The organism is Micromonospora sp. NPDC051006, assembly GCF_044456245.1.
Classification (GTDB): Bacteria; Actinomycetota; Actinomycetes; order Mycobacteriales; family Micromonosporaceae; genus Micromonospora.
In genome coordinates this window covers 110031-167701 of the sequence record NZ_JBITFP010000011.1, presented here as the reverse complement: position 1 = coordinate 167701, position 57671 = coordinate 110031, and the positions used below count along the sequence as shown (strand labels likewise).

Genomic DNA, 57671 nt, shown 5'->3' with positions numbered 1-57671 from the left:
CAGGTAGCCCAGCTCCACCCGGACCGCCGGCATCCGGGTCAGCCGGAGCAGGTCCCACGCCTTGGCGTGGGTACGGCAGTCGCGCAGCCCGGTACGCGCCACGATCTCCCGCTGCACCAGCCCGGCCAGCCGCTCACCGGTCGCCGAGGTGACCCCGTTGTCGGTGCCGTAGTGGTAGGTCGCGACGCCGTCGGCATCCGGATTGGCGTGCCCGTCGGTGTGCAGCGAGATGAACACGTCGGCGCCGAGGGCGTTGGCCAGCTGCGCCCGCTCGGGGTCCGGCAGGCACTCCCCGGGCGCCGGCCCGCGGGTGAGCTGCACCCGTACCCCGGCGGCGGCGAGCCGCCCCTCCAGCCGGCTGGCCAGGTCGTGCACCAGGTCGGCCTCGGTCCAGCGCAGATTCCCGTCGGGTACCACCACCCCCGGGTCCGTGCCGCCGTGTCCCGGGTCGATGACCACGGTCCGGCCGACCAGGGTCGGGCCGGACTGCCGGATCGCGTCGGACTCGCGCAGCCACTGTGGGCGGCCGCCGACCACCTTGCGGCCCAGCCGGCGCAGCGCGTTCATGGTGTGTGGTCCGCACGAGCCGTCCGGGGTCAGCCCCACCTCACGCTGGAACTGGGCAACGGCCCGGGAGGTCCGTACGCCGTAGATCGCGTCCGCCCGGCCCGCGTCGTACCCCATCTCCAGCAGGCGCTCCTGCAGTGAGCGGACGTCCTCACCGGTGAGCGGCTCGGGCACCGCGTGGTAGAGCGTGCGGGCGCCGAGTCGCCAGCGTGCGGCATCCAGGGCCCGCCAGGTCTCCGCGCCGACCCGCCCGTCGACGCTCAGCCCGCGCGACTGCTGGAACGCCCGTACCGCCCGCTCGGTCTCGACGTCGAACTCGTCGTCGTGCGGACGGGTCGTCCTCGGGAGCAGGTCGAGACCGGTCAGGACCGTACGGATCTCCGTGACCGCGGGCCCGCGGTCACCGGGACGGATCGGACGCACGCACGACCCCCTCTGCACGGAAGCTGGCTGGCCGGGCGGCCCCGGCTTGAGGTTATGCGCTCCGGACCGGCGAGGTGGCTCGGGCGGGAAAAACGCCGGACCCCGCGCCCGCCGTGAGGCGGGTACGGGGTCCGGATGCTTTCAGCGCGGGTCAGAGCGCCGATTCGATCAGCTTCACCAGCTCGCCCTTGGGCTTGGCCCCGGCGATGGACTGCACCGGCTCGCCGTTCTTGAACACGGTCAGGGTCGGCACGGACATCACCCGGTAGTTCCGGGCGGTCTCCGGGTTCTCGTCGATGTTGAGCTTGACGATGGTGACCTGGTCACCCATCTCGCCCGCGATCTCCTCGAGCAGCGGCGACACCTTGCGGCACGGACCGCACCACTCGGCCCAGAAGTCCACCAGCACCGGCTTGTCGGACTTCAGTACGTCGGCGGCGAAGCTCGCGTCGGTGACCGCCTTGGTTGTTCCCACTATGACCCTCCTCCGGGTGTGTTTCGGTTGTTCAGCCCTGCAGCGTGGCGATGAAGCGCTCGGCGTCGAGGGCGGCGGCGCAACCCGTGCCGGCGGCGGTGATCGCCTGCCGGTAGGTGTGGTCCACCAGGTCGCCCGCGGCGAACACACCCGGCACGTTGGTCCGGGTGGTCGGCGCCTCGACCTTCACATACCCCTCGTCGTCGAGCTCCACCTGCCCCCGGAAGAGTTCGCTGCGCGGGTCGTGCCCGATCGCCACGAAGACGCCGGTGACGTCGAGCACCTTGGTCTCGCCGCTGTGCACGTTGCGGAGGCGGACGCCGGAGACCTTACCGTCGGCGCCGAGGATCTCCTCGACCGTGGAGTTCCACTCCACCTTGATCTTCTCGTTGTTCAGCGCCCGGTCGGCCATGATCTTGCTGGCCCGGAACGAGTCACGCCGGTGGATGATGGTGACCGAATCCGCGAAGCGGGTGAGGAAGCTGGCCTCCTCCATCGCCGAGTCACCACCGCCGACGACGACGATGTGCTGGTTACGGAAGAAGAAGCCGTCACAGGTGGCACAGGAGGAGACGCCGTGGCCGAGGTATTCCTGCTCGCCCGGCACACCCAGCGGACGCCAGGCGGAACCGGTGGAGAGGATGATGGCGCGGGCGCGGTAGGCGGTCTCGCCGACCCACACGGTGCTGACCGCGTGGGCGCCGGTGTCACCGGTGTCGACCAGCTCGACCCGGGTCACGTCGTCGGTGAGGAACTCGGCGCCGAACCGCTCGGCCTGCTTGCGCATGTTGTCCATCAGCTCGGGCCCGAGGATGCCGTCGGCGAAGCCGGGGAAGTTCTCGACCTCGGTCGTCGTCATCAGTGCGCCGCCGGACTGAACGCCCTCGATCACCAGCGGCTTGAGGTTGGCGCGCGCGGCGTAGACCGCCGCTGTGTAGCCAGCCGGCCCGGAGCCGATGATGATCAGGTTGCGGACCTCGTCCACTGCCGTCTCCCGAGTTGTGTGTGTTCGGCGTCGGTGCGCACCGATGCCGATCCGAGTGCCGACCCCTGGAGAGAGCCGGCAGCTACTTGCGAAACTCATCGTACGAACCGGGAATTCCCGAGCCGGGCATCCGGTGGGTCAGGTCACGTGGACGGTCAAACGCCCGGTGACCGCGGTTTCACCCTACCCGCGTGCGGTAGCGGGTGTCCGCACCCGAGCCGGGGACACCGCACTCCGGACCGGTCACCCAGGCCCAGCGAGCGCCCGTGCTGTCGGCGAACCGCACCACCAACGCCTGCTCGCCCTGGAAGGCCGCGTAGTCGACCAGTTCGACCACGAGCGCACCGGCGCCGTGTTCCACCGAGATCTCGTTGAGGCAGGTGCTCAGCGCGCTCGGGTCGGTCAGCCGGGCGAGCCGGTCCAGCCCGTCGGGCGCGGGCAGCCGCTCCCCGTCGGCATCGACCCGGGGCTGCTCGCCCGGAGCCGCGCTCCCGAGCGGCCATGCCTCGGTCGACGCCCCAGGGGCGCCCAGGCTCTGCGGGGTGTAGTCCGTGCCGCTGCGCAGCGGCGGGGCGATGGTCCGGGTAACCCCACCGGCCTCGTCCGGGGCGCTCGCCGGCTGGTTCAACGCCGTGTCGGCCCCGCCGTCCTGCCGCCCGGCGGCCAGCTGGTTCACGCCGAGCCCGACGGCCGCCAGGGAGACCGCGGCAACCGCCACCGGCCCGGCGATCCGGCCCCACCGCCGCTGTCGCCGGCCCGGCCCGTTGCGCGCACCCCGGCCCGGCTCCGACGGCGGGGTGCCGTTGTTGGGCCGGCGCCGCCCCGGACCACCCTGCGTGGGCACCAGCCGCGGCCCGGTGCCGGCCAACGCGGCATCGCGGCCATCCTGATCGCCCTCCTCGGTGGCGGGCGTCCGATCCGGGATGACGGCCGGCGTCGGCTCGACGGCTGCCTCCGGAACCGTCCCGTCGGCCTCGACGCCGGCCTCGACCGGTTCGTCGTCGGTGAGTCGCGCGGTCGGGTCAACGGGGGGCAGCGCGGCGAGCGCCGCGGTGATCTGGTCGGCGAGCGCGGGCGGCAGCTCGACCGCGGGCTCCCCCCAGCCGGCCAGGTCGGCCCGGACGCCCGCCACCGCCGGTGCGAGCAGCGTGTACGCCTCGGCCCAGGCGGCGTCCTCGGTGACCAGCCGGGCGACGACCGCCTCCTGCGGGGTGCCGTCCAACGCGCCGCCGAGGTAGTCGGCGAGCAGGTCGTGGTCGACCCCCCTGAACCCCCCGACCGTCACGTGTCCTCCTGGTTGGCGTCGCGCCGGGATCGCCCCGGCCCCGATCCGACGCCCTCCGGCGGGCGTGGGTTCCCGGAGGTGACGGGCGGCACGTCGGCGACCGGGCCGACGGGCGCGTCGCCCACCACCCGCGCGGGCACGACCGGGTCGCCGGTGGCCGGTCGCAGGTGACCCAGCAGCACCGCCAGCCGGGCTCGCCCTCGGGCACACCGGCTCTTCACCGTCCCCTCGGCGACGCCGAGGATGCGGGCGACCTCGGCCACCGGATAGCCCTGCACGTCGACCAGGACGAGCGCTGCGCGCTGCTCGACCGGCAGTGCGGCGAGGGCCTCCCGGACCACCAGCGCGGTGTCGTGGTCGTGCATCGGGGCGGCCGGTTCGACACCGCCGGTGGTCGACCCGTTGTCGGTGCGTGCCCCGTCCGGCAGCGGCACGGTGGGGTGCGCCTGTCGCCGCCGGATCCGGTCCAGGCAGGCGTTCACCACGATCCGGTGCATCCAGGTGGTGACCGCCGAGTCGCCGCGGAACCGGGCGGCGGCACGGTGCGCCGAGAGCATCGCGTCCTGGAGGGCGTCGGCCGCTTCCTCGCGGTCGCCCATCGTCCGCAGCGCCACCGCCCAGAGGCGGTCACGGTGTCGGCGGAAGAGTTCGGCGAAGGCGTCCCGGTCGCCGGCGACGTGGGCACGCAGCAGCGCGAGGTCGCCGAGCGGATCGACGGGCCCGTGCGGGGCCGGCGACCTGTCCGTCGTCCGGCCCTCGTGTTCGTCCATCACCACGTCCGGCGGAGGCGGTGCCCGGATCGTGGTGAACGGCTCACGAGCCCTGGACCGTGATTTCCTGAACGTCGACCTGGTAGCCCCGATCGTTCGAGGGCAGCACCGTGATCCAGAGCAGCAGGTAGCGGTACTTCTTGTCGGCGTCGAATCCGTCGAAGGTCATCCGGGTGCCGTCGTGCTCCTCGAACGGCTGCCCGATCGGCGTCTTCTTGTAGTTCGCGACCAGATCCTTGTCGCCGGACGAACTGGACGGCGGGTTGGTCGTGCCCGCGAGGAGCTGAGCGGAGGCGCCGGTGGCCGAGAGCTCGACCTGCACCGACTTCACGGTGTGCAGCGCGCCGAGGTCGAGCCACACACCCATGCCCGACTTCCGGTTGCCGAACTTGGCCGCGGTGTAGGTGTCGGTGCCCCAGCCCTCGTTGCGGTCACCATCGATGACCTTGTTCGCGCCGCCGAGCTCGTCGCGCAGCTTGCTGTCCGGGTCGACGATCCGCACGTCCTGGACGCGCAGCGGGCCGACGGCAGCGGCCGGCGTGGCCTCGCCGGCCGGCGCGCTCGAGGTGGGCGCGGCGACGGGGTTGGTCTGCGGGTCGTCGTCGCCGTCACCACCCAGCGCGCTGATGCCGATGAGGAGCCCGACCAGGGCGACGGCCAGCAGGCCGGCGATGCCGATGGCGACCTTGCGGCCGCCGGCGGCGGCCAGCGGCGACGGCTCCTCGTCGGTGTCGGCGGCGAAGCGCAGCGGTCCGCCGGTCTCCTCCAGGAAGTGCTCCTCGGAGGGCACGTCGAGGCGGTCCAGCTCGGCGGCGAGCACGTCCGACGAGGGCGGGGCGATCTCGGTGTCGAGCAGGTCCATGGTCAGGTCGTCGAGGTACGCGGGCACGCCGGCGCGGACCTGGCGGGGTGCCGCGATGGCGCCGCTGGCGTCGCGGACCGCGTCGGGGATAGCGGCGCGCCCGTGGCCGGCGGTGGCGCCGCGCAGCGGGGCCTCGGCGTGCGGCCAGTGCCCGGTCAGGGCGAAGTAGAGGATGCCGCCGACCGCCCGGATGTCGCTCTCCTGGCTGTCCGCGCCGTCGGTGCGGGCGTCGGCCAGCACCACCCGGCCGTCGTCGGAGATCATGACGGTGCCGGGGTGCACGTTGCCGTGCACCATGTCGGTGGCGTGCACCGCGGCGAGGGCGCTGGCGACGGAACTGCCGATCGCGGTCGCCCGGGCGGGATCGAGCTGATCCTCGGCCACCATCTCGCGCAGGGAGCGCCCGTCGACCCACTCGCGCACCACGTAGGCCCGCTCGTCCTCGTCGATCGCGTCGTAGACGCCGACCAGGTTGGGGTGGATGACCCGGCTGGCCGCGACGGCGGCCTGGAGCATCTCGGTGGCGGAGTCACCACCCGGGTAGCGCAGCACGACCGCAACGGGGCGGCGCAGCACGACGTCGACACCGCGCCACACCAGCCGGCCGGCGCTGTCGTTGTTGATGTGCTCGACCAGCTCGTAGCGATCGGCAAGGACTTCACCGGCCGTGGGAGCACCGAAGGTCATGACCGGCGGAGCGCTCTCGTCCGCGTCCTGACCCTCGCCGACCTGGGTCACCCGTCCTCCCTCGGTGATCGTGTCGATCGATGGACCCGCGCTGCTGGGCATGTGGCTTCCCGCTCTGCCTTCGAAGGAACGGCCGACCGGTGTCGACGCTGAGCGCCGGCGCCTGCCGTACCCGTCGAGAGCGACCTTACCCGGGTTGCCCGCCTTCCCGACATGTCATCTTCCCGCCGTACCCGGCGGGGAGCCGGGTACCGGGGAAGTCGTCCGGTTGCGACCGTTGTCGGCCACGTTGCTGGCACATGTACTAGCCAATCTACGGGTTCACCGCAAGAGGCCGCCGGAGGGGCCCGGGCTGGTGTGGCGGTTCGCGCCAACACCGGCCTAGTTCCCCCCGACGGGCCGGTCACGCTCAGCCGTACGGCTGGTTATCCACAGGCCGATCCGGTAGCTGACCGGGAAATCGCGGAGTTATCCACAGCCGCATCCCCAACCCTGGTGATCCACGGTCACGGTGCGTGCCGTCGAGCGGTCGAGCCGCCCGGTCAGCGTCCGAGCCGGCGGCGGACCATGCCGACCACCTCGGTGATCTCGCCGATCCGCAGCACCATGGCGAGGCCGAGGTAGGTCCCGCCGATCGCCGCGCCGCCGACGATGAGCTGGACGAGCGCCTGCACCCAGCTCGGCGTGTCGTCGCCGGGCAGCAGGGCGACCACCAGCAGACCGACCAGCGCGGCGCCGAGCGCGGCGACCAGGACCCGGCCCAGGGTGCGCATGATGTGAGCCAGCCCGATCCGGCCGACCCGCGGGCGGAGCAGCCAGGCGGAGCCGATCGCCGCGGCCAGGTACGAGACCGCGTTGCCGATCATCATTCCGGCCGCCGCGAAGTGGGCGGCGAACGCGGCGAAGAGCACGATCTGCACGCCGATCCGCAGCGCCACCACCGGAATGTTGATCAGCGCCGGGGTGCGGGTGTCCGGCAGCGCGTAGAAGGCGAAGGTGAAGAGTTGGCTGATCGCGAACGGCACCAGGGCGAGCGCGGCGAGCAGCAGCACGAGTGAGGTGTCGGCGGCGTTCTCCTCGCTGAACGCGCCGTAGCGGAACAGCACCACCGCCAGTGGAGTGGCCAGCACCGCGTAGCAGACGGCGATCGGGGCGAGCACCGCGGAGACCGTGCGGGTCCCCCGGGACAGGTCGGCGGCCACGTCGGCGTAGCGGCCATCGGCGGCGGCGGCGCTCATCCGGGGCATCAGCGCGGTGATGATCGAGACGGCGATGATGCCGTGCGCCATCATCAGCAGCAGGAAGACGTTGTTGTAGATCAGGGCGCCGGCGTCCCCGTCGCCCGCCCGGTTGAGCAGGTTGAAGAGCACGATCAGGCCGACCTGGCTGACCGCGACGTAGCAGAACATCCAGCCACCGAGCCGGCCCAACTCACGCAGGCCGAGCGCGCGGAAGTCGAACCGGAGCTTCCACTGGAAGCCGACCTTGCGCAGCGCCGGCAGCAGGCCGGCCGCCTGGATCGCCACCCCGAGCAGGGTGCCACCGCTGATCAGCAGGATCCGCCCGGCGGTCATCTGCTCCGGCCGGACGATCTCCGCGCCGAAGATCGCGATGTAGAGGCCGGCGGTGGCGATCACCACGATGTTGTTCAGGATCGGCGCCCACATCGGGGCGGCGAAGTGCCCCCGGGTGTTGAGCACCGCGCTGATCAGCGCGCTGAGGCCGGTGAAGAAGATCATCGGCAGCATCAGGTACGACAGGTTCGTGACCAGGTCCTGATAGTCCGACCCGCGGTTGTCGCTGGTGTAGAGCCTGGTCAGCAGCGACGCGGCGGCCACCGCGACCAGCGCGGCCGCGGCGAGGGTGACCACCGCCAGGGTGAGCAGCCGTTGGGCGTACGCCTGGCCACCGTCGGCGTCCGCCTTGCGGCGGCGCACCAGCACCGGGATGAGCACGCTGGTGAGGATGCCGCCGAGCAGGAACTCGTAGACCATCCCGGGCAGGATCTGCGCGGTGGTGTACGCGTCGCCGACGAGCGCGCCGCCGAGAGCGGCGGTCAGCGCCAGCGTGCGGAGGAAGCCGGTGCCCCGGCTGACCAGGCTGCCGATCGCCATCACCGCGCTGTTCGTCGCGGCGCTGGCCTCGGCGACCTGTTCCTGCGGCGGGGCCGTCGACTCCATGGCCGGCTGGTTCAGCGGCTCGGCCGAGATGAAGGTGGCGCCGTCCGGCGTCGGCCGGCCGTGGCCGTACCCCCCGGGGTCGCCGCCCTGTGCGGCGTTCGCGCTGCGGTAGAGCCCGCCGCTCATCTCCAGCCTCCCCCGGTACCTTGCCGGGCGCCCGCCCGCACGTCACAGACCTTAGTCAACCCCAGCCCGTTACCCGCGCCCGGCGGATGGGATCCCGACCGGGCCCGATAGGCTGGCGATCCCATGTCCGAAGTCTCCGCATCGCACGCCGCCGACCGCCGCGAACTCACCGCCGCGCAGCGCAACGCCGTCGCCGAACTGCTCCGGGTCTCACCGGTCGCCGACGAGCTGGGCCGCCGGTTCGCCCGGGCCGGTCACGAGCTGCACCTGGTGGGCGGTTCGGTACGGGACGCCCTGCTCGGCCGCCTCGGCGAGGACCTCGACTTCTGCACCGACGCGCACCCTGACGAGACCCTGCGGATCGTCAAGGGCTGGGCCGAGTCGATCTGGGAGACCGGCCGGGAGTTCGGCACCATCGGTCTTCAGCGCGACGGGCTGCGGCTGGAGATCACCACCTTCCGGGCCGAGTCGTACGACCAGGTCAGCCGGAACCCGGTGGTGGAGTACGGCACCAGCCTCAGCGAGGACCTGAAGCGCCGGGACTTCACGATCAACGCGATGGCGGTGAGCCTGCCCGAGCACCGGTTCACCGACCCGCACGGCGGGCTGGACGATCTCGCCGCCAAGGTGATCCGTACGCCCGCGGCACCCCACGAGTCGTTCCGGGACGACCCGCTGCGGATGCTCCGCGCCGCCCGGTTCGCCGCGCAGCTGCGTTTCACCGTGCACCCGGACGTGCACGCGGCGATGACCCGCATGGCGACCGACCTGGACCGGATCACCGCGGAGCGGATCCGGGACGAGTTCACCAAGCTGCTCTGCGGCGCCGACCCGATCACCGGGCTCCGGCTGCTGGTGGAGACCGGGCTCGCCGAGCGCTTCCTACCCGAGCTGACCGGCCTCAAGCTCGAGATCGACGAGCACGCCCAGCACAAGGACGTCTACGAGCACACCCTGACCGTGGTCGGCAACGCGATCCGCTACGAGGAGAACGGCTGCGACTTCATCCTCCGGATGGCCGCGTTGATGCACGACGTCGGCAAGCCGGGGACCAAGTCGGTCGGGTCGGACGGGCGGGTCAGCTTCCACCACCACGAGGTGGTCGGTGCCCGGCTGACCAAGGCGCGGATGAAGGCCATGCGCTACCCCAAGGACGTCACCGCCAAGGTCACCGCGCTCGTCGCGCTGCACCTGCGTTTCTACGGGTACGGTCGGGGCGAGTGGACCGACTCGGCGGTGCGCCGGTACGTCGCCGACGCCGGTGACCTGCTGACCCGGCTGCACAAGCTCACCCGCTCGGACTGCACCACCCGCAACCGCCGCAAGGCCGCCCAGCTCGCCGCGGACTACGACGCGCTGGAGGAGCGGATCGCCCGGATCGCCGCCGAGGAGGACCTGGCCCGGGTCCGGCCCGACCTGGACGGCAACGCGATCATGGAGCTGCTCGGCGTACCGCCGGGCCCGGTGGTCGGGCGGGCCTGGAAGCACCTCAAGGAGCAGCGGCTGGAGCACGGCCCGCTGGACCGGGACGCCGCCGAGGCGGAACTGCTCCGCTGGGCCCGCGACGAGGGCATCCTCGACTGATCCGGCGCTCCACCGAGACAGCGCGAAGGGCGCCCCTCCCACACCGGGAGCGGCGCCCTTCGCCGTACGGTCAGCGGGTCTCGACCGCCGCGCCCTCGACGGACGGCTTGCCGTTGCCGGCGGCCGAGCCGAGCCGGGAGAGCAGCCCGGCCAGGTCGATTCCGGTCAGGTCGCTGCCGAGCTGGAGCCCCTGCGCCACGTTGCCGGCCACCGACTTCGTCAGTGACGAAGCGCCGTCGGTGGAGATGACGGTCATCTTGTCGATCGCGCCGATCGGGGCGCTCGCCGCCTGCACCACCTGCGGCAGCACGGTGACCAGCAGGTCGAGCACGGCCGCCTCGCCGTACGCGGCGAACGCCTCGGCCTTGCGGGCCATCGCGTCCGCCTCGGCCTGCCCCTTCGCCAGGATCGCCGCGGCCTCGGCCTGACCCTCCCGCTCGACCGCCTCGGCGATGGCCGACCGGCGGCGCTGCTCGGCCTCACCCTCCTTGGCGCCCTCGATCGCGTTCGCCTCGGCCAGCGCGGCCCGGCGGGCCCGCTCGCCCTCACCGGTCAGCCGGGACTGCTCGGCGGCGGCCTGGGCGGCGGCGATGACCGCCTGTCGCTGCGCGTCGGCGTTCAGCACCGCCGCGTTGCGGGCCGCCTCCGCCTCCTGCTCCACCTTGTACCGGGCCGCGTCCGCCGGCTTGCGCACCTCGGTGTCGAGCTGGCGCTGCTTCAGCTCGGCGTTGCGCTCGGCCACCTTCTGCTGCTCGGAGAGGATCGCCTGGTCGCGTTCCGCCTGGGCGAGCGGCCCGGCCGCGGCCGACTTCGCCTTCGCCGCGTCGATCTCGGCCTGGATGGCGGCCTGCTTCAGGGAGAGGTTCCGGTTCGCCTCGGCGATCGCCTCCTCGGCGAGCAGCCGCTCCTGCTCGGCCTGCTGCCGCGCCCGGGCCTCGGCGATCGCCGCGTCCTTGAGCACCCGGGCCGCCTCCGGCCGGCCCAGGTCCTGCAGGTAGGAGCCCTCCGCCAGGATGTCCTGGAGCTGGAAGGTGTCCAGCACCAGGCCCTGGTTGGTCATCGAGTGCTCGGCCTCCTCGGCCACCGCGCTGGCGAACGCGGCCCGGTCCCGGATCACCTCCTCGACGGTGAGCCGCCCGACGATCGAGCGCAGCGCGCCGGCGAGCACCTCCCGGGTGAAGTTGTCGATCTCGTCCTGCTGGTGCAGGAAGCGCTGGGCGGCGGCCCGGATCGCGTCCTCGGTGCCGCCGACCTTGACGATCGCCACGCCGTGCAGGTCGGCCCGGATGCCCTGCTTGCTGACCGCACCCCGGATGCCGACGTCGATACGGCGGCTGGACAGGTCGAGCGACTGGAGCTTCTGCACCACCGGCAGGACGAAGACCGAGGCGCCCAGCACGACCTTCTGCCCGGACATGTCGGTCGACCGGCCGCCGTCCGCGGTCTGCGTGGTGCGGCCCTTGCGGCCGGTGACGATGAACGCCTCGTTCGGCCCGGCCACCTTGATCCGGGAGAGCACGAAGAGGATGAGTATGAGGACGAGGAGGACCGCGCCTCCGATGGCGATGAAGAGCGGCATGCAGGTTTCCTGTCTGCGAAGGGGTTGTTCAGTAGGTCTCGACGTGCACGCTGGTCTCGCTCAGCGCCTGGACGACGAAGATCTGGGCGCCGAGCGGGATGGGCTGGTCGGCGCGGGCGTTGAGCTTGACCGGCTGGCCGGCCACCCGTAGCCGGACCTCGCCGTAGCCGTCCGCCGGCACCGGGGTGACCACCAGGCCCAGCGCGCCGACCAGGTGGTCGCGGGTGGGGGTGGGATCGGTGGGCATGTTCCGGGCCGCCCGGCTGATCCGGGACGCGATCCAGGCGGCGGGCACCGCGGCGAGCGCGCCGCCGGCGGCCGCCACCGCGACCGCCCCGGTGGTACGCCCTCCGAGCAGCTCGTTGACGATCGCCGCGCCGAAGCCGAACGCGCCGGCGAAGCCGGCGACCGTCTCGATCGGGATCGGCCCGTCGGCGCCGCCGAAGTGGAGCAGTTCCGTGCCGAGCAGGGCGAGGGCGAGCACCGCGATGCCCGCACCGCCGATGATCAGAAAGATGAGGGTCCCCGTGGCCACGACCTGGACGATATCGACGCCCTGCAACGTCCGGGGCCGGGCCGTGACGGGCAACGGAGGCGGTTGGACGGGGCCCCCCGACGATCTTCGTTGGACTATTGTCGACGCCGCCGCCCTGGGTCCCGGCGGATGGTCGCCGCAATCGAGGGTGGTCCGCATTGTCCGTGGTGATAGCTCTCTACGTCGTCGCCCTGCTGCTGACCGCAGTCGTGCTGTCGGCCGTCGCGGTCACGTCCTTCGCCACCACCTCGCGGGTCGACCGGGCGTTCGCCGGCCTCGGCGCCGCCCTCGCCGGCTACTACGCGTACCACCTGATCCGTGTCGGTGACGACGGGCGAACGGTGATCTTCTACGCGGCTCTGCTGCTCCCGATCATCGCGGGAGGCAAGCTCTACCACGGCTTCCGCCACCGGGACCAGATCCGGGCCGAGCGGGCCGCGGCGAGGGCGGCGATCCGGGCGGCCGACGAGTGGCGCTCGACCCGGCGCTGGTAGGCGGGTGGTCCCGGCCCGGCGTGACGAGGAGAATGGGTGGATGCGCTGGACCGTGCTCGACTCACCGATCGGGGAGTTCTCCGTCGCCACCGACGGCGACAGCGTCTGCGGAACCCACTTCGGTCGGGTCGAGTCGGGGCTCGACGAGCCGGACCACGAGCTGTCCCGGCAGGCGGTCGACGAGCTGCGGGCCTACTTCGCCGGCGACCTGACCGGGTTCACCGTGCCGCTGTCGATCCCGCGGGGCTCCGACTTCGAGCGGGCGGTGTGGCGCGAGATGACCCGCATTCCCTACGGGCAGACGTTGACCTACGGCGAGGTCGCGCGCCGGGTGGGTGACCCAGGGGCGGCCCGGGCCGTCGGGGTGGCCTGCAACCGCAACCCGGTCCCGGTCATCGTGCCGTGTCACCGGATCGTCGGCGCCGGGGCGAAGCTGGTGGGTTTCGGCGGCGGCCTGGACCGCAAGCGCTACCTGCTCGAGCTGGAGGCCCGGGTCGACTTCGAGCGGGCCCTGCTCGGCTGACCGGCGGCCGGCCGATTGGTCGATGCACCGGCCGGTGGCCGGCGACGTGGTGGCGTTCGTGATCAGCCGGCCGCTGACGACGCGAGGGCCGGGTCCGTACGGACCCGGCCCTCGACGGTGCTGCTGGTCAGCGCGTCAGCGCTCGACCTCACCGGCGATGAACGCCTCGACTGCGGCGTGCGCGTCGTGGTCGGCGTACTGCACGGGCGGGGACTTCATGAAGTACGACGAGGCCGACAGGATCGGGCCGCCGATCTTCCGGTCCAGGGCGATCTTGGCGGCGCGCACGGCGTCGATGATGACGCCGGCCGAGTTGGGGGAGTCCCAGACCTCGAGCTTGAGCTCGGCGTTCAGCGGGGTATCGCCGAACGAGCGACCCTCCAGCCGGATGTAGGCCCACTTGCGGTCGTCGAGCCACGGCACGTGGTCCGACGGGCCGATGTGCACGTCGCTCTTGCTCATCTCGTGCGGGATCTGGGAGGTCACCGACTGGGTCTTGGAGATCTTCTTGGAGACCAGCCGGTTGCGCTCCAACATGTTCATAAAGTCCATGTTGCCGCCGAAGTTGAGCTGGTAGGTGCGCAGCAGCTCGACGCCGCGGTCCTCGAAGAGCTTCGCCAGGGCGCGGTGCACGATGGTGGCACCGACCTGGCTCTTGATGTCGTCGCCCACGATCGGCAGGCCGGCGTCGACGAACTTCTGCGCCCACTCCGGGTCGGAGGCGATGAAGACCGGCAGGGCGTTCACGAACGCGCAGCCGGCGTCGATCGCAGCCTGGGCGTAGAACTTGTCGGCCTGCTCGGAGCCGACCGGCAGGTAGGAGACGACCACGTCGACCCGCGCGTCGCGCAGCGCCTGCGCCACGTCGACCGGGGTGGCGTCGGACTCCTCGACGATCTCGCGGTAGTACTGGCCCAGACCGTCGAAGGTCGGACCGCGCTGCACGCTGACGCCGGTCGGCGGCACGTCGCAGAGCTTGATGGTGTTGTTCTCGCTGGCGACGATCGCCTCCGCGAGGTCCATGCCCACCTTCTTGGCGTCAACGTCGAACGCCGCGACGAACTCCACGTCGGAGACGTGGTAGTCGCCGAAGGTGACGTGCATGAGACCCGGGACGCGGTCGTTGGGGTCGGCGTTCCGGTAGTACTCGACGCCCTGGATCAGGGACGAGGCGCAGTTACCCACACCGACGATGGCGACGCGGACGGAGCCCATAGCGTCTGCCTCCTTCTTCTCTGTCACGGCCGCTCTGTCCTGGTCTCTCCAGGCGGGGGCGGGCTGTTGTCTTCTCGTCGACCGCCGGCCGTCCCGGGTTGCGGGACCGTCGGGGCTCGGCCGGAGCGCTCGTTGGCGATGAGCTCCTCCAGCCAGCGGACCTCACGCTCACAGGCGTCGAGGCCGTGGCGCTGCAGTTCCAGGGTGTAAGCGTCGAGGCGCTCGGCCGCCCGGCCCAGCACGTCACGAAGTCCTTCGCGACGCTCCTCGATCTTGCGGCGGCGACCCTCCAGGATGCGCAGTCGGGTCGCCTGGTCGGTCCGGGCGAAGAACGCGAAGTGCACACCGAAGCCCGTGTCGTCGTACGTCTCGGGCCCCGCCTGTGCGATCAGTTGAGCGAAGCGTTCCTTGCCTTCCGCGGTGATTTTGTAGACCACCCGACCACGTCGGGTGGTCAGCGCGGGAACCTCCTCGGCGGTGGCGGGCGTCTCGGCCGCTTCGGTGATCCAGCCCGCCGCCTGCAGCCGTCGCAGGGTCGGGTAGAGCGAGCCGTAGCTGATCGCCGCCCGGAACGCGCCGAGTTTGGCGGCCAACTCCTTGCGCAGCTCGTAGCCATGCATCGGAGACTCCTGCAGGAGGCCGAGGATGGCGAACTCGAGCACGGGGCCGCCCTCTCTTACCCTCTGCGCGGAGCGGGTAACCGCCGCGATGTATCGGACCGATACATCGCACGTTAGCGGCTCGCTCCGATCAGGGCAAACCCCGAATTCGGGTTCCTGCGGTCACGGATCGTCACCGTGGTCGCCTCGTCCGGCCGGACCGCGTACCCTCTTCCGCATGCGTACGCAGCGCCAGGTCGTCGACTACTCGCTTCAGAAGCGAGCGGTGCTGCGTGACCTCCTGGCCAGTCGGGTCGGCACGTACGACGTGTGTGACGCCTCTCCGTACCTGAAGAACGCGGCTCGGTTCCACGGGGAGCCGACCGACGAGCGCTGCCCGATCTGCCGGAGCGAGAATCTGATCCACGTCCACTACATTTACGGAGACGAACTCAAGCAGTCCGCCGGCCAGGCCCGGACGCTGGCGGAGTTGGCTCCGCTGGCGATGACGCTACGTGAGTTCCAGGTCTTCGTTGTGGAGGTGTGCCTCGGTTGTGACTGGAACCATCTCGTCGAGCAGTACCTGCTCGGCCGGGACGGGCTTGCCGGAGGCAGCGAGGCGGGTCCGGAGCGCGACGCGGTGGGTGGCGAACCCACCGGCGGCACCGGTCCGGTACGGCGAAGGCGAGGGGCTCAACGGTGACCCCAGCCCGATCGACCGGCCCCGGTGCCGTGCGGAACCGCCGGGACAGGCGACGGTTGATTGGTCTGATAAGCCCGATTGATTCGGGTACGACGCCACGCGTCCGGCACCCCCGTGCCACGACGACGCGTGAAGCAGCTCACGGCAACCCGGTGGCGGCGCAGCGGCGCCCCACCGCGACCGGCAGGGTGTGAGGAATGAACTCGTACGGCGATCCCAGTTCGCGTGGGCGGGCCCAGATCCCCAATCCGAGCGGCGACCCCGGGCGGGGGGCGGACGATCCCTACCGCCGCTCCGGCGGTGACGCACGGGCGGGCAGCTGGTCGGCTCAGGACGGCTCGGCCTCCGCCGGACGCGCCTCGGTGGCGCCGACCGGCGGCAGCCCGGGTGGACGGGCCACGGTGACCCCGCGCGCCGCCGGCGCCGCCGGCTCGGCATCGGTCGGCGCGGCATCGGTCGGCCGCGCCGGCGGTGGCCGGGCCTCGGTGCCGGTCTCCCCGGCACCCGGGCGGGCGGGCCGCGCGTCGGTGCCGGTCTCCCCGGCCGGCCCGGCCGGTCGCGCCTCCGTCGGTGCTGCGTCAGTCGGTGCGGCGTCGGCCGGACGGGCGAGCGTCGGCTCGGCGTCGGTCGGTGGCTCCGCCGGCCGCGCCACGGTGGCCCGGGCGAGTGTCTCCCCGGTCTCCGGCGGACCGGGTGGCCCCGGCGGACCGGGTGGGCCGGGTGGCCCCGGCGGACCGGGGCGCGGCCGTCGCGGCGCAGGTGATCCCGCTGGAGCGGCGCGGGCGAAGAAGCGCAAGCGGATGAACATGCTGATCGCCGGCTTCGCGGTCTTCATCATGCTCGCCGGACTCGGCGTGGTCGGCTTCACCTACTACTCGACCAACGTGGTGCTGCCCGACGAGATCACCCCGCCGCAGGCGACGACCCTCTACGCCTTCGACAACAAGACCCCCATCGCGAAGGTGGGCGAGGAGAACCGCACGCTGGTCACCATCGAGCAGATCCCGCAGCACGTGCAGGACGCGGTGGCGGCAGCCGAGGACCGGAACTTCTACCGGCACTCCGGTGTGGACTACAAGGGCATCGCACGAGCCGCCTGGAACAACGTCAGCGGCGGTGACAAGCAGGGTGCCTCGACCATCACCCAGCAGTACGCCCGCAACGCCTACGACAACCTGAAGGACGACACCTACGCCCGGAAGGTCAAGGAGGCGATCCTCGCCTCCAAGCTGAACGACGAGTACACCAAGCCGCAGATCATGCAGCACTACCTCAACGTGATCTACTTCGGCCGTGGTGCGTACGGCATCGAGGCGGCGGCGCAGAAGTACTTCGGCAAGTCGGTGAGCAAGGTGACCCCGGCGGAGGGTGCGGTGCTCGCCGCGCTCATCAAGCAACCGGAGCCGAGCGCCAGCCACAAGGGGTACGACCCGGCGATCAACCCGACCGACGCCAAGGGTCGGTGGGACTACGTCATCAGCGGCATGGTCCAGGAGGGGTGGCTGAACGCCCCCGGTAAGCCGCCGGCGCCCACCGAGTACCCGACGAAGACCCTTCAGAGCCCCAAGAGCGGCGGCGTCGGCGTCGATTACGGCGTGAACACCCCCTACGGCAACGTGATCAACTACGTCAAGACCGAGATGCGGGACCAGGGCATCTGCGTCGACAAGGAAGCCGACGTCACCGACACCAAGATGCTCTGCTCGCAGGCGCTGATGTCCGGCGGCTACCGGATCCGGACCACGATCGATGTGACGACCCAGAAGGCCGCTCTTGCGGCCGCGCAGCGCAAGATGAAGGGTTCGGAGCTGGCCGGTCAGCCCAAGAACCTGATGGCCGCGGTGGTGGCGATCGACCCGGCCAACGGTCGGGTGCGCGCCTACTACGGCGGCGACACCGGCACCGGCACCGACTACGCCGGCAAGAACACCGACTCCAACGGCAACCTGACCGGCGGGCACTCGCCCGGCTCCAGTTTCAAGATCTACACTCTCGCCGCGGCCCTCAAGGCCGGCAAGGCGCTCGAGTCGCGCTGGAAGGGGCGGGCCTTCACGCCCCCGGACACCAAGTTCAAGGTGAGCAACGCGGGCACCGACAATCCGTCCTGCGGTAACTCCTGCACCCTGAAGGTCTCCACGCTGAAGTCGCTGAACGTGCCGTTCTACCACGTCACCGAGGAGATCGGCCCGGACAAGGTCATCGACATGGCCAAGAGGGCCGGCGTCACCACCATGTGGCGTACCGACACCAACCCGGCCAAGTCCTACGACCTGACCAAGACCGACCCGAAGGACATCGCCCCGTCACCCTTCTTCCACGTGGTCGGCTACGGGCAGTACCCGATCACCGTGCTGGACCACGCCAACGGCGTCGCCACCTTCGCCAACCAGGGCGTCTACCACAAGGCTCACTTCCTGTACTCGGTGGAGCAGCAGGACGAAGTGACCGGCAAGTGGAAGAAGGTTGGCGGCGAGAAGCTCAAGGGCGAACAGCGGATCGAGAAGGACGTCGTCGCCGACGTGACCTCGGTGTTGGAGCAGTACCCGGCGCAGGTCAACCACCGGCTGGACGACGGCCGCAAGGCCGCCTCCAAGACCGGCACCTGGGAGCAGAAGGCAGACAGCCCCGAGAACGGCGACGCCTGGATGATCGGCTACACCCCGCAGTTGGCCACGGCGGTCTGGGTGGGCAACGTGAACAAGCGGGAGCCGCTCAAGACGAAGGACGGCACCCGGATCAGTGGCTCCGGCATGCCGGGTGCGATCTGGGAACGGTTCATGGACGACGCGCTCAAGGGTGAGAAGGAGATGGACTTCCCGCCGGCGGCGAACATCGGTGACCCGAACTCCGGCAACGGCGAGGCGCCGCCGCCCCCGCCGGTCCAGCCGCCGCCGGGCTGCCCCGACCCGCTGTCGATCTTCTGCCAGAACAACGGCGGCAACAACGGTGGCAACAACGGCGGGAACAACGGCGGTGGGAACCCCACCGACCCGTTCGGTCCGCGGCCGGGCGGCAACGGTGGTGGGCTGTTGCCGAGTACTTCACCGACATACCGGGACTGATCCCAGCTCAACCGCCGCCGGCGCCGTTCCAGGCACCGGCATGTCGCCGCCACGACGGGACGCCGAGCCGGACGTACGGCAGGATGCCTCTTCATGAGCACCCAGTCGACGCCCGGCCTCGACGACGCCGGTACCAGTGACCACCCGTCCCGGTCCGACGCCTTCGTCCGGGGTATCTCCGGCCTGATCGGCGGCCCGCTCGGCGATCACGCCGTGGCGATCGACCGGCCGGCGGGACGGGAGCGCCGCTTCTGGACCGCGGCCCGGATCGTGCTGGCGCTCACCTGCCTCGCCCTGGCCCTGCACTGGGTGCAGAAGTCGCCCTGCCAGGACGGTGCCTGGCAGAACAACGTCCAGTACACCCGGTTCTGCTACACCGACGTGCTCGCCCTCTACTACGCCGAGGGACTCAACGAGGGCAAGGTGCCCTACCGTGACCACCCGGTCGAGTACCCGGTGCTGACCGGCTACTTCATGGGCGCGCTCGGGCTGCCCGTGCACGCCCTCGGCGTCGACGACCCGGGCATCAACCAGGGCATGTGGTTCTACAACCTGAACGCGCTGGTGCTCGGCGCGCTCGCCGTGGCCACGGTGGCGGTGATCCTGACGCTGCGCAAGCGACGACCCTGGGACGCCGCGCTCTTCGCCCTCGCGCCGGCCCTGCTGCTAACCGCCACCGTGAACTGGGACCTGCTGGCCATCGGGTTGGCCGCGTTCGGTCTGCTCGCCTGGGCAAGACGTCGGCCCCTGCTGGCCGGCGCGCTGCTCGGGCTCGCCGGCGCGGCGAAGCTCTGGCCGCTCTTCGTGCTCGGCCCGATCCTGGTGCTCGCGGTCCGGGCGAACCGGCTCCGCGCCGCCCTCACCGCGGTGGTCGCGGCCGTCGTGGCGGTGGTCGCGGTGAACCTGCCGGTGGCGTTGCCGTACCGCGAGAACTGGGACCGGTTCTTCGAGCTGAACAGCACCCGCCCCATCGACTGGGGCACGCTCTGGTACATCGGCCGCTACCTGGACGGAAAGGTGGGCAGCGCGGACCCGGCCGACCTGGGGCCGTTCGAGTGGCTCAACGCCAACATCCCCACCCTCAACCTGCTGTCGTACGCCCTCTTCGGGCTGGCGTGCCTCGGCGTGGCCGCGCTGGCGCTGCTGGCTCCGCGCCGCCCCCGCCTGGCCCAGGTCGCGTTCCTGGTGGTCGCCGCATTCCTGATCTTCAGCAAGGTGTGGTCCCAGCAGTTCGTGCTCTGGCTGCTGCCGCTGGCGGTGCTCGCCCGGCCCAAGTGGGGCGCCTTCCTCGCCTGGCAGCTCGCCGAGGTCTGCTACTTCGCGGCGTTCTACGGGGAACTGCTCGGGGCGGCCACCTCCCGGCCGGTCTTCCCGGAGGGCGTCTTCGTGCTCGCCGCCACCCTGCGGTTGACCACCGTGGTGGTGCTCTGCGTGTTGATCGTGCGCGAGATCCTGCAGCCGGAGCAGGACGCCGTGCGGGCCACCTACGCCGACGACCCGGACGGCGGCGTACTCGACGGCGCGCCGGACGCACCGTGGTGGAACCGGTGGCGGCGCAGCCCCGTGCTACCCGCTGAGCCGGTGCCGGCCGCCCGCTGACTGCCCACCGCCGGCGCACCCGCGGGTGCGCCGGCGGTCCGGGGTCAGAACAGCCGGTAGACCACCGAGCCGTCGATCTCCTCGCGGGTGATGCCGAGCGAGTCGACCGGCGTGTCGACGGTTATCTCCCAGGGGGTGCCCGCGAGCTGGTCGCGCAGCAGCACCACGTTGCGCACGCCCAGGGTGCGCAGGTAGTCGATGCTGGTCTGGTCGGGGAACGTCTGCGTCACCCGGCGGACGTCGTCGAGCTGGCGTGGGGTGAAGCCGCTGCCACCGTTGACCACGTCCTGGAAGTGGGTGGTGGACCAGAGCATCACGTGCTGGTCGAGGCTCTGGTTGCTCGGCAGGACCAGCAGCGGGCCGTCCACCAGGCGCATGGCGGCCGGCTGGGCCGGGACCACCGGGTGCGGCGTGGTGTTCAGCCCCTCCACCGTCACGAGCAGCAACGGCAGCAGGGTGGCCAGCCGCAGCCACGGACCCGGCCAGGACGGGACCCGCTGCGCGGCGAGTTCGCGTACCCGGTCGGTGAGGGCGGTGACCGCACCCGCCGCCAGCAGGCCGAGCAGCAGCGTGGCCCAGAGCATCAGCCGGCCGGGGGTACGCAGGCCGTTCCAGCCGGGCAGGTGCTCGAAGAGCGGGATGTAGGTGAAGGTGCCACCGAAGAACCGGGTGCCCATGGCCAGCACCATCGTGGCGAGCAGCCCGGCCAGCAACAGCAGCCGGTGCCGCAGCTTCCAGACCGAGAAGATCAGGCCACCGGCGGCCAGCGCGTAGAGCACGAAACCGGGCAGCAGGGTCATCTCGGGGTGCCAGGGCAGGGCGGCCCGGGCCCCCTCGTGCAGCCCACCCCAGACCCGCGACTCGGCGGGCGCGGTGACGAAGCCGGACGCGGGCGGCGAGAAGATGGCGATGTCGCCGACGCTGCGCTCCGCGTACGGGTGCAGCTCGGTCACGGTGAAGTAGGGGATCGCCATCAGCAGGCCGACGCCGGCGAAGAGCGCCCCGCCGACGAGGTTGGCCACGACGAGCCGCTTGCCGAACGGGCGTCGCACCGCCCAGAACCAGGTCCGCCGGACGTACCAGGTGACAGCCGCGACGAGCACCGTCGCGCCGAGGAAGTACGCGAACGGCAGGCCGATCCCGAACCCGAGGCTCAGCTGCCACGCCGCCACCAGCCAGCCGGCGTAGATCCAGCCGTCGTGCCGGCGCTCCGGCCGGTAGCCGTGCCGCAGGGACCAGCCGTGGCCCCGGGCCAGCATGGCCAGCGCCAGCGGAATGCCCCCGTTGGAGAGCACGTGCAGGTGCCCGGCCTGGGCGAGCAGCCACGGCGCGTACGCGTAGCTGACCCCGGCCACGGCGGCGCCCATCCGGCCGGAGCCGAGCTGCCGGGCCAGCGCGTACGCCCCGAGCGTCGCCAGCGCGTGGGCCAGCACGAACATGATGTTGTAGCGCAGGACGGCGTCCTCGGGGCCGCTGCCGATCATGCCGGCCGGCGCGTAGCCCAGCAGGGTGTCGGAGAAGGCGAAGCTCCACAGCTCCGGGAAGAAGGTGTTGGACTGCCAGAGTTGCGCCGGGTTGGTCAGCAGGATGTGCCCGGACCAGGCCATCTGCCAGGACTGCAGGCTCGGGTCCCAGTAGTCCTGCGGCAGCGTGTAGCGCGGGTAGCGCAGCGTCGGCCAGGTCATCAGCACCGCGAGGGCGAGCGCGCCGAGCGTCGCCAGCGTCCACTCGTGGACCAGGGACCGGCCGATCGCCCGGACGATCCGGCGGGGGCGGGTCAGCACCCGCTCCGGCGCGGGCCCGAAGGCCTCCCACGGGTCCGGCTTGGCCGCCTCCCCCTTGCCGTCGGCGTCGCTCTTGTCGGCCTTCGGGTCGGCGTCGCCGGTGGCGTCCTTCCCGGCGGCTCGTTTCTTGTCCTCGGTGCCGGTGCCGGCCTTGTCGTCGGCGGTCTCGCGCCCGGTGCCGGCTTTGTCACTGCCGTCCTTGTCGCTGCCGGTCTCGCTGGCGGCGTCGACCTTGGCACTGGCGGCCTCGGCACTGGCGGCGTCGACCTTGGCGCTGCCGCTCTTACTGGCGGCGCTGGCCTTGTCACTGCCGGCCTGGCCCATGGCGTCGGCCTTGTCGTCGGCGCTGGCGTCGCGGCCGGTGCCGGTCGCGCCGCCACCCGTGGTGCCGGCCTTCGCGTCGCCGGTGGGGGTGCGTTCGGCGTCGGTCGTGGCGGTGGGGGTGCTCGGGCGCTCGGGGTTGTCGCCGGTGGCGGACGGTGCGCCGCCGGTCTCCGACTGTCCGGTCGTCATGCCGCCGGGCGCTCCGCGCCGAGCTGCTCCCGAAGGAAGGCGATGTCGGCGGCCTGGCCGGCCACACCGCCGGGTGTCTCGACGACCACCGGCGCGTCGGCCGCCCGGATCACCGCCACCACCAGCTCCGGATCGATCGTCCCGCCGTCGAGGTTGTCGTGCCGGTCCTGGCCGGAGCCGAAGGCGCCCTTGGAGTTGTTCGCGTGGACCAGGTCGATCCGGCCGGTGATCGCCTTGACCCGGTCGACCAGCCCCAGCAACTCCTCGCCGCCGGCGTGGGCGTGGCAGGTGTCCAGGCAGAAGCCCACCTCGTAGTCGCCCACCGCGTCCCAGAGCCGGGCGAGCGCGTCGAGCCGGCGGGCGCAGGCGTTGTCACCGCCGGCGGTGTTCTCGATCAGGACCGGCACGCCGAACCCGCCCGCGTCGGCCGCGTAGGCGAAGGTCTTGCGCCAGTTGTCGAACCCGATTGCCGGATCGTCACCGGCGTTGACGTGCCCACCGTGGACGATCAGCCCCTTCGCGCCCACCGCCGCCGCTGCGGTCGCGTGCCCGACCAGCAGCTTCCGGCTGGGGATCCGGATCCGGTTGTTGAGGGTCGCCACGTTGATGACATAGGGGGCGTGCACGTAGATGTCGACCTCCGCGGCGCGCAGCCGCTCCGCGTCCTCCCGTGGCTTGGGCGCCTTCCAACCCTGCGGGTCGGAGAGGAAGAACTGCACGGTGTCGGCGGCTCGGTCGGCCGCCTCCGCCAGCGGGTCGGTCGAATCGACGTGGGCTCCGATACGCATGCAGGCGAGCCTACGTCGGACGTCCGACGAGCGGGGTGACGCCCGCCGTCGATTCGCCGGGGCGCACGTCACCCGACGGACCGACGCTCGTTGATGAGGTGGGATGGAAGGCCGGCTCGCCCGGCCGACGGACGGGTACGCCCGCCGCGCCGGTTGGTCGGTCACCTGCGACAGCGGGGCCCCCTCGTCGCGCGGCCCGGCGCGACGAGGGCCCGCCGGACCGAGCAGAGCACGCCGATCCGAGATTCTTGGAATTTTGTGCTATTTCCTCCGACAAGCGACAACAGCCGTTGTATCGTCAGATAACAACACGATAAAGCTCCGCGGGGCGTCTTCGGTCCAACCTCATCGGTGTGGTCGTTCCTCCCCAGGTCCCACCCAAGGAATGCGGACGGGACGCCCCGCGGCCCCGTCGACGGGGGTCCGCTACCGGCCTGATGGTCCGGGAGTGGGCCCCCGTCGCCGCGCCACGAACCCGGCGCGAGTGGCCACCCAGGCCATGATCGACCGGGCCGGGTATCCTGGTCCAGTTGTCCGCGTCCGGTCGGGTTCCCCCGGTCCCGGAGCGGGCCACGACGCACGACCTCCTGCCACGGAAGGACCGTGGCCGCTTAGCCCACAGGAGGTGAGCACGTCTTGCGTCATTACGAAGTCATGGTGATCCTCGACTCCAGCCTCGAGGAGCGCACCGTCGCCCCGTCGCTCGACACGTACCTGAACGTGATCCGGACCGCGGGTGGCTCGGTCGAGAAGACCGATGTGTGGGGCCGCCGGCGCCTCGCGTACGAGATCAACAAGAAGGCCGAGGGCATCTACGCCGTCATCGACCTGCAGGCGACGCCTGCGGCGGTGGCCGAGCTGGACCGTCAGCTTCGACTCAACGAGTCCGTGCTGCGCACCAAGGTCATCCGGCCGGAGATGCGCTAAGCATTCAACCCCGGTTCGCCCGGATCAACCTCATCGACGCTGTCGTACGGCTCTGAGAGCCTTTACGCAGACGATGAGTGCGCGAGGAGATGGTCATGGCAGGAGACACCACCATCACGGTCATCGGCAACCTGACCGATGACCCCGAGTTGCGGTTCACCCCCTCCGGGGCTGCGGTCGCCAAGTTCCGGGTCGCTTCGACGCCCCGATTCATGGACAAGGCGTCCGGCGAATGGAAGGACGGCGAGCCGCTCTTCCTGGCCTGCACGGTGTGGCGGCAGGCGGCGGAGCACGTCGCCGAGTCGCTCCAGCGGGGCGCCCGCGTGATCGTCTCGGGTCGGCTGCGTCAGCGGTCGTACGAGACCCGCGAGGGTGAGAAGCGCACCGTCATCGAGCTCGAGGTCGACGAGATCGGCCCATCGCTGCGCTACGCCACGGCGAAGGTGCAGAAGATGTCGCGCTCCGGTGGCGGCGGCGGTGGCTTCGGTTCCGGTGGTGGTGGTGGTGGCCAGGGTGGCGGCGGAGGCAACTTCGACGACCCCTGGGCTTCGGCCGCACCGTCTCCGTCGCGCGCTGGTTCGGGCGGCAACTTCGACGAGGAGCCTCCGTTCTAATGGCGCCGAGCGCCCGCGATCGCAAACCAGGAGCAAGGTCAATGGCCAAGGCTGCGGCACTTCGCAAGCCGAAGAAGAAGGTGAACCCGCTCGACAAGGACGGGATCACCTATATCGATTACAAGGACACCGCGCTGCTGCGGAAGTTCATCTCCGACCGCGGCAAGATCCGCGCTCGGCGGGTGACCGGCGTCACCTCGCAGCAGCAGCGGCAGATCGCGCGTGCGGTCAAGAACGCCCGTGAGATGGCGCTCTTGCCGTACACCGCGACGGCCCGCTGAAAGGAGGCACCGACATGAAGATCATCCTGACGCAGGAAGTTTCCGGTCTCGGTGCCCCCGGCGACATCGTCGAGGTGAAGGACGGCTTCGGCCGTAACTACCTGCTGCCGCAGGGCTTCGCGATCAGCTGGACCAAGGGTGCCGAGAAGCAGGTCACGGTCATCAAGCGGGCCCGCTCGGCCCGGGAGATCCGCGACCTCGGCCACGCCAACGAGGTCAAGGGCCAGCTCGAGGGCCTGAAGGTCAGCCTGAAGGCCCGCGCCGGTGACGGTGGCCGGCTCTTCGGCTCGGTCACGCCGGCCGAGATCGTCGACGCCGTCAAGGCGGCCGGCGGTCCGACCCTCGACCGCCGCCGGCTGGAGGTGCCCGGTCACATCAAGACGACCGGCGCCTACCCGGTGCGGATCAAGCTGCACCCCGAGGTGACGGCAGCGTTCAACCTGAACGTCGTCGCTTCCTGACATCACCTGCACCACCCAGGGCCCGCACCGAGCGATCGGTGCGGGCCCTGGTCGTCATCGAGCAGCTCTCGGAGGTCAGCCGATCGGTTGGCCGGTCACCGCGCTGATCACCACCGTGGAGAGACCGCCACCCACCACCGCCGAGGCGAGCGCGATGGTGGTCGAACGCCAGGTCGTCCCGACCCGACGCAGCAGCGCCGCGACCACCAGGCTGCTGACCAGCGCCAGGCCGAAGCGCGGCGCGGCGGTGAGGAGCGACCCGAGGGCGCGTGCTCGCGGTGAGTCGCAGCCGCCGCCACTGATGTCGGTGACGCAGCCCGCCGGCGCCTGGGCGTCGAGCGTCAGCAGCCACACGAAGATCAGCACGGCCGGGATCAGGTAGCACGTGGCGGTGTAGAGCAGTGGCCGGACCGAGCCGCCCGGATCCGGGTCGAGCAGGTCGTCCTCCAGCCGGCGGGACCAGCCAGCCGCCCCGGCCGCCTCGATCCGGCGGCGTACCGACGTCATGCCGGCACCGCGTGCGACGCCGACCGGTTCCGCCCGGCGCCGTGTCGACCCGTAGGAGCCGGGCGAGCTGCGCGGTCTCGGCGCGGTGTACGTGACCACCGGCGAGCGCGGCGCCGAGGTGGGCGGATCCATCCACCGCGGATCGTCGCCCGCCAGCCGGGTACCCGACCAGAACCTCTCGTCGTCCCGCGCGGCGCCGGGCCAGCCCGCTGCCTCGGCGGACCGCCCGGACCGCGGCGGTTCCGTCCGGTCCCACTGGGGCGGCTCGGTGTACCTGTCCCACTGGCCCGTGCTGTCCGGCTGCTCCCAGCGGCCGGCGATGTCGGGCTGCTCCCACTGACCGGTGCCGTCCCACCGGTCCGTCCCGGCCGCCGGTAGCCACTCCTGCACGCCCGAGGCGTCCCAGGGGTCCACCGCCGGCTCGGGATCCTCCGCCGGGGTGGCCGCCCGCCCCCACGGGTCGGCGGCCGGACGGGACCAGGACTCCTCCTCCGCCGCCCGACGAGCGCGCCGGGTCGGCCGGTCGGGCTCCCGCCGCGGGGTCGACTCCGCCGCGGGGGACGACTCCTCGCCGCCGGACCAGATCACCGGCGGCCGACCGGCCGGCGAACGCCGGGGCCGCCGCTCCGCGACGGAACCGGAGACCGGCTCGTCGTTGCCCGCCGATTCGGCCCGGCGGTTTCCCACGTACCCCTGCTCCTGTGGACGGTCGAACGTCCACTCCCGGGTGTGGTCCGACTCCGGGGCCGCGGCGATCGCGGGCAGTTCGCGCCAGCTGGTCTCCTGGACCCGACGCCAGCTGCTGGTGGTCTCGGCGGTGCGCCAGCCGGTGCCGGAAGGCGGGCGGTCGGGCTCGTCGTCGTCCGGTGCGGCGTGCCGCCCACCGCCGTCGGCCCGCCGGACGCCGGACTCCAGCGCCCACCGCGGCAGGTAGTCGTCGACCGGCTCCTCCTCACCCGGGTCGAGGGCCCGCCGCTGGCCGCGCGTGCGTCGGCGCTCGCCGGAGCGGTACGGGTCGCCCGAGGCGGGCTCGTCCCACGGTGCGATCGGCTGGCGCTCGCGCGGGCTGTCCTCCCCGCGTCCCCAGTCCCGGTAACTCACGGCCGGAGCGTGACCCTTCTCAACCGATAGCGCAATCCGCTGTCCAGGTGTAGCCGTTCGCTGGAGATAGTACGGGACGAACGACTCACAGACCCGACCGAAAACTTCCCCTCCACAGGCTGGGGATCGCGTCTTCGCTGGTCAGAGCCGTACGGCGGGGAATTCCCCAACGGTTGTCCACAGCCTGTGCACACGCTGCGCACATGCTCGCCCACCAGTGTCCACAGGTTGTCCCGAGGCTCGTCCACCGGTGTTGTTGGCCCCTGAGCTCGGTGTCCGTATGGTTGGCCCCCGACCGCCCGCGCGATGGCCCCCGATCAACCGGTCCGGTCGGCAAAATGTCGTACCCGGACGGTAGAGCTGGGACGCGGATCCGACGCAGTGGAGGGGGGACCGGTGTCGGTCACCGATGACATGCGGGCGGAGCCACGGGGCGGCGGTCAGTCCCCCGCGCCAGCGCAGCGCGAAGGCCACTACGACAAGACCCCGCCCCAGGACGTGGCGGCCGAGCAGTGCGTCCTCGGCGGCATGCTGCTCTCCAAGGACGCCATCGCCGACGTGGTGGAGATCCTCAAGACCAACGACTTCTACCGCCCGGTGCACGCCACCATCTTCGACATCATCCTGGAGATCTACGGCCGCGGCGAACCGGCCGACTCGATCACGGTGGCGGCCGCCCTGGCCGACTCGGGCGACCTGGTCCGCATCGGCGGCGCGCCCTACCTGCACACCCTGATCGCCAGCGTGCCGACCGCCGCCAATGCGGCCTACTACGCCCGGATCGTCAGCGAACGGGCGGTCCTGCGGCGGCTGGTCGAGGCCGGCACCAAGATCGTGCAGCTCGGCTACGGCACCGCAAGCGGGGGCAGCCGCGACGTCGACGACGTTGTCGACCTCGCTCAGCAGGCCGTCTATGACGTCACCGAGCGGCGGGTCAGCGAGGACTTCGCCGTCCTGGCCGACATGCTCCAGCCGACCCTGGACGAGATCGAGGCGGTGGGCGCCCAGGGTGGGGTGATGACCGGTGTGCCCACCGGCTTCAGCGACCTGGATCGGCTGCTCAACGGCCTGCACGCGGGGCAACTGATCATCGTGGCCGGCAGGCCTGGCTTGGGCAAGTCAACGGCGAGTATGGATTTCGCCCGAAATGCTGCGATTCGCGCCAACCAGGCGGCGGCCATCTTCTCGCTGGAAATGAGCAAGGTCGAGATCGTCATGCGACTGCTCTCGGCCGAGGCCCGGGTGCCGCTGCACGTGCTGCGCAGCGGTCAGCTCTCCGACGACGACTGGACCAAGCTGGCGCGCTGCATGGGCGAGATCAGCGAGGCGCCGCTCTTCGTCGACGACACCCCGAGCATGAACCTGATGGAGATCCGGGCCAAGGCGCGGCGGCTCAAGCAGCGGCACGACCTCAAGATGATCGTGGTCGACTACCTCCAGCTGATGACCTCGCCAAAGCGCACCGAGAGCCGGCAGCAGGAGGTCGCCGATCTGTCCCGGGGCCTGAAGCTGCTGGCCAAGGAGGTCGAGTGCCCGGTGATCGCGGTCAGCCAGCTGAACCGTGGCCCCGAGCAGCGCACCGACAAGCGACCCCAGCTCTCCGACCTGCGTGAATCAGGTTGCCTGACAGCGGAGACGAGGGTCATCCGAGCCGACAACAACTCTGAAGTGACCCTCGGGGAACTCCTCGCCGCTGGGGCGAAGGACATCCCGGTCTGGGCGCTGGACGAGTCGCTCCGTTACACACCCCGCACGATGACCCACGTGTTCCCGAGCGGTAATCGTGAGATCTTCCGGATGACACTCACGTCGGGAAAACAGATCGACGCAACGGCCAACCACCCCTTCCTCACGTTCGGGGGCTGGGTGCCGCTGGGAGAGCTGTCGGCGGGAGCGAGGATTGGGACGCCTCGGCACGTGCCGCCCCCGCTGACGGTTCGGCCTTGGGCAGAGGCGGAGGTCGTGCTGCTGGCACACCTGCTGGGCGACGGCTCCTTCGTACGCCGTCAACCCATCCGCTATGCCAGCCGAGATGAGTCCAACCTGAGCGTTGTGACGGACGCGGCGAAGCACTTTGGGATCTCCGCGGTTCGCGACGACTACGAAGTGGCCAGAGTGACGACGCTTCGGCTACCCGCGCCCTACCGGTTGGCCCGGGGCCGCCGGAACCCCATCGCCGAGTGGCTCGATGGCCTCGGGCTCTTCGGTCTGCGCTCTCACGAGAAGTTCCTGCCAGCGTCCGTCTTCGGCCTGCCGAAGGAACAGATCACCCTTTTCCTGCGTCATCTGTGGGCCACCGACGGCTCCGTCTGCGTCAACAAGTCCGGGCGCGGGGGGCGGGTCTACTTCGCATCTACCAGCCAGCGGTTGCTGGAGGACATCTCTCGTCTCCTGCTGAGGTACGGCATTACCGCGCGGCTCAAGACCGTAGCCGTGGTGGGCCATCGGCCCCAGTACACGCTCGACATCTCCGGCCGCGACGACCAACTGCGGTTCCTGCGAGAGATCGGGGTTCACGGCGAGCGAGCGGAGAACTGCGCGGACCTTCTCGCCTCCATTGAGGCAATCCAGAGCAACCCCAACGTCGACACGGTGCCGCGCGAGGTGTGGAGCAGGGTGAGGCAGGTCTTGGCCGATCGGGGTATGAGCCACCGGGAGTTCGCTGCGGCCACGGGCACCCAGTTCTGCGGCAGCACGATGTGGAAGCACTCGCCGAGCCGGTCCCGGTTGTCGAAGATCGCATCGGTGCTTGACTCCGCCGACCTCGATCTGCACGCCACCAACGACATCTTCTGGGACGAGATCGTGTCGATCGAGTCGCTCGGCCAGCAGGAGGTTTTCGACGCCACTGTCCTCGGCACCCACAACTTCATCGCCAACGGCATCGCGACGCACAACTCGATCGAGCAGGACGCCGACGTGGTGATCCTGCTGCACCGGGACGACTACTACGACAAGGAGTCGCCGCGGGCGGGCGAGGCGGATTTTATTGTCGCCAAGCACCGGAATGGTCCGACCGACACGGTCACCGTCGCGGCGCAGCTGCACCTGTCCCGCTTCGTCGACATGGCCATCGTCTGAGCCTGTCCGCGCGAGCGGTGCCCGGGCCGACTGCGGGCGGAGGGACGCCGCGCGTCAGCCGAGCAGCGGGAACCAGCCGGCGACCTCGCCCAGCTCCAACCGGTCCCGGTCGGTGAGCGGGAGGCGGCCGGCCGCCTTCAGCAGGAACTCGTGGTCGTCCCAGCTCGCCGGGCGGACCGCCTCGTCGCTGAGCAGGCCATCCATGGTGGCTACCGCGACCCGGGTGGCGAGCGGGCCGGGTGGCGGAGCGTCGGGCAGGTCCAGCACCAGATCCAGGTGGTGGATCACCGCCTCGGTGGTGAGCGTCGCGAGGAAGTCCGGCACCCGCAGCACGTGACCCTGGGTGACCACGTGGCCCGACGGGTCGGCCGCGCTGGCGGCCCGGACGGCGGCCGGCGCGGTGTCGGACCAGATCCGGACCACGCCGGAGGGCCGGTCGAACGCCGCCGCGGAGCGGCGGGCCCACCAGGCGTGCCGGGCACCGTCGGCGTCGCCGCCGGGCGGGAACGCGCGCCAGTAGCTGACGTCGTCCACGTCGGCCGGCCCGGGTGCCGGGCTGGCCAGCGCCACCAGCGCCCGCTGAGCGTCGCAGAGCACGTGGAACAGCAGGTCGGCGACGAGCCAGCCGCGGCACCGGGTCGGTCGTTGCAGGTCCGCGTCGTCGAGGTCGGTGACCACGGCGGTGATCGCCCCGTACGCCTGCGCCAGCGCGTCATGCTGCCGGACGGCGGTCATGGGTTGCAGCTTCGCACGGATGATGGCGTCCAGCACGACAGGACGGCCGGCCCGGCGGGTACCGGGCCGGCCGTCGGACGCTGTGCGGGTGGGCTCAGCCGAACATGTCGTCGAGGAAGCTCTTGTGCTTCTTGCGCCGGTAGTGCCCGTGGTAGCCCTGGTGCTGCTGGCCGTGGCCGCCGTAGGCCGGCGCGGGCGGGTAGCCGTGCGCCGGCGGCGGGGGCGGCGGCACCGCGCCGTAACCCGGCTGGTGCGGCGCCGGCGGGGGCGGCGGGGGCGGGTAGCCGGCGGGCTGGTGGGCTGGCTGGCCGCCCGGACCGGCCGCCTGCTGGCGGTTCCAGTTCGCCTCCGCCTCGAACAGCTTCTCCAGCTCGCCGCGGTCGAGGAAGATCCCCCGACACTCACCGCACTGGTCGATGACGACGCCGCTGCGCTCGTATTGACGCATTTCTCCATGACACTTGGGACAGGTGAGGCTCATCACCCGACGGTACCTGGTCGGGTCACGCGGTTGCCGTAAGCGTTTCCGTCACCTCGTCATCGGTCACCTCGTGGAAGTCCTCGTAGTAGCTGCTCACCGCCATGAACTCGGGTGGGCGCTGGGCGCAGATCACCTGGTCGGCCTCGGCGGACAACATCTCGAACGCCTCCTGCGAACCGACCGGTATCGCGACCACCACCCGTTGGGCGCCGAGCCGGCGGGCGACCTCCACGGCCGCCCGGGCGGTGGCGCCGGTGGCCAGGCCGTCATCGACGATCACCGCGGTACGCCCGGTGAGGTCGAGCGGTGGCCGTCCGGCCCGGTAGAGCTGCTCCCGCCGTTCCAGCTCGGCCTGCTCGCGCCGGTTGGTCTCGGCGATGTCCTCCGCGCTGAGCCGGCTCGCCACCTGCTCGTTGAGTACCTGCACCCCGCCGGGGCCGAGCGCGCCGAAGGCCACCTCCCGAGCCCAGGGCATGCCGAGCTTCCGGATCACCAGGACGTCCAGCGGCGCGCCGAGTCGTCCGGCGACCACCTGTGCCACCGGTACGCCGCCGCGTACCAGGCCGAGGACGATGAGGTTCGGTTCGCCGATCAGGCCGGTGAGCCGCTCGGCGAGCACCCGGCCCGCTTCGGCGCGGTCGCGGTAGGTGGTCATGCCTCAGGTCTACGCCCTGCCGCGCCCCGCCGCGCGCCAGTTGCCGGAAAGAAGCGGCTCCGCCGGCTCGGTGGCCGGTTGCTCCGGGGCACGCAGGGCGGGTGCCCAGATCAGCAGGGCGAGCGGATAGAGCAGGTACCCGAAGCGGGTGGTGGGCATCAGGGCGATCGCGGCGAGCAGCCCGTACCCGCAGATCAGCGCGGTGGCGACGGCGGTGCGCGGCGGGCGGCGGGCGAGTCGGACGGCGATCGCCGCGCCGGCCGCGACGAGCAGCGCGGCGGCGATGTATCTGCCGCCGGGCAGCCCGGTCGCGATCAGGTAGCCGGGGAAGGGTGACTGCGCTGGGCTGGTCACCAGCCCGTGGCCGAGGGGGAAGCGGAGCACGTTCTCCACCAGGGCGTCGCGGTCGACCAGCAGGGCGGGCAGCAGGGCCGCCACGGGAAGCCCGATGGCTCCGGCGGCCACCCGGGTGCCGGCCCGCCGGTTCGCCCCCCAAATGATCAGGACCAGGGCGATGGGCCAGGCGAAGAGCTTCAGCGCGCCGGCCACCCCGACCGCGAGTCCGGCCCGCCCGGGCCGGTGGGTGCCGGCGAAGGCCAGGGCCAGCAGGCAGAGCGCGAGGATGGGCAGGTCGTCGCCGCCGGTGGCCAGGGTGAGGGCGCAGATCGGCAGGACGGTCGCAGCCTGCACGCCGCGCAGCAGCGCGGCGTTCGGGCGGGTCGTTCCGCCCGCCTGCGCCGGGGCGGCGGTGCGACCCGCGCGGTGGTGGGCGCGGAGCGTGGCGACCGCGAGGGCGAGCGCGAGCGCGGTGCCGACCGCGAACCAGACCCGGGCGTCGGTCCACCACCCGTCGGCGATCGCCCGGGGCAGCCCGAAGAGGGCCATGCCCGGTTGGTACGGGGTGTAGCCGAGCAGCCGTTCGTCGGCGGGCAGGGCGGCGATGGCGTCGTGACCGAGGTACGGGGTGCCGTGCTCGGCGAGCCGGGTGCCGGCCTGCTCGACGACGTGCACCTCCTCCTGTGCCCGGTCGGTCCGGCCGCCCGCCCGCTCGACGCTCTGTTGTACGAGCGGAAGCAGCGCGGTGGTCACCCACGCGAACCCGGTGAGCGCCCAGCGGGCCGGCAGCCCGACCAGCGGCGAGTCCGGGTGACGGCGGCGGACCAGCAGCTGGCTGGCGACGGCCAGCGCGGCGAGGAGATAGCCGACGGCGGCGGTGCCGCCCCAGGCGCGGTGCGGGAGCAGCGTCGAGGTGGCGGCGGTGATCGCGGCGAACCCGGCCGACGCGGCGTAGAGGCCGAGGTCGAGGGCGAGGCCGCCGGCGGCGGAGTCGACGGCCCGCCAGCCACGGCGGCGGACGGTCGGGGCTGCGGCGGTCACGCCGGCAAGTGTGGCAGACGGGCGGCGGCGACCCGGGCCGCGCACGGCCTGGGTAGGTGATCGCCGCGGCTGGGCGTGCGGGTGGTGTGCCGGGGTCAGGCGGGCAGGTGCGGTAGCCGGTCCCGGCCGCGACCGTTCGAGCGCCGCCCGCCGAGGCGGATCACCGAGCCGGCGTCGTGCAGCGGGGGTGCCAGGGTGCCCGGGCTGCCGCCGGCGCCGCGCTGGAGCGCGGCGAGCAGCGTGCCGGCCGGAATCGGTCGGGCGAAGAGGTGGCCCTGGCCGGCGGCGCAGCCCAACTCCCAGAGGGCGCGGCGCTGCGGCTCGCTCTCCACTCCCTCGGCGACCACGGTCAGGTCGAGGCTGCGACCGAGGTCGAGGGTGGAGCGGATGACGGCGGCGGCCTCGGCGGAGCTCTCCATCGCGCTCACGAAGCTGCGGTCGATCTTCAGCTCGTGGACCGGGATCCGGGAGAGCAGGCTCAGCGACGAGTAGCCGGTGCCGAAGTCGTCGAGCGCCAGGCGTACCCCCTCGTCGCGCAGCCGGCTGAGCACCCGGTCGACCACGTCGAGTTGGCTGAGGGTGAGGGTCTCGGTCAGCTCCAGTACCAGCCGGTCCGCCGGGAGGTCGTGGGCGCGCAGCCGGGCCAGCACCGAGCCGGGGAACCGGGCGTCGAGCAGGCTGCGCGGGGAGACGTTGACCGCGACCGGTACGTCGAAGCCGGCGTCCCGCCAACTGCCGGCGGCGATCAGCGCCTGGTCCAGGATGGCCTCGGCGAAGGCCGGCAGCAGGCCGGAGCGCTCCACCGCCTCCAGGAAGCGCAGCGGGTCGATCACCCCGTGCCGGGGGTGGTGCCAGCGGGCGAGCGCCTCGGCGCTGGTGACCTCGCCGGTGGCCAGGTCGACGATGGGTTGGAAGTTGACGGTGAACTCGTGGTCGGCGACCGCGCGGGGCAGCTCACCGCCGAGGGTGAGTCGGCCGAGGTCGGCGGTGTCCCGGGTCGGGGCGTACGTGGAGATCCGTTGGCCGGCCCGCTTGGCCTGGTACATCGCCACGTCGGCGCGGCGCAGCAGCTCGGGCATCCCGCCGCTGGCCGGCGCGGCGGAGATGCCGCCGCTCGCCTCGACGCTGATCCGCATGCCGTCCAGGTCGAAGGGCTCGTGCAGCGCGGCGATCAGGGTCTCCGCCCGGTGCGCGGCCACCGCGGGGGCCGGCAGACCGCGCAGCAGCACCGCGAACTCGTCGCCGCCGAGCCGGGCCACCACGTCGTCGCCCTGGGCGGCGCCGCGCAGCCGCTCGGCCACCTGCACCAGCACCTGGTCGCCGGCGGCGTGCCCGAGCGTGTCGTTGACCTCCTTGAAGTGGTTGAGGTCGATCAGCACCAGCGCGGTGACCCCGTCGGCGTGCCGGATGCTGAGCTGCTCGGTGCCCTGGTCGAGCAGGTGCCGCCGGTTCGCCAGCCCGGTCAGCGCGTCGTGGGTGGCGGCGTACGCGTGCTCCTCGGCGACCCGGGCCAGCTCGGCGTACGCCTGCGCGTTGCGGACGGCGGTGCACAGCGCGGAGGCGAAGGTCCGCAGCGTGTACCGCTCCCGCTCGGAGAGCTCCACCGGCCCGCGGAACCGCAGCCGCAGCACGCCGACGTCGACCGCCCGGTCGTGCCCCTCGAGTGGCGCCGGGACGACGGTGCCGTCGACGGTGGTGGGCTCGCCCCCCGGTCCGTCGTACGTGATGACGCCGCCCGCGCCGCCGCGCACGGTCCGGTCGCCGTCGCGTAGCTCGATCTCCACCTCGTCGGCGGAGAAGAGCTCGGCCGCCTGGGTGACGGCGGTGGTGAGGACCTTGTCCAGGTCGACCACGTTGAGCGCGTCGGTGGTCCGGGCGAGCCGTTGCCACGCCTGCTGCTCGGTCCGGCCGCGGATCCGGGCCGAGTACGCGAGGTGCAGGCTCAGCACGAGCGGGGGGACGGCCAGCAGCAGTCGTGGGTCGGCCCGGATGATGAGCAGCGTGCAGGCGGCCACCACGAAGCGGACGCCGAACCCGGCCAGTCGCAGGTCGAGGTTGTTGCGGAACTGTCGGGAGATCTTGTTGCCCGAGGCGAGGGCGATGACGGGGGTGGCGAGAAGGTCATCCAGCAGCGCGGCGACCAGGTATACCGCGCCGAGGACGACGATGACGTTCCAGAAATCCCTCGGTGGCCAACGGTCACCGAGGAGCAGGATCAGGGCTGTGGCGCCTCCCGCGACGAGGGTGTGCTTGGCGATGCCGAACGCGGTCTTGATGGCGGACAGGCGGGTCAGGAACGACGCGCAGGCAATGCCCACTCCGGCGGCGAGGATCACCTGCGGTGGTGGTGCCAGCGCGAGTCCGAGGACGATGGCGGTCTCGACCCACGCGATGGAGAACGCGGTCGACCTGATCCGCAGCGGCGCCTTGACGATCGCTCCGAGAGCGATCATGACGGCGACGGCGGCGCTCGTTGTGAAGTCGTCGATCGAGGTGGGCGGGTCGTGCCAGACGGCCGTCGCGGCGCCCAGGGCCACGACGCTCGCGAAGGCCACAAGAATTCCGACCAACAGCAGCAACCGTCGGTCGGTATCGCTGTGACGACGCGTCGTCAGGCTCACCCAACCCCATCCGTTGCCGACCGTCAGTATCTGATGACCGGCAGCGTACCTCTCGCGTTCCGGGCTTGATAAGAGCTCAGTTCCACTCGGTGCTGCGCATGACAGGTCTCCCTCCCCGATCGCCGGCGCCCCCGCTAAGGGGCGTCTTTGTAGGGAGGAGCGTAGGAGGGTTAGCGAGTGATACGGAAGCATTTATGTCGGTATGCGCAACATAAGCCAAGATGGCGCTGGTTTGTCACGTTCTGTCCGCACTCCTGAGCGGAGCGCGCTTAACTCATTCGACAAATCCACCGCACTGTCGCCGATACCGCTGAACGTTAACGGTCGGTTGCCAGTCCAGTGTGGCCAAGGTCGCCGGATCCTTCATCCGCACTTCGGATGCGTTGCGCGATCGGATCGGATGGCGCCGCAGCGGCGGGCCACAGTCGCGCAGGGTGACGGTCCGGATGCCGGAATGTGCCGCCACTTCGGTGACCTCCGGTCCTATGCTTCCAGGCGTGATCATGTGAATACCCAATTACGGCCAAAGTAGAGGGACCGGTGGAGATTCGCGTTCTGGGTGGCCTTACGGTGCAACTTTCGGCGGGCAGCCTGCACCCGGGGACGCCGAAACAACAGACCGTTCTCGCGTTGCTCGTGGCACAGCCTGGTCAGCTCGTGACCGTCGAGGATCTGGTGGATGAACTCTGGCCCGCCGAACCGCCACGATCCGCTGTTGCGAACGTGCGTACCTACGCCGCCAATCTGCGGCGGAACTTCGAGGCACTGGCACCCGGCGCGGAAGTCCTGGTGCGACACGCCAGCGGTTATCGGCTGCAGGTCGGGCTGGAACAGATTGACGTCAACCGTTTCGAGGCCGAGTACCGACAGGCCCGGGTCGGGTTCGACGAGGGCGCGCTGGACCCGGCTGCGGAGCTGCTCGAGCGGGCCGTGGGCCGGTGGCGAGGGCCGATGCTCGCCGGCGTTCCGCTCGGACCGGTGCTGACCGCGCGGACCGTGGCCGCCGAGGAGATGCGGCTGCTGGCCGTCGAGCTCCTCGCCGACGTCTGGACCCGCTCGGGCCGGGGCGAACAGGCCATCCCGCTGCTTCGCGAGCTGCTCGGGCTCCACCCGCTCCGGGAGTCCGCCCATCTGCTGCTGATGCGGGCGTTGTACCAGCGAGGTGACCGAGCCGAAGCGGTCGCCGCGTACCGCAGCGCGCGCGACGCGCTGCGTGAGCAACTCGGCATCGAACCGGGCGCCGAGCTCCAGCGCTTCCGGCGGGCGGTCGACGACGCGGACGAGCGGCAGCCGGCCGGCGCCGGGCAGCAGACGGCGATCCCCCGGACGAGGGCCGGGCTGACCCGCTCGGGTGGGCACCGGCCAGGAGCGCCGGCGGCGTCCGCGGAACGGCCCGGCGGTGTCAACTGGCTGCCCCGGCCGGTGACCGACTTCGTCGGCCGCGCCGAGACCACCGAGCGGTTGTTGGCCGAGACCCGGCGGGTGGAGGAGCTGACCTCCGCGGTGCACGTCATCGACGGGATGGCCGGCAGCGGCAAGACGGCTCTCGCCGTACACGTGGCGCACCGGCTGGCCGCCCGTTATCCCGACGCGCAACTCTTCGTCGACCTGCGCGGCCACGGCGGCGAGGAGCCGGTCGAGCCGGCCGGCGCACTGGCCACCCTGCTGCGTCAACTGGGCGTACCGGGACAGCAGATCCCGGCGGAGCTGGCGTGCCGGGTCGAGGCGTGGCGACGCGAACTGGCCGGACGCCGGTGCGTCGTCGTCCTCGACAACGCGGCCAGTGGCGAGCAGGTACGACCGCTGCTGCCGGTGCTCACGGGAACGGTGCTCATCGTCACCTCGCGCCGGCGGCTCACCGGCCTGGACGTGGGGCCGCCGGAGTCGCTACCGGGAATGACCACCGAGGAAGGGCTCGCGCTGCTCGCCCGCGCGGCCGGCGCCGACCGGGTGCGGGCCGAACCGGAGGCGGCCGCCACGGTCGTACGCCGGTGCGGGTACCTGCCGTTGGCGATCCGGCTGGCCGGCTCCCGGCTGGCCCGGCGGCGCAGCTGGCGCGTCGCCCATCTCGCCGAACTCCTGGCTGACGGCTCGCACGCGCTCGGCCAGTTCTCCGAGGAGGAGCGCACGCTGGCCGGTGTCTTCGCCACGTCGTACGAGCCGCTCAGCGAGCCCGCCAGACGGATGTTCCGAATGCTGAGCCTGCATCCGGGCAACAAGATCGACTTCGCCATGGCGGTGGCGCTCGCCGGACTCCCGATCGACACCGCGCGCCGCGCGCTCGACGAGCTCGTCGACGGCTATCTGATCGAAGAGGTGGAGACCGGGCGGTACCGCATGCACGACCTGCTCCGGCAGTACTCGTCGGAGCTGTCCGCGCGCGACGACTCCGCCGACACCCGTCAATGGGCCCTGGCCGAGCTGCTCGACTTCGCGCTCAACGCGTCGTTACGGGTGGCCGAGTTGCTCGAGCCCGACTTCATCCGGGACCAGGTGGCGCCGCCGCCCCCGCGCCGTCCCGAACTGCTGGAAACCGTCGGTGCACCGTCGGTCGACTGGTTGGCGCGGGAGCGGGCCGAGCTGGTCGCCCTCGTCGTCGGCGCACAGGAGGCCGGCCTGCACGGGTACGCCTGGCGGTTGGCCCGGTGCCTCTGGCGGTTCTGCTACATCCGCGCGTACTTCGACGACATCCTGCTGACGCACCGGCGCGGGTTGGCCGCGGCCGAGGCGGAAGGCGACGCGCACGGCATCGCCTCGATGAACAACTACCTGGCCTCCGCGTACGTCCGGACGGGCAACTACCGGCCGGCGCTGGATCACCTGTCCCGGGCCGCCGCCATCGCCGAGCAGGAGGGGGACAGCCGCGGCCTGTTCCGGTACCGGGCCAACCTGGTCGTCGTCTACTGGCTCCGGGGTGACCTGCGACAGGCGGTGGCGGTCGGACTGGAGAGCCTTCGGGATCCACGGGGCCGCGACGGACACGACATCTCCGTCGGCCTGCCCAACGTCGGGCTGGCCCTGGCGGCCTCCGGTCGTTACCAGGACGCCCTGCGTGTCCACCGGCTCCACCTCTACTGGGCGCGGATCAGCCAGAGCGACTTCCACATCCTCAACGCGCTGAGCCACATCGGCGGGGTCAAGGTGCGCCTCGGCCAGCATCGCCAGGCGATCCGGCTGCTACGGGCCTCGCTGGCGCTGCGCGACCGGACCGGTCACCGCTACGCGGAAGCAGAGGTACGCAACGACCTCGGTGCCGCCTTCCGCGCCCTCGGTCGCCTGGTCGAGGCCCAGCGCGAGCACGAGCTGGCCAGGACGCTGGCCGCCGACTCGGGCGAGCGCCATGTGGAGGCGGCGGCGCTGAACGAACTCGGCCGGACCTTCGCGGCAGCCGGAGAGGTGGACGAGTCCGCCGAGATGTACGCCGCCGCGCTGCGCCTCGCGACCCGGATCGGGCATCCGTACGAGCAGGGCCGGGCGTTGGCCGGGCTGGCCGAGCACTTCGCGCGTACCGAGCCGGTCGAGGCGCGCCGGCACTGGGAGCGGGCATTGGCCATCTTCCGCCGGATGGGCGTGCCGGAACGCGTCGAGGTGGAGCGCCGGCTGGCCGAGCCCCCGGCCGTCGAGCGGTCGCGGTGAGGTGGCCGCCGCGCTTATCGATTTCTTATCGCCGGCCTCGCTAGCGTCGTCGCGGTGTCGGCCAACGGGGGAGGTTCTGGCCTGCGGTCAGGACCGGGTCGCCGAATCGCCCGCTGCACGGGTCCCCCCCAGCGACTTGGCGGCGGGTAGGTGGGGAGAGGCGGCGTCAGGCCGTGCGGTCGCGCCGACAGCACCGCGGCGCGCGCTGTGCCGGGCGTCGCTCCTCCCCACCGCCAGTCGGTCGAAGGCCAGGGGAGCAGGTTCCGCTCGTACCCGGAGGATAGGCTCGCGGCCGTGACCGAACCCGCGCAGCTCAGCCACGTCGACGCGGCCGGCGCGGCCCGCATGGTCGACGTCTCCGCCAAGGCGGTGACCGGGCGGTCGGCGGTCGCCGCCGGCCGGCTCCGGACCACGTCCGAGGTGGTCGACCTGCTCCGCCGCGACGGCCTGCCGAAGGGTGACGCGCTGGCCGTCGGCCGGCTCGCCGGCATCATGGGCGCCAAGCGCACGCCCGACCTGATCCCGCTCTGCCACCCGATCGCGCTGCACGCGGTCACCGTCGACCTGCGACTCACCGCCGACACGGTCGAGATCACCGCCACCGCGCGGACGGCCGACCGGACGGGGGTGGAGATGGAGGCCCTGACCGCGGTCGCGGTCGCCGGCCTCGCCCTGGTCGACATGGTCAAGGCGGTCGACCCGGCGGCCTCGGTCGAGGCGGTGCGGGTGCTGCGCAAGGAGGGCGGCAAGACCGGCGAGTGGGTCCGCCCGCAGGACCGGCCGTGATCCGGGCGCGGGTGGTGGTGGCCTCCAACCGGGCCGCCGCCGGCGTCTACGCCGACACCAGCGGCCCGTTGCTCGTCGCCGGCCTGCGTGAGCTCGGCTGCCAGGTCGACGAGCCGGTCGTGGTGCCCGACGGTGAGCCGGTCGGCGCCGCGCTGCGAGCCGCGCTGGCCGACGGGGTCGACGTGGTGCTGACCAGCGGTGGCACCGGCATCACTCCGTCCGACCGGACGCCGGACGTGACCCGGGCGCTGCTCGACTACGAGATTCCCGGCATCGCCGAGGCGATCCGCGCCCACAGCCGCGACCGGGTGCCCACCTCGGCGCTCTCCCGGGGTCTGGCCGGGGTGGCCGGTCGGATGCTGGTGGTCAACCTGCCCGGCTCCACCGGCGGCGCGCGCGACGGGCTCGCCGTGCTCGGCCCGATCCTCGTCCACGCGGTCGACCAGCTGCGCGGCGGCGACCACTGAGCGGGGTCACTGCGCCGGCACCGCGTCCACTGCCCCGATAGGCTCGGCGGGTGAGAACCGAAACCGCACCGGCCGCCGACCGCGCCCCCGCGCCGCCGCCGGTCGGCTGGGATCAGGCGCGTGCCCGGGTCCACGCGGCCGGTCTGGCCGCTGCGCTTCCGGTGGCCGCCCGACCGCTCGTCGAGACCGACGGGCAGACCCTCGCCGAGCCGCTGACCACGCGTACCGACCTGCCCGCCTTCCCCACCTCCAGCGTGGACGGCTGGGCGGTGCGCGGCGCCGGGCCCTGGGCGGTCGTCGGCCGGGTGCTCGCCGGTGGCAGCCCTCCGCCGCTGACCGAGGACGGCACCACCGTCGAGATCGCCACCGGCGCGATGGTGCCCACGGGCACCACGGCGGTGCTGCGGATCGAGGAGTCCGAGCGGACGCCGGACGGCCGGGTCGCCGGCACGCCGCGGGCCACGCCGGAGTGGCGCGAGCCGGGCGAGGAGGCGTACGCCGGGGAGGAGCTGCTGCCGGCCGGGACGCCGGTCGACCCGGCGGTGATCGGGCTGGCCGCCTCGTGCGGCTACGACACCCTGCCGGTGCGTCGCGCGCCGCGCGCCGCGCTGCTGGTCTTCGGCGACGAGCTGCTGACGGCGGGCCCGCCCGGCGCCGGCCGGGTCCGCGACGCGCTCGGCCCGGCGGTGCCGGCCTGGCTGCGCCGCTACGGCTGCGAGCTGACCGCCGACGACGTCATCGGCCCGGTGGCGGACACCCTTCCCGCGCACGTCGCGGCGTTGCGCGCGGCCCTGGACAGCGCCGACCTGGTCTGCACCACGGGCGGCACGATGCACGGCCCGGTCGACCACCTGCACCCGGCGCTGGCCGAGCTCGGCGCCGACTACGTGGTCAACACGGTCGCGGTCCGGCCGGGGTTCCCGATGCTGCTGGCCCAGCTGACCGACGCCGACGGGCGGGTCCGCTTCGTGGCCGGGCTGCCGGGCAACCCGCAGTCCGCGATCGTCGCGCTGGTCTCGCTGGTCGCACCGCTGCTCGCCGGCCTGCAGGGCCGGTCGATGCCGGTGCTGCCGCAGGTCACCCTGGCCGAGCCGGTGCCCGGTCGAGGTGACTTCACCCATCTCGCCCTGGTCCGGCTGGACCGGGCGGCCGGTACCGCCCACCCGGTGCGGCACGTCGGCTCGGCGATGCTGCGTGGGCTCGCCGGCGCGGACGGCTTCGCGGTGATCCGCCCGGGCACCAGCGGCGAACCGGGCTCGCCGGTGCCGGTGGTGCCGCTGCCGTTGCTGCCCGGGGAGCGGACGTCATGACCGCGCCGGCGCTCGCCTTCGGTGAGGTCACCGACCGGCCGCTCGACCTGGCCGCGCATGAGGCGGCGGTCGCCGACGCCCGGGCCGGGGCGGTGGTCTCCTTCCAGGGTGTGGTCCGCGACCACGACGACGGCCGGGCCGTGACCAGCCTGGAGTACGAGGGTCATCCGAGCGCCCAGCAGATCCTGCGCGAGGTGGCGGCCGAGATCGCCGCGGACCCCGAGGTGTACGCGGTCGCCGTCTCGCACCGGGTCGGTCCGCTCGCCATCGGCGACGTGGCCCTGGTCGCGGCGGTCAGCACGGCACACCGGGCCGCCGCGTTCGCGGCCTGCGCGCGACTGGTCGACGAGGTGAAGGCGCGACTGCCGATCTGGAAGCGTCAGGTCTTCGCCGACGGCACCGAGGAGTGGGTCAACTGCCCGTGACCGGTGCGGGCGCCGGGTCGCGGCCCGGCGCTCAGCGGCGGGCGTTGACCGAGACCCGGCCCATCCGGTCGCTGTAGAACACCGGCTCCGCCCCCGGACGCCAGGGCAGCCCGGCGACAAGCACGATCAGCGCCACCGCCAGCGAGTTCTCCATCAGCGCGCCGAAGAGACCGTCCTGGTAGTGCGAGACCTCGGGCAACTGGTGCTCGTACGGCCAGATCGGGGAGATCAGGAAGAGCAGGTAGAGCCCGATCGCGGCGACGCCGTGCCGGAGCCCGGTCAACGTCGGGTACCAGATCGGCGGGCGTAGCCCGCTCACCCCCGGCAGGCCACCGTTCCCGGACAGCTGGGCGGCCCGGTGTGCCGGACCCCGGCTCGCCTCGCGACGGCGTACCGCGGCGTCGGCCAGCACGATGATCGCCGGGATCACCCACACCAGGTGGTGCGTCCAGGAGATCGGGCTGATCACGTTGGCGGTCAGCCCGACCAGGGTGAACGCGGTCAGCTCGTCGCCGTCCGCGTGTGAGTTGGCCGCCCGGGACAGGCCCAGCGCCAGGATCAGCACGGAGAACGCCAACCAGAGCAGGCCGGGCGTCTCGATCGAGTCGTAGAGCCGGGCCAGCAGCCCGGCCAGCGACTGGTTCGGGGTCATGTCGGCCGCGCCGACCCGCTCGGTCTGCCAGAGCACGCTGCCGAAATAGGCGCGCGACTCGTTGCCGACGACCGCGAACGTGCCGACGGTGACCCCGATCGTGGTGCCGATCGCGGTGAACGCGGCCCGCCACTGCCGGGTGATCATCAGGTAGGCGATGAAGAGCGCGGGGGTGAGCTTGACCGCGGTGGCCAGCCCGATGCCGGCGCCCGCCCAGGCGCCGCTGTAGATGAACCGCAGCAGCGGGCCGTCCTCGGCCGCCGCGTGGGTGCCGCGGCGGGAGCGCCAACGGAGACCGATCATGTCGGCCATGATCAGCGCGAAGAGCAGCAGGTTGACCTGGCCGTAGCCGAGCGTCTCCCGGACCGGTTCGATGGCCGCGGCGAGCGGCACCGCGATGGCGACCGAGAACCACAGCGGCCAGGCGAGCCGCTCGACGATCGGGCGGAGCAGCCCGGCCAGCACGACCGCCAGCGCGGTGAGGCTGGCCAGCGCATTGACCAGACCGGCCGCCTGCACCGGCAGATGCGCCATCGGCAGCATGACCAGGCCGGCGAACGGCGGGTAGGTGAACCCGAGGGTGGTGTCCGGAGCGATGAACTCGTAGAGCTCGTGACCGCTGGCCCACCACACGATCGCGCCGTGATAGATCTTCATGTCGAAGAAGTTGTACGGCCGGCCGAAGATGCCGACGGCGAGCCACGCGGCGTAGGCGACGAAGGCCACGATGCCGGCCCGTACGAGTGTCCCGAGGCGACCCCCGACCAGCGCGGTCGTGACCGTGCGATCGATCCCACTCGTGACCCGCTGAACGAGGGCGAGGCGGTCCGCCCGTCTCCCGACGGTCGTCGGCACGGCGTGGCCACCCCCATACCAAGGTCGTCGTCCTACCCGTCCAGGTCCTGCACGGAGCCTAGAACGGCGCCTCACGTTAGTGCCTCCCGCGTTATGCGACCGTGTCCGATCCCACACATGTTTTTGACATTTCCACCGCGTTAACGCCTACCGGGTGGTTCAGGTGATTCGCGGTGTTGGGAGGGGTGTGGCGCATCGAGGGGAGGTATAGATGCAGGTCAACCAGGGATTCGCCGAGCGGTGGCGGCGGACCGGACGGCGATCCGGGCCTCCCGCCGGGCGGTGCGGACGGCCCGACCGACCGAACGTCGAGAGTGGCCGATGCGGTGGCCGGTCCGCCAGCGCAGCCCCGGCTTGCCCTCGGTGTCGGCGGCGGCCAGCAGCAGCCCGCCGAGGAGGCCGATGTTCTTCAGGAAGTGGATCTGGTTGTTGGTCCGCGCGAGGGGGTCGTCGTTCTTCCAGAAGGGATGCCCGGCGAGGGTCACCGGCACCAGCGTGCCGGCCAGCACCAGCGCCGCCGGCCGGGTGAGCCGCCCGGTGGCGAACATCAGCCCGGCGCCGACCTGCACCGCCGCGTTGGCCCGGATCAGGGTCGCGGTGTCGGTCGGGAGGCGGGGGTTGACCCGCTGGATCAGCGGCGCCACCCGGTCGGTCAGCGGCTCGGCCGACGGCACGAGCCGGCCGGGGCTGGTGAAGTTGCGGTACCCGCTGACCACGAAGATGCCGCTCAACATGGCGCGGGCGAGAGAGCGTACGGGTTTCATGGCTCAGTCATACCCCCTCGCGACCCCGGCCACCCCTGCAACCGCCGATCCGGATCGGCGACGGTGCACACTGCGCCACGCCGAATCGAGCGACCGTCGCGGATGGACCGCCTCCGGCGGGTAACGTCGCGCGGGTGACGACGTTGCGGCTGCGACCCGAGGACCCGGCCGACGCCGGCCCGGTCCGGCGGGTGCTGGCCGCCGCGTTCGCGCGGCCCGACGTGGCCACCCCTCCCGAGGTGGGCCTCGTCGACGAGCTGCGGGGCAGCGACGTGTGGATTCCGGAGCTGGCCATGGTCGCCGAGTACGGCGGTGAGGTCGTCGGCTATGCACTGCTCACCCGGGTGCGGGTGAAGTCCGAGCGGGGTTCGGAGCCGGCGCTGGCCCTCGGGCCACTGGCGGTGGCTCCGCACCGGCAACGGGTCGGGCACGGCACCGCCGTGGTGCAGGCCTCGTTGGACGCCGCCACCGAGCTGGGTGAGCGACTGGTCGTGGTGCTCGGCGACCCGGGCTACTACCGGCGGTTCGGCTTCGAGCGGGCCGACCGGATGGGGCTGACCAGCCCGTGGTCGGGGCTGGGCGAGCCCTGGCAGTGCCTGGTGCTGCCCCCGTCGACCAGCGATGCCGGCCCGCCGCCGCAGGGCGAGGTGGTCTTTCCGCCGCCCTGGTCCAAGGTCTGAGCCGCGCCGCCCGATCGCGGTCGGGGCGCGGGCCGGGTGGGCGCGGCCGTGTCGCGGTCAGGCCGGCTGGGTGCGCAGGTACCGGCCGAAGTGCGGCACGGTGAACGCGACGGTGCCCCGCTCGCCGGAGTAGATCAGGCCCTTCTTGATCAGGGCGTCCCGGGCCGGGGAGAGGCTGGCCGGCTTGCGGCCGAGGGACCGGGCTATCTCCGCGGTCGGCACCGCCGCGTCCATGTCGTCCCGGACCGGGCCGCCCGTCTCGGCCTCCACCAGCGACAGGCTGGCCATCGCCCGCATGTACTCGCGCTCGGCCGGGGTGGCCCGCTCGAACCGCGAACCGAAGAAGCCGACGGCCAGCTCCGCCTCGGCCTCGGGGGCGGCGACCCGGACGTCCGCGGCGGTGATCGGGGAACGTGGAGCGTGGTCCCAGGTGGCCTTCCCGTACGCCTGGACGAAGTAGGGGTAGCCGCCGGACTTCTCGTAGAGCAGGTCGAGCGCCTTCTGCTCGTACTCCACCTCCTCGCGCTCCGCCGGCGCGCAGAACGCCTGGTCGGCGGCGATCCGGTCGAGCCGGTCGATGCGCTGGTAGCGGAAGAGCCGTTCCGAGTAGGACTTCGCCGCGCTGAGCACGGCCGGCAGATGGGGCAGGCCGGCGCCGACCACGATCAGCGGCGCGCCGAGCTGGGAGAGTTCGTGGCAGGCGGCGCAGAGCGCGGAGACGTCCTCGGGGCCGAGATCCTGCATCTCGTCGATGAAGATGGCGATGCCGGTGCCCACGTCGCTGGCGACCCCGGCCGCATCGCTCAGCAGCTCGACAAGGTCGATCTCGATGTCCCCGGAGTCGGCCCGGCCGCTGCTGGCGGGCACGTCGATGCCGGGCTGCCAGCGGTCGCGCAGCTTGGTCGCGGCCCCGGCCCGGCCGGCGGGCGTGGCGCGCAGCGCGAAAGCCTTGAGTACGCCGAGGAACGCGTCGATCCGGTCCGGCGCCCGGTGTCGGGGGGCGAGTTCCCGCACGGCCATGTGCAGCGCGGCGGCCACCGGACGGCGCAGCGACTGGTCCGGCCGGGCTTCGATCTTGCCGGTGCCCCAGAGCCGGCTGATCGCCTGGGAGCGGAGGGTGTTGAGCAGGACGGTCTTGCCGACGCCGCGCAGTCCGGTGAGCATCAGGCTCCGCTCCGGCCGCCCTCGGGCGATGCGTTCCAGTACGACGTCGAAGACGTCCAGCTCTCGCCCCCGCCCGGCGAGTTCGGGCGGGCGCTGGCCGGCGCCCGGGGCGTACGGGTTGCGGACCGGATCCACGCATCGCAGAGTATCGGGCCGTCTAGCTGCCGGGCTAGACATGGATAGATGGGGCTACCGGCGTGTCGAGACCGTCGACATAAAACTAGGGCTGTCTAGCCTCCACGCTAGACAGCCCTAGTTTTGCCTACGACTACCGCTCCTTGAGGCAGAGCACGTAGTCCAGCACGTCGATCGTGTTGTCGTGGACGTAGTTCGCAGTGGCCTGCGGCGCCAGCGTCTCGCACCGGTCGCCGTCGGTCGTCGCCGGAATCCGCAGCAGCACCTGGTACGTGTTCGGGCCGCACGGCACCTTGCGCAGCTCGGCCTCGTTGTCCGTGCCGTCGTTGACCACGCAGTCGCCGGTGGCGAACTCCTCGTCGTCCCCGCTCGGGCTCGGCCCGGCCGACGACGGCCCGGCGGACGGCTCTCCGGGGGCACCCAGTGACGGTGCTGGCGCCGAACTCGTCGAATCGTCGTTCGTCACCCGCCACACGGCCCAACCGCTCAACGCGAGGCAGGGGCAGAGCAGAAGCAGCACCGCCAGGATGACGATCAGCGCGATCCGGCCACCGCGTCGCTTCGCCGGCGGGGCGGCCGGCGGCATTCCGTAGCCGCCCGGTGTGGGTGGCATTCCGTAGCCGCCCGGTGTGGGTGGCATCCCGTAGCCGCCCGGCGCGGGCGGCGGCGCGCCCCACTGGCCGGCGACCGGAGCGGGTGCCGGGCCGGCCGGTGGAAAGGGCCCGGGCGGCGGTGACCCGGCCGCACCGCCCGGCGGCGGATAGCCGGAGCCGGAGGTCGGCGGCGGGCCCCACATCGGTGCCGTCGGTGGTTCGGCGCCCTGGGCCGGGGGCGGACCCCACTGGGGTTGAGTGGGTGGCTCGGTGTCGTCCGGCTGGCCGGAACCGGGTGGTCCGTAGGTGCTCATCTCATCCCCAGGGGTGCGTGGGTCAGCGCTGCTTCAGGCAGAGGACGAAGTCGAGGGTGTCCAGCTCGCTGTCGAAGAAGTACCAGTTGGTGTAGCCCGACACCTTGGCGCACTTCGCCTCGGCGTCCTTCTCCCCACTGGTCACACCCTCGATGCGGCGCAGCACCTCGTACGACTTCGGGGCGCAGTCGCTGATCAGCAGCTTCGGCTTTCCACCGGCCGTACCCTCGTTACGGACGCACTGCCCGACCTTGACGAACCGCGGGTCGGCCGACGACTCCGGTGCGGGCGCGCTCGGCACGTCCGTCGGGTCGGCGACGTCCGCGTCCGGCCCCCCGGCCGTCGCCGGCTGGGTCGGCCCCGCCACCGGTGCCGGCTCGTCCTGGCCGAGGAGGACGAAGAGCGCCGCACCGCCGGCCAGCACGAGCAGCGTGACGACCGCCAGCACCGCGATCAACGGCCCGCGACCGCGACGCGGGGGCGGCGGCGCCGGATCACCGCCGTACGTCACCGGGCCGCCACCCGGGTAGGCGGAGGTGTCGTAGCCCGGCGCGGGTGCTGGATGTGGCTCGGCCGCATAGCGGGGATCGGCGTCGTACTGGTACTCCGGCTGGTAATCCGTGCCGTAGCGGGAGCCGTCGTCGTAACGCGAGCCGTCGTCGTAGCGGGAGCCGTCGTCGTAGCGTGGCCTCGGTTCGCCCCACCCGGGCTGCCCGGCCGGCGGCCCGTACGGCTGCTCAGCCGGTCGCCCCTGCCACGGTTCCGGGGAGCCGCCGCCCGCAGATCCGTAGTTCGCCATGCACGCCTCCTGCGGGAGTGGTGAGAGGCCGGCCACCAAGGCGGGACGCCGACGCCGAGGTCACCGTAGCGTGGACCAGCGATGAGCTCGACTCCACCAAGTGCGACCCGGCCCGCCGATCCTTCCGGACGGCCCGCTGTGATCGCCGGCGCCGCAACCGCCCCGGGCCTGATCTGGACCGCCCTGATCGTGGTCTACCTGCTCTGGGGCTCCACCTATCTCGGCATCCGGATCGCGGTCGAGACGCTGCCGCCGCTCGCCTCGGCGGCGGCCCGGTTCGCCGCCGCCGCCGTGGTGCTGGCGCTCGTGCTCCGGATCCGCCGGGGGCCGGGCGCGCTCCGCGTCGGCCGGCGGCAGCTCGGCTCCGCGGCGCTGGTGGGGGTGCTGCTGCTCGCCGGCGGCAACGGGCTGGTGGTGCTCGCCGAATCCGGTCCGTCCGGGACGGCGCTGCCCTCCGGGATCGCCGCGCTGCTGGTCGCCACGGTGCCGCTGCTGGTGGTGCTGCTCCGCTCGGCCACCGGGGACCGACCCCGGTTCTGGACCTTCGCCGGCGTCACCCTCGGCTTCCTCGGCCTGGTCCTGCTGGTGCTGCCGACCGGTGGAGCGGACAGTGTGCCGCTGGCCGGGGCGCTCACCGTGGTGGCGGGGGCCGTCTCCTGGTCGGTCGGGTCGTTCCTCTCCGGGCGGATCCGGATGCCCGCCGACCCGTTCGTCGCCACCGTCTACGAGATGATCGCCGGGGCGGTGGTGCTCGCCGTGCTCGCCCTGGGCCGGGGCGAGCTGCGCGGCTTCGACCCGAGTCAGGTGAGCACCCGCTCCTGGCTCGCGCTCGGTTACCTGATGGTCGCCGGCTCGCTGGTCGCCTTCACCGCGTACGTCTGGCTGCTGCACCACGCGCCGATCTCGCTCGTCGCGACGTACGCCTACGTCAACCCGGTGGTGGCGGTGGCGCTCGGCGCGGTGCTGGTGGCCGAGCCGATCACCACGCAGGTGCTGCTCGGCGGTGCGGTGATCGTGGCCGGCGTGGCCCTGGTGGTGAGCACCGAGCGACCCCGCCGGGCGCGCGACGGGGCGGAACCGGCCGCGTCCCGCCGGTAGCATCCGGGCCCGTGTCGGCGGGACTGGTGACCGGAGCGGCGCTCCTCGGCGTCCTCGCCGGCCTCGTCACGCCGACCCTCGCTGACCGCTTCCTGCCCGCCGCCTCCCCGGACGCCACCGCGCCCCCCGGCGACCGCCCGATCGCCCGATCGCGCTCCATGGGCGGCCGGATCGTCCTGGGCCTGGCCGGGGCGGTGGTCTTCGGCGGGCTCGCCGCAGCCCGGGGGGGGCCGACCCGGCCCTGCCAGCGTTCCTGCTGGTCGCGGCGGTCGGGCTGGTGCTGGCCGTGGTGGATCTGGCCTGCCTGCGGCTCCCCGACCCGCTGGTGGCCACGGCCGCGGGCACCGCCGCGCTCGCACTGCTCGTGGCCGCACTCGTCGGCGGCACCCCGGCCCGGCTGGCGCTGGCCGTGGCCGGTGCCGCCATCTCACTCGCCGTCCACCTGGCGCTGGCGCTGCTGCCCGGCTCCCGGCTCGGCGCCGGTGACGTGAAGCTGGCCGCCACGCTCGGCCTGCCGCTCGGTTGGCTGGGCTGGCCGACCCTCGGTTGGGGGCTGGTCCTGCCGCACGTGCTCAACGGCCTCGTGGTGCTCGCGCTGCTCACCACCCGCCGGGTCCGAAGGGACACCGCCCTGCCGTTCGGCCCGGCGATCCTCGCCGGTGCCTGGTTGGCCGCTCTCCTCGCCTGACACCCCCCGCTGGCGCGCCCAGCTTCCGACGGATGCCCGCCGCCCGGCCCTGCTGGTGAGCGATACCTGAGAGGCATCAATATGACTCTGAGGTATATCGTAACCAGGTGCCCGACCGGGCCCGGCTCGGCCGCCACCCAGCCCGGCGAATCCGCGTCGGCGGCCCTGCGGTGGGCCCGAGGCGGTCAGATCAGGCGGAGCTGGCGGTCCTTCGGCCGGCGGGGCTCGGTCTCGCCGAACCGCTCGAACAGGCCCGGGTCGATCACGTCGAGGAACGGCGAGGGGGCGCAGTCACGTTCCGTCCCCTGCCGGGTGCGGCGGGCCGCGTGACTGACGTAGAGCCGGTCCTGGGCGCGGGTCAGCCCGACGAAGAAGAGTCGCCGCTCCTCCGCGACCGCGTCCTCGTCCGGGGTCGAGCCCGGCCAGCGCAGCGGCAGCAAACCGTCCTCGGCGCCGACCAGGAAGACCACCGGGAACTCCAGCCCCTTGGCGGCGTGCAGGGTGAGCAGCGTGACCGCCTCGGCGCGCGGGTCCAACGCGTCCACCTCGGCGCCGGTGGCCAGTTGAGAGAGGAAGAGCGGCAGGTCGTCGCCGCAGCGCCGGGCCAGCGGGGTGAGCAGGTCGACCGCCGCCCGGACCTCCTCGGGCCGTACCACGCCCGAGCCGTCCAGGGTGGGTGCGGCGAACCGCTCGGCCAGCACCTGCCCGGCGAGCCGGACCCGGGCCGGCAGGCCGCCGCCGAGCCCGTCGGCGTGCCGCAGCTCCCGAGCGATCGCGGTCACCCCGGGGCGGTCGCGCAGCCGATCGTGTGAGCGCTTCTGCACCGGGATGTTCGCCCGGGCGAGCGCGTCGACGATCGGCGCGGCCTGCGAGTCGGTGCGGTAGAGCACCGCGATGTCGGAGAAGGAGAGCGAGGTGGACCGGCCGTCGATCCGGCCGGAGTCCAGCGACCGGTGCGACAGACCACCGACCAGCTCGTCGATGGTGCGTACCAGGAAATCGGCCTCGTCGGCGACGGAGGCCGCGGGATAGCGGCCGACCAGCGGGGCCTCCGGGTCCAGCCGGGCCGGGTCCAGCCGGCGACCCCGGACCAACGACGACGGCGCGATGGCCTGCACCGCGGCGGCCAGGATCGGCGCCGAGGATCGGTAGTTGCGGTTCAGCCGGACCAACCGGGCGTCGGTGAAGTCCTGCGAGAAGCGCAGGAAGTAGCCCACGTCCGCGCCGCGGAACGAGTAGATGGCCTGGTCCGGGTCGCCGATCGCGCAGAGGTTGCCGTCCGCGGGGCTGAGCAGCCGCAGCAGCTCGTACTGCACGGCGTCGACGTCCTGGTACTCGTCGACGAAGATCCAACGCCAGCGGCTCCGGTAGCGCTCGACCAGCGTCCGGTCCTCGCGCAGCAGCGCCACCGGCAGGGTGAGCAGCTCGTCCAGGTCGACCAGGTCCTGCTTGCGCAGCAGCGCGGTGTACACCGCCGGGTCGTCGCCGGCCTCGCTCCGGGCGGCCGCCCGGTCGGCGTCGTCGGCGATCCGGAAGTCCGCCGGCAGGCCGGCGGCGTCGGCGTTCTCCCGGAGGATGGCCAACCCGAGCGAGTGGAAGGTGCCGACCGTGACATCCTCGGCGACCGGGCCGAGCAGGCCGTCGAGGCGGTGCCGCAGCTCCTCCGCCGCCCGCCGGGTGAAGGTGATCGCCAGGCACTGCTCGGGAAAGACGTTCAGCTCGGCGCAGAGGTACGCGATCCGGTGGGTCAGCGTCCGGGTCTTGCCGGTGCCCGGGCCGGCCACGATGAGCAGCGGGCCACCCGGCGCGGAGGCCGCCACCCGCTGCATCGCGTCGAGGCGGTCCAGCAAACCGGTGCCGACCTCCTCCATGCCGGCGAGCATCGGCTCGAACGGCTCGTGCGGCGAGGGCGGCGGGGCGATCGGCGGCGGCGGCGCCGTCGCCGGCTTCCGCTTCGGTTCGGCCTTGGCCGCCGTCGGGCGCTTGGCCCGCGGCTTCGACGCCGGCTCCGTCGGCTTCCGCTGCGCCGGCACGGGTACGTCGAAGAGCGTCTCCGCCTGCGCGCTGCCCGACTGCCCGCGCAGCTCGGCGGGGTCGAAGAGGGTGATTACGCCGTACTCGCCGTCGTAGCCGGGCACCCGGCGGACCTCGCCCCGGCGCAACCGGCCGATCCCCTCGCCGAGCAGTTCGCCACCGACCCGGGCGAGATCGTCGAGTGGGGTGCGGGTCAGGATCTCCAGCTCCGGGCCGAGCGCGGCGGCAAGCTCGTTGAGCTTGCCCTCCACCTTCTTGGACCGGGCGCCGACGCCGTTGATCTCGCCGACGATCTCGGCCAGGGGCACCAGGTGGGTCACCTCGCGGGCGTGCGCCGGACGGTGCCCCACCGGACGGTCGGCCAGCTCCTCGACCCGGCTCAGTACGCCCACGGTCAGCGGCTTACCGCACTCCGGGCAGCGCCCGCCAGCCGCCCGGGTCCGCTCCGGGGACCAGCTGACCGCGCAGAGCCGGTGGCCGTCCGCGTGGTACTTGCCCTCCTCGGGGAAGAACTCGACGGTGCCGGCGAGCCCGTCGCCGGTGCGCAGCGCGTCCCGCACCGCGAAGTAGTCGCGTGCGGTGGCGAAGACGGTCGCCTCACGGGCCAGCGCCGGTGGGGAGTGCGCGTCCGAGTTGGACACCAGCCGGTACGCGTCCAGGCTGCCGACCCGCCAGTTCATCTCCGGGTCCGACGACAGGCCCGTCTCCACCGCGAAGATGTGCTCGGCGAGGTCGGCGTAGCAGTCGGCGATCGCGTCGAAGCCGGACTTCGAGCCGAGCGCGGAGAACCAGGGCGTCCAGATGTGCGCCGGCACCAGGTAGCCGTCCGGGCTCGCCTCCAGCGTGATCTCCAGCAGGTCGCGGGAGTCCAGGCCGAGGATCGGGCGGCCGTCGGAGCCGAGGTTGCCGATCCGGCCCAGCGCGGTGTTGAACCGCTCGACCGCGTCCAGATCGGGCAGGTAGATCAGGTGGTGAACCTTGCGGGTCCGGTCGTCCCGCTTGTAGATCGTGGAGATCTCCACGCTGAGCATGAAACGGACGGGGTCGCTCTCAGCCTCGCTCGCCAGCCGGGGCGGCAGCCGCCGGGCGATGTCGCGCTCCGCCTCCGGGCTGAGCCGGTAGAGGCCGGGCTCGGCCGGGTGCAGCGTCTCGCGCAGGTGGTCGTACCAGGCGGGATGGGTGAAGTCACCGGTGCCGAGCAGGCCGATGCCCTTGCGCCGGGCCCACCAGCCGAGGTTCGGCAGGGTGAGGTCACGGCTGCACGCGCGGGAGTACTTCGAGTGGATGTGCAGGTCCGCGACGAACGGCGGGAGGCCACCGGGGGGTGCGGCGCTGAACGGAGGCACGCCGCATCCTGTCACGCCCGCCCTGGCTGCCGCCCGCCGCCACGCACACACGTGACCCGCGCAATCCTCACTTCTGACCGGGGGGTGCCGGGACCGGTCAGGGGGCGCGGAGCTCGACGAGGGTGATCTGGGGGTTGGCACCGACCCGCACCGGTGGGCCCCAGAAACCGGCGCCGTTGGTGACGTAGACCTTGGTGCCGTCCACCTCACCCAGCCCCGAGACCACCGGCTGCTCCAGCTTGACCGCGAGGTTGAACGGCACCATCTGGCCGCCGTGGGTGTGCCCGGAGAGTTGCAGGTCGACGCCGAACTTCGCCGCCTCGACCGCGGCGATCGGCTGGTGGGCGAGGAGCACCACCGGGCGGGCCGGGTCGCGGTCACCGAGCGCCGCGGCGTAGTCCGGCCCGGCGGCGGCGCTCAGCTGCGCCCCGGACACGTCGTTCACGCCGGCCAGGTCTAGCACGCCGCCGCGCGCGGGGATCTCCACCCGCTGGTTCTGGAGCACCCGCAGGCCGAGCCGGTCCACCTCTCGCACCCACTCCTCCACCCCGGAGTAGTACTCGTGGTTGCCGGTGACGAAGAAGTTGCCGTAGCGGGAACGCAGGTCGCGCAGCGGGGCAGCCGCCTCGCCCAGCTCCGCGACCGTACCGTCGACCAGGTCGCCGACCACCGCGACCACGTCGGCGTCGAGCCGGTTGATGGCAGCGACGATCCGCTCGGTGTGCCCCCGACCGAGCAGCGGCCCGAGGTGGATGTCGGAGACGGTGGCGATGCGCAGGCCGTCCATGCTCCTGGGCAGCTTGGCCAGCGGGATGCGTACCCGGTCCAGTTCCGGCGGGCCGAAGGCGGTGCGCACGCCGTACCCGGTGACGCCGACGGCGGTGAGGCCGGCGAAGATGGCAGCCCCCCGGGCGAGCAGCAACCGGCGGGACGGGTCGTGGTCGGGCTGCGCGACCGCGTCGGCGGCGGGCGGGTCGGCCGGCCGGGCGGCGCCGACGAGCACCGGCTCGGGCGCGGCGGCGGTCGACTCGGCGGCGGTCACCCGGCGGCGCAGCACCAACCGGGCCACCAGCATCGGCACCTCCAGCACCACGAGCAGCACCAGCAGGTAGAACATCAGCGCGAGCCAGAGGTAGCCCGGCCAGGCCAGCCAGTGCAGCTTGGCCCGGGTGCCCACCAGCGCGGCGGGCACCAGCACGGCGAGCACCACAGCGGTGACGCCACCGATCCGCCGCCAGCGGCCCGGCCTGGTGGTGTCGCGAACCAGCCGCTTCCACAGGTAGAGGTGGATCAGGCCGGTGATCAGGGCGATGGTGCCCACGAACGCCAGGACCGACAGCACGTACGCCTCCTTCAGCCGCCCGCGAAGGGGGGCAGGACGTCGATCGTGGCCCCTGCCGGCAACGGCGTCTGACGATCATGACAGGTGACGCCGTCGACGAGGAAACTCGCCACCCGCAGCACGGCGGCGAGCCGGTCACCGTGCCGTTCCGCCAACTCGGTCGTGAGATCGTCGAGCGACCTCCCGGCGGGTACGGCCTCCTCGGTGCGGCCCGCCGCCGCCCGGGCACCGGCGAAGTAGCGGACGTTGAGCTGCGCGGCGCCGACCGGCCGCGTCGGGTCGGTCACCGTCACCCTCCGATGGCCGACATCGGTCGGGCCGGTTGCAGGAAGCTCGGATCGTCGATGCCGTGCCCGGCCCGCTTGCCCCACATCGCGCGCCGCCAGCGGCCGGCCAGGCCGTCGTCGTCCGCCCCGCCGCGCAGCGCGCCGCGCAGGTCGGACTCCTCGGTGGCGAAGAGGCACGCGCGGACCTGGCCGTCCGCGGTCACCCGGGTCCGGTCGCAGTCACCGCAGAACGGACGGGTGACGCTGGCGATCACGCCGACCCGGGCCGGGCCGCCGTCGACCAACCACGTCTCGGCCGGCGCCGCCCCCCGCTCCGCGGGATCGGTACGCAGGTCGAACTCCCGGCGCAGCGACGCGAGGATCTCGTCGGCGGTGACCATGGCGGCGCGGTCCCAGCCGTGCTGCGCGTCCAGCGGCATCTGCTCGATGAACCGCAGCTCGTAGCCGTGGTCGAGGGCGAACCGGAGCAGCGCCGGGGCCTCGTCGTCGTTGACGCCGCGCATCAGCACGCTGTTGATTTTGACCGGGTCCAGGCCGGCGGCCACCGCGCCGGTCAGGCCGGCCAGGACGGCGTCGAGCCGGGGCCGGCGGGTGAGGTCGGCGAACCGGGCCGGGTCCAGAGTGTCCAGGGAGACGTTCACCCGGTCCAGCCCGGCGGCGCGCAGCGCCGGTGCGAGCCGGTCCAGACCGATGCCGTTGGTCGTCAGCGAGATCGTGGGGCGCGGTTCGAGAGCGGCCACCGCGGTGACGATGTCGACCAGCCCGGGGCGGATCAGCGGCTCACCGCCGGTGAACCGCACCTCGGTCACGCCGAGCTGCTCGACGGCGACCCGGACCAGCCGGACGATCTCGTCGTCGGTCAGCAGCTCGGGGCCGGCCAGCCAGGGCAGCCCCTCGGCGGGCATGCAGTAGGTGCAGCGCAGGTTGCACTTGTCGGTCAGCGACACGCGCAGGTCCCGGGCGACGCGGCCGAACCGGTCGACGAGGACGCCGTCGGTCGGTATGGCGACGCTCACGTGTCGACCGTAGCGCGCCCGACCCCGTTCAGGGCGGCTCGGGCGGCGCGGGTGACCGCATCGCGGTATCCGGCGCCGAAGAGCGCGGTGTGCACCAGCAGCAGGTGCAGCTGGTGCAGCGGCACCCGTTCCCGCCACCCCTCGGCCAGCGGCCACGTCTCCTGGTAGGCGGCGAGGATCCGGTCCAGGTGCGGCGCGCCGCCGAAGAGCGCCAGCTGGGCCAGGTCGGTCTCCCGGTGCCCGCCGTGTGCGGCCGGGTCGACCAGCCAGGCCCGGTCGTCGGCGCCCCAGAGCACGTTTCCCGGCCACAGGTCACCGTGGATCCGCGCCGGTGGCTCGTCCCCACCGAACTCGCCGAGCCGGTCGATCACCTCCTCGACCAGGGCCGCGTCGGCCGCGGTCAGCGCCCCACCGGCCACCGACCGGCGCAGGTACGGCGTCAGCCGCCGTCGGGCGAACCAGGCCGCCCAGGGGCCGCCCTCCGGCGTGTTGTCCTGGGGCAGCGCCCCGATGAACCCGGTCCACTCCGCCCCGAAGGTCGGCGCGCCGGCCCGGTGCAGCGCGGCCAGCTCCCGGCCGAACCGCTCGGCCGCCTCCGGGCTCGGCTCGCCGGGCTGCACCCACTGCAGGGCGAGCAGCTCCGGCAGCACCACGATCACCTCGGGCACCGGCACCACGTCCGCAGCGACTGCGGCGCCGGTCGCGGCCGTGGTGCCCGCAGCGGCCAGCCAGCGCAGCCCGGCCGCTTCCGCCGCGAAGAAGCCCTCGGGCACCGGTCGCCCGGCGCGTTCCGGCCAGGTCTTGGCGAAGACCGAGTGGCCGTCGTCCAGGGTGAGCCGGGACGCGGTGCAGATGTCCCCGCCGGCGACCGGCGTCTCCCGGATCCGTTGGTGGGTGAGGAACGTCGGCAGGTGGGCCGGATGCGCGCGCAGGTACGCGAGGTCCATCAGCGCACCGTAGCCCCTCCCGCCGAGCGCCGTGGCATACGCGGCTGAGCAGGCGAAATACTCTCCGTGTCTGTGGATGGACGGCGTGTCGTCCACAAGGGCTGCGCGACGTCCGCGCCGGATCGCAGGCTGCCTCCATGTCCTCGACCGACCG

51 protein-coding genes (2 of these 51 cut by a window edge) are annotated in these 57671 nt (G+C 72.4%); 20 read left to right on the top strand and 31 right to left on the bottom strand.

The window, feature by feature from the left end; all coding sequences use genetic code 11:
- From ACIBBA_RS19030 to murJ, 7 genes are all read right to left on the bottom strand, one after another.
- Nucleotides 1–990 carry the 5' portion of an N-acetylmuramoyl-L-alanine amidase gene (locus tag ACIBBA_RS19030; RefSeq protein WP_396698833.1) on the bottom strand. The gene continues 177 nt to the left of window position 1, outside the view, so 990 of the gene's 1167 nt are visible here — the first part of the coding sequence; it begins with the start codon at nucleotides 988–990; its stop codon lies beyond the left edge, outside the window.
- 151 nt (nucleotides 991–1141) lie between these two features.
- On the bottom strand, nucleotides 1142–1465 hold the full coding sequence (trxA, locus tag ACIBBA_RS19025; protein WP_350868700.1) for a thioredoxin: 324 nt from the start codon (nucleotides 1463–1465) through the stop codon (nucleotides 1142–1144).
- A gap of 31 nt (nucleotides 1466–1496) precedes the next feature.
- Nucleotides 1497–2450: a thioredoxin-disulfide reductase gene (gene trxB, locus ACIBBA_RS19020; protein WP_396698831.1), complete on the bottom strand. Its 954-nt coding sequence runs from the start codon at nucleotides 2448–2450 to the stop codon at nucleotides 1497–1499.
- 178 nt (nucleotides 2451–2628) lie between these two features.
- Nucleotides 2629–3735: a hypothetical protein gene (locus tag ACIBBA_RS19015; RefSeq protein ID WP_396698829.1), complete on the bottom strand. Its 1107-nt coding sequence runs from the start codon at nucleotides 3733–3735 to the stop codon at nucleotides 2629–2631.
- Nucleotides 3732–4505, bottom strand: coding sequence for an RNA polymerase sigma factor SigM (gene sigM, locus ACIBBA_RS19010; protein WP_396698827.1), 774 nt, complete (start codon nucleotides 4503–4505; stop codon nucleotides 3732–3734). Before sigM ends, ACIBBA_RS19015 begins: the two co-directional genes overlap by 4 nt.
- Nucleotides 4506–4548: 43 nt before the next feature.
- Nucleotides 4549–6156, bottom strand: coding sequence for a protein kinase (locus ACIBBA_RS19005; RefSeq protein WP_396698825.1), 1608 nt, complete (start codon nucleotides 6154–6156; stop codon nucleotides 4549–4551).
- 440 nt (nucleotides 6157–6596) lie between these two features.
- A complete protein-coding gene (gene murJ / locus ACIBBA_RS19000) occupies nucleotides 6597–8360 on the bottom strand; it encodes a murein biosynthesis integral membrane protein MurJ (RefSeq protein ID WP_396698823.1) in 1764 nt (587 codons plus the stop codon).
- A 123-nt stretch (nucleotides 8361–8483) separates the two neighbouring features.
- On the opposite strand from murJ, the gene ACIBBA_RS18995 reads away from it, so the two are divergent.
- Nucleotides 8484–9944, top strand: a complete 1461-nt coding sequence (locus ACIBBA_RS18995; RefSeq protein WP_396698821.1) for a CCA tRNA nucleotidyltransferase — start codon at nucleotides 8484–8486, stop codon at nucleotides 9942–9944.
- Between the two features lie 70 nt (nucleotides 9945–10014).
- On the opposite strand, the gene ACIBBA_RS18990 is transcribed toward ACIBBA_RS18995, so the two are convergent.
- Both ACIBBA_RS18990 and ACIBBA_RS18985 read right to left on the bottom strand, forming a co-directional pair.
- Nucleotides 10015–11523: an SPFH domain-containing protein gene (locus tag ACIBBA_RS18990; protein WP_350868713.1), complete on the bottom strand. Its 1509-nt coding sequence runs from the start codon at nucleotides 11521–11523 to the stop codon at nucleotides 10015–10017.
- 28 nt (nucleotides 11524–11551) lie between these two features.
- Nucleotides 11552–12058 (bottom strand): hypothetical protein, encoded by a 507-nt coding sequence (locus ACIBBA_RS18985; RefSeq protein ID WP_350868714.1) that lies wholly within the window; start codon nucleotides 12056–12058, stop codon nucleotides 11552–11554.
- A 164-nt stretch (nucleotides 12059–12222) separates the two neighbouring features.
- On the opposite strand from ACIBBA_RS18985, the gene ACIBBA_RS18980 reads away from it, so the two are divergent.
- Both ACIBBA_RS18980 and ACIBBA_RS18975 read left to right on the top strand, forming a co-directional pair.
- The gene (locus ACIBBA_RS18980) at nucleotides 12223–12552 is read left to right on the top strand and encodes a hypothetical protein (protein WP_396698818.1); all 330 of its coding nucleotides are present in this window, start codon (nucleotides 12223–12225) and stop codon (nucleotides 12550–12552) included.
- Between the two features lie 40 nt (nucleotides 12553–12592).
- Nucleotides 12593–13075: a methylated-DNA--[protein]-cysteine S-methyltransferase gene (locus ACIBBA_RS18975; protein WP_396698816.1), complete on the top strand. Its 483-nt coding sequence runs from the start codon at nucleotides 12593–12595 to the stop codon at nucleotides 13073–13075.
- 135 nt (nucleotides 13076–13210) lie between these two features.
- On the opposite strand, the gene ACIBBA_RS18970 is transcribed toward ACIBBA_RS18975, so the two are convergent.
- The gene (locus ACIBBA_RS18970; protein ID WP_396698814.1) at nucleotides 13211–14290 is read right to left on the bottom strand and encodes an inositol-3-phosphate synthase; all 1080 of its coding nucleotides are present in this window, start codon (nucleotides 14288–14290) and stop codon (nucleotides 13211–13213) included.
- Nucleotides 14291–14313: 23 nt separating this feature from the next.
- Nucleotides 14314–14952, bottom strand: a complete 639-nt coding sequence (locus ACIBBA_RS18965; RefSeq protein WP_350868720.1) for a PadR family transcriptional regulator — start codon at nucleotides 14950–14952, stop codon at nucleotides 14314–14316.
- A 175-nt stretch (nucleotides 14953–15127) separates the two neighbouring features.
- On the opposite strand from ACIBBA_RS18965, the gene ACIBBA_RS18960 reads away from it, so the two are divergent.
- On the top strand, nucleotides 15128–15592 hold the full coding sequence (locus tag ACIBBA_RS18960; RefSeq protein WP_396698813.1) for a DUF5318 domain-containing protein: 465 nt from the start codon (nucleotides 15128–15130) through the stop codon (nucleotides 15590–15592).
- Nucleotides 15593–15920: 328 nt separating this feature from the next.
- Here the strand turns inward: ACIBBA_RS18960 and ACIBBA_RS18955 are convergent, their stop codons facing one another.
- Nucleotides 15921–16244, bottom strand: a complete 324-nt coding sequence (locus ACIBBA_RS18955; protein ID WP_396698811.1) for a hypothetical protein — start codon at nucleotides 16242–16244, stop codon at nucleotides 15921–15923.
- 148 nt (nucleotides 16245–16392) lie between these two features.
- On the opposite strand from ACIBBA_RS18955, the gene ACIBBA_RS18950 reads away from it, so the two are divergent.
- Both ACIBBA_RS18950 and ACIBBA_RS18945 read left to right on the top strand, forming a co-directional pair.
- Nucleotides 16393–18654, top strand: a complete 2262-nt coding sequence (locus ACIBBA_RS18950) for a transglycosylase domain-containing protein (protein ID WP_396698809.1) — start codon at nucleotides 16393–16395, stop codon at nucleotides 18652–18654.
- Nucleotides 18655–18747: 93 nt separating this feature from the next.
- Nucleotides 18748–20253 carry a glycosyltransferase family 87 protein gene (locus ACIBBA_RS18945; RefSeq protein ID WP_396698808.1) on the top strand — a complete coding sequence of 502 codons (1506 nt, stop codon included), beginning with the start codon at nucleotides 18748–18750 and terminating at the stop codon, nucleotides 20251–20253.
- Between the two features lie 44 nt (nucleotides 20254–20297).
- On the opposite strand, the gene ACIBBA_RS18940 is transcribed toward ACIBBA_RS18945, so the two are convergent.
- Together ACIBBA_RS18940 and ACIBBA_RS18935 are read right to left on the bottom strand one after the other, a co-directional pair.
- Nucleotides 20298–22550 carry a hypothetical protein gene (locus ACIBBA_RS18940; RefSeq protein ID WP_396698805.1) on the bottom strand — a complete coding sequence of 751 codons (2253 nt, stop codon included), beginning with the start codon at nucleotides 22548–22550 and terminating at the stop codon, nucleotides 20298–20300.
- The gene (locus ACIBBA_RS18935) at nucleotides 22547–23338 is read right to left on the bottom strand and encodes a deoxyribonuclease IV (RefSeq protein WP_396698803.1); all 792 of its coding nucleotides are present in this window, start codon (nucleotides 23336–23338) and stop codon (nucleotides 22547–22549) included. Before ACIBBA_RS18935 ends, ACIBBA_RS18940 begins: the two co-directional genes overlap by 4 nt.
- Nucleotides 23339–23974: 636 nt before the next feature.
- Here ACIBBA_RS18935 and rpsF point away from each other — a divergent pair.
- The 4 genes from rpsF (at nucleotide 23975) to rplI (ending at nucleotide 25621) form a co-directional block, all read left to right on the top strand.
- Complete coding sequence (gene rpsF / locus ACIBBA_RS18930) at nucleotides 23975–24265, top strand: 30S ribosomal protein S6 (RefSeq protein ID WP_117668160.1); 291 nt, start codon at nucleotides 23975–23977, stop codon at nucleotides 24263–24265.
- 77 nt (nucleotides 24266–24342) lie between these two features.
- Nucleotides 24343–24879, top strand: coding sequence for a single-stranded DNA-binding protein (locus tag ACIBBA_RS18925; protein WP_396698801.1), 537 nt, complete (start codon nucleotides 24343–24345; stop codon nucleotides 24877–24879).
- A 41-nt stretch (nucleotides 24880–24920) separates the two neighbouring features.
- Entirely contained in the window at nucleotides 24921–25160 is a 240-nt protein-coding gene (gene rpsR, locus ACIBBA_RS18920) for a 30S ribosomal protein S18 (protein ID WP_007073789.1), read from the top strand.
- Between the two features lie 14 nt (nucleotides 25161–25174).
- Nucleotides 25175–25621, top strand: coding sequence for a 50S ribosomal protein L9 (gene rplI / locus ACIBBA_RS18915; protein ID WP_396698797.1), 447 nt, complete (start codon nucleotides 25175–25177; stop codon nucleotides 25619–25621).
- A gap of 75 nt (nucleotides 25622–25696) precedes the next feature.
- Here rplI and ACIBBA_RS18910 read toward each other — a convergent pair whose 3' ends face one another.
- The gene (locus tag ACIBBA_RS18910; RefSeq protein WP_396698795.1) at nucleotides 25697–27229 is read right to left on the bottom strand and encodes a hypothetical protein; all 1533 of its coding nucleotides are present in this window, start codon (nucleotides 27227–27229) and stop codon (nucleotides 25697–25699) included.
- 381 nt (nucleotides 27230–27610) lie between these two features.
- On the opposite strand from ACIBBA_RS18910, the gene ACIBBA_RS18905 reads away from it, so the two are divergent.
- Nucleotides 27611–30310, top strand: coding sequence for a replicative DNA helicase (locus ACIBBA_RS18905; RefSeq protein ID WP_396698793.1), 2700 nt, complete (start codon nucleotides 27611–27613; stop codon nucleotides 30308–30310).
- A gap of 54 nt (nucleotides 30311–30364) precedes the next feature.
- On the opposite strand, the gene ACIBBA_RS18900 is transcribed toward ACIBBA_RS18905, so the two are convergent.
- From ACIBBA_RS18900 to ACIBBA_RS18875, 6 genes are all read right to left on the bottom strand, one after another.
- Nucleotides 30365–31045, bottom strand: coding sequence for a maleylpyruvate isomerase N-terminal domain-containing protein (locus tag ACIBBA_RS18900; protein WP_396698791.1), 681 nt, complete (start codon nucleotides 31043–31045; stop codon nucleotides 30365–30367).
- A gap of 94 nt (nucleotides 31046–31139) precedes the next feature.
- The gene (locus ACIBBA_RS18895; RefSeq protein ID WP_350868739.1) at nucleotides 31140–31529 is read right to left on the bottom strand and encodes a zf-TFIIB domain-containing protein; all 390 of its coding nucleotides are present in this window, start codon (nucleotides 31527–31529) and stop codon (nucleotides 31140–31142) included.
- A gap of 19 nt (nucleotides 31530–31548) precedes the next feature.
- Nucleotides 31549–32181, bottom strand: a complete 633-nt coding sequence (locus tag ACIBBA_RS18890) for a phosphoribosyltransferase (RefSeq protein WP_357046555.1) — start codon at nucleotides 32179–32181, stop codon at nucleotides 31549–31551.
- Nucleotides 32182–32190: 9 nt separating this feature from the next.
- The gene (locus ACIBBA_RS18885; protein WP_396698789.1) at nucleotides 32191–33558 is read right to left on the bottom strand and encodes a glycosyltransferase 87 family protein; all 1368 of its coding nucleotides are present in this window, start codon (nucleotides 33556–33558) and stop codon (nucleotides 32191–32193) included.
- 95 nt (nucleotides 33559–33653) lie between these two features.
- Entirely contained in the window at nucleotides 33654–36179 is a 2526-nt protein-coding gene (locus ACIBBA_RS18880; RefSeq protein ID WP_396698787.1) for a putative bifunctional diguanylate cyclase/phosphodiesterase, read from the bottom strand.
- Nucleotides 36180–36453: 274 nt separating this feature from the next.
- Complete coding sequence (locus ACIBBA_RS18875; protein WP_396698785.1) at nucleotides 36454–36684, bottom strand: hypothetical protein; 231 nt, start codon at nucleotides 36682–36684, stop codon at nucleotides 36454–36456.
- Nucleotides 36685–36719: 35 nt separating this feature from the next.
- Here ACIBBA_RS18875 and ACIBBA_RS18870 point away from each other — a divergent pair, with 35 nt between their 5' ends.
- The 5 genes from ACIBBA_RS18870 (at nucleotide 36720) to ACIBBA_RS18850 (ending at nucleotide 42803) form a co-directional block, all read left to right on the top strand.
- The gene (locus ACIBBA_RS18870) at nucleotides 36720–39815 is read left to right on the top strand and encodes an AfsR/SARP family transcriptional regulator (protein WP_396698783.1); all 3096 of its coding nucleotides are present in this window, start codon (nucleotides 36720–36722) and stop codon (nucleotides 39813–39815) included.
- A 294-nt stretch (nucleotides 39816–40109) separates the two neighbouring features.
- The gene (moaC, locus tag ACIBBA_RS18865; RefSeq protein WP_396698781.1) at nucleotides 40110–40601 is read left to right on the top strand and encodes a cyclic pyranopterin monophosphate synthase MoaC; all 492 of its coding nucleotides are present in this window, start codon (nucleotides 40110–40112) and stop codon (nucleotides 40599–40601) included.
- Complete coding sequence (locus ACIBBA_RS18860; RefSeq protein ID WP_350868745.1) at nucleotides 40598–41068, top strand: MogA/MoaB family molybdenum cofactor biosynthesis protein; 471 nt, start codon at nucleotides 40598–40600, stop codon at nucleotides 41066–41068. The genes moaC and ACIBBA_RS18860 overlap by 4 nt, the downstream gene beginning before the upstream one ends.
- 50 nt (nucleotides 41069–41118) lie before the next feature.
- Nucleotides 41119–42378: a molybdopterin molybdotransferase MoeA gene (locus ACIBBA_RS18855; RefSeq protein ID WP_396698779.1), complete on the top strand. Its 1260-nt coding sequence runs from the start codon at nucleotides 41119–41121 to the stop codon at nucleotides 42376–42378.
- The gene (locus ACIBBA_RS18850) at nucleotides 42375–42803 is read left to right on the top strand and encodes a molybdenum cofactor biosynthesis protein MoaE (protein ID WP_396698777.1); all 429 of its coding nucleotides are present in this window, start codon (nucleotides 42375–42377) and stop codon (nucleotides 42801–42803) included. The genes ACIBBA_RS18855 and ACIBBA_RS18850 overlap by 4 nt, the downstream gene beginning before the upstream one ends.
- 31 nt (nucleotides 42804–42834) lie before the next feature.
- Here the strand turns inward: ACIBBA_RS18850 and ACIBBA_RS18845 are convergent, their stop codons facing one another.
- A complete protein-coding gene (locus ACIBBA_RS18845) occupies nucleotides 42835–44310 on the bottom strand; it encodes a glycosyltransferase 87 family protein (RefSeq protein ID WP_396698775.1) in 1476 nt (491 codons plus the stop codon).
- A 218-nt stretch (nucleotides 44311–44528) separates the two neighbouring features.
- Nucleotides 44529–45074, bottom strand: coding sequence for a DoxX family protein (locus ACIBBA_RS18840; RefSeq protein WP_396698773.1), 546 nt, complete (start codon nucleotides 45072–45074; stop codon nucleotides 44529–44531).
- A 134-nt stretch (nucleotides 45075–45208) separates the two neighbouring features.
- Here ACIBBA_RS18840 and ACIBBA_RS18835 point away from each other — a divergent pair, with 134 nt between their 5' ends.
- Nucleotides 45209–45754 (top strand): GNAT family N-acetyltransferase, encoded by a 546-nt coding sequence (locus ACIBBA_RS18835; protein WP_396698771.1) that lies wholly within the window; start codon nucleotides 45209–45211, stop codon nucleotides 45752–45754.
- Nucleotides 45755–45811: 57 nt separating this feature from the next.
- Here ACIBBA_RS18835 and ACIBBA_RS18830 read toward each other — a convergent pair whose 3' ends face one another.
- The 3 genes from ACIBBA_RS18830 to ACIBBA_RS18820 all read right to left on the bottom strand — a co-directional run bounded on the left by ACIBBA_RS18830 (nucleotide 45812) and on the right by ACIBBA_RS18820 (nucleotide 48471).
- The gene (locus ACIBBA_RS18830; RefSeq protein ID WP_396698769.1) at nucleotides 45812–47053 is read right to left on the bottom strand and encodes an AAA family ATPase; all 1242 of its coding nucleotides are present in this window, start codon (nucleotides 47051–47053) and stop codon (nucleotides 45812–45814) included.
- 133 nt (nucleotides 47054–47186) lie between these two features.
- A complete protein-coding gene (locus ACIBBA_RS18825) occupies nucleotides 47187–47591 on the bottom strand; it encodes a hypothetical protein (RefSeq protein WP_396698889.1) in 405 nt (134 codons plus the stop codon).
- A 391-nt stretch (nucleotides 47592–47982) separates the two neighbouring features.
- Nucleotides 47983–48471 (bottom strand): hypothetical protein, encoded by a 489-nt coding sequence (locus ACIBBA_RS18820; protein WP_396698887.1) that lies wholly within the window; start codon nucleotides 48469–48471, stop codon nucleotides 47983–47985.
- Between the two features lie 369 nt (nucleotides 48472–48840).
- Between ACIBBA_RS18820 and ACIBBA_RS18815 the strand changes: the two genes are divergently transcribed.
- A complete protein-coding gene (locus tag ACIBBA_RS18815; RefSeq protein ID WP_396698767.1) occupies nucleotides 48841–49857 on the top strand; it encodes an EamA family transporter in 1017 nt (338 codons plus the stop codon).
- A gap of 277 nt (nucleotides 49858–50134) precedes the next feature.
- Complete coding sequence (locus ACIBBA_RS18810) at nucleotides 50135–50545, top strand: prepilin peptidase (RefSeq protein ID WP_396698765.1); 411 nt, start codon at nucleotides 50135–50137, stop codon at nucleotides 50543–50545.
- Nucleotides 50546–50730: 185 nt separating this feature from the next.
- On the opposite strand, the gene ACIBBA_RS18805 is transcribed toward ACIBBA_RS18810, so the two are convergent.
- From ACIBBA_RS18805 to ACIBBA_RS18785, 5 genes are all read right to left on the bottom strand, one after another.
- Entirely contained in the window at nucleotides 50731–53925 is a 3195-nt protein-coding gene (locus tag ACIBBA_RS18805; RefSeq protein WP_396698763.1) for a UvrD-helicase domain-containing protein, read from the bottom strand.
- 97 nt (nucleotides 53926–54022) lie between these two features.
- On the bottom strand, nucleotides 54023–55267 hold the full coding sequence (locus ACIBBA_RS18800; protein WP_396698761.1) for a metallophosphoesterase: 1245 nt from the start codon (nucleotides 55265–55267) through the stop codon (nucleotides 54023–54025).
- Nucleotides 55268–55278: 11 nt separating this feature from the next.
- Entirely contained in the window at nucleotides 55279–55554 is a 276-nt protein-coding gene (locus ACIBBA_RS18795; RefSeq protein ID WP_396698759.1) for a MoaD/ThiS family protein, read from the bottom strand.
- Between the two features lie 2 nt (nucleotides 55555–55556).
- Nucleotides 55557–56570 (bottom strand): GTP 3',8-cyclase MoaA, encoded by a 1014-nt coding sequence (gene moaA / locus ACIBBA_RS18790; RefSeq protein ID WP_396698757.1) that lies wholly within the window; start codon nucleotides 56568–56570, stop codon nucleotides 55557–55559.
- Entirely contained in the window at nucleotides 56567–57517 is a 951-nt protein-coding gene (locus ACIBBA_RS18785; RefSeq protein ID WP_396698755.1) for a fructosamine kinase family protein, read from the bottom strand. The genes moaA and ACIBBA_RS18785 overlap by 4 nt, the downstream gene beginning before the upstream one ends.
- Nucleotides 57518–57654: 137 nt before the next feature.
- Here ACIBBA_RS18785 and ACIBBA_RS18780 point away from each other — a divergent pair, with 137 nt between their 5' ends.
- Nucleotides 57655–57671: the 5' portion of a DUF4192 domain-containing protein gene (locus ACIBBA_RS18780; protein ID WP_396698753.1), read on the top strand. The gene runs 1030 nt beyond the window's last position; the window shows 17 of its 1047 coding nt (coding positions 1–17); its start codon is at nucleotides 57655–57657; the stop codon falls past the right edge of the window.

Bases quoted from the DNA above. Each gene is read 5' to 3' on its own strand.
- ACIBBA_RS18990 (WP_350868713.1), bottom strand. From the start codon at position 11,523: ATGCCGCTCTTCATCGCCATCGGAGGCGCGGTCCTCCTCGTCCTCATA.
- ACIBBA_RS18900 (WP_396698791.1), bottom strand. From the start codon at position 31,045: ATGACCGCCGTCCGGCAGCATGACGCGCTGGCGCAGGCGTACGGGGCG.
- ACIBBA_RS18970 (WP_396698814.1), bottom strand. From the start codon at position 14,290: ATGGGCTCCGTCCGCGTCGCCATCGTCGGTGTGGGTAACTGCGCCTCG.
- ACIBBA_RS18975 (WP_396698816.1), top strand. From the start codon at position 12,593: ATGCGCTGGACCGTGCTCGACTCACCGATCGGGGAGTTCTCCGTCGCC.
- rplI (WP_396698797.1), top strand. From the start codon at position 25,175: ATGAAGATCATCCTGACGCAGGAAGTTTCCGGTCTCGGTGCCCCCGGC.
- ACIBBA_RS19005 (WP_396698825.1), bottom strand. From the start codon at position 6,156: ATGCCCAGCAGCGCGGGTCCATCGATCGACACGATCACCGAGGGAGGA.
- ACIBBA_RS18945 (WP_396698808.1), top strand. From the start codon at position 18,748: ATGAGCACCCAGTCGACGCCCGGCCTCGACGACGCCGGTACCAGTGAC.
- ACIBBA_RS18815 (WP_396698767.1), top strand. From the start codon at position 48,841: ATGAGCTCGACTCCACCAAGTGCGACCCGGCCCGCCGATCCTTCCGGA.
- ACIBBA_RS18995 (WP_396698821.1), top strand. From the start codon at position 8,484: ATGTCCGAAGTCTCCGCATCGCACGCCGCCGACCGCCGCGAACTCACC.
- ACIBBA_RS18850 (WP_396698777.1), top strand. From the start codon at position 42,375: ATGACCGCGCCGGCGCTCGCCTTCGGTGAGGTCACCGACCGGCCGCTC.
- ACIBBA_RS18950 (WP_396698809.1), top strand. From the start codon at position 16,393: ATGAACATGCTGATCGCCGGCTTCGCGGTCTTCATCATGCTCGCCGGA.
- rpsR (WP_007073789.1), top strand. From the start codon at position 24,921: ATGGCCAAGGCTGCGGCACTTCGCAAGCCGAAGAAGAAGGTGAACCCG.
- ACIBBA_RS18840 (WP_396698773.1), bottom strand. From the start codon at position 45,074: ATGAAACCCGTACGCTCTCTCGCCCGCGCCATGTTGAGCGGCATCTTC.
- sigM (WP_396698827.1), bottom strand. From the start codon at position 4,505: ATGGACGAACACGAGGGCCGGACGACGGACAGGTCGCCGGCCCCGCAC.
- murJ (WP_396698823.1), bottom strand. From the start codon at position 8,360: ATGAGCGGCGGGCTCTACCGCAGCGCGAACGCCGCACAGGGCGGCGAC.
- ACIBBA_RS18785 (WP_396698755.1), bottom strand. From the start codon at position 57,517: ATGGACCTCGCGTACCTGCGCGCGCATCCGGCCCACCTGCCGACGTTC.
- ACIBBA_RS18875 (WP_396698785.1), bottom strand. From the start codon at position 36,684: ATGATCACGCCTGGAAGCATAGGACCGGAGGTCACCGAAGTGGCGGCA.
- ACIBBA_RS18940 (WP_396698805.1), bottom strand. From the start codon at position 22,550: ATGACGACCGGACAGTCGGAGACCGGCGGCGCACCGTCCGCCACCGGC.
- ACIBBA_RS18935 (WP_396698803.1), bottom strand. From the start codon at position 23,338: ATGCGTATCGGAGCCCACGTCGATTCGACCGACCCGCTGGCGGAGGCG.
- ACIBBA_RS18890 (WP_357046555.1), bottom strand. From the start codon at position 32,181: ATGACCACCTACCGCGACCGCGCCGAAGCGGGCCGGGTGCTCGCCGAG.
- ACIBBA_RS18960 (WP_396698813.1), top strand. From the start codon at position 15,128: ATGCGTACGCAGCGCCAGGTCGTCGACTACTCGCTTCAGAAGCGAGCG.